55 protein-coding genes (1 of these 55 running past the window's edge) are annotated in these 55,944 nt (G+C 71.1%); 33 read left to right on the plus strand and 22 right to left on the minus strand.

From position 1 onward, the window contains the following. From AC07C1_RS16280 to AC07C1_RS16290, 3 genes are all read right to left on the minus strand, one after another. Positions 1-451: hypothetical protein (locus AC07C1_RS16280; protein ID WP_478939480.1), on the minus strand; the 451-nt coding region annotated here is incomplete at its 3' end. Then, on the minus strand, positions 448-954 hold the full coding sequence (locus AC07C1_RS16285) for a sigma factor-like helix-turn-helix DNA-binding protein (protein ID WP_478939482.1): 507 nt from the start codon (positions 952-954) through the stop codon (positions 448-450). The genes AC07C1_RS16280 and AC07C1_RS16285, both read right to left, overlap by 4 nt. A gap of 130 nt (positions 955-1,084) precedes the next feature. Further along, positions 1,085-1,591: a MarR family winged helix-turn-helix transcriptional regulator gene (locus AC07C1_RS16290; protein WP_478939937.1), complete on the minus strand. Its 507-nt coding sequence runs from the start codon at positions 1,589-1,591 to the stop codon at positions 1,085-1,087. Positions 1,592-1,753: 162 nt separating this feature from the next. On the opposite strand from AC07C1_RS16290, the gene ilvA reads away from it, so the two are divergent. Next, positions 1,754-2,983, plus strand: a complete 1,230-nt coding sequence (ilvA, locus tag AC07C1_RS16295) for a threonine ammonia-lyase (protein ID WP_478939484.1) — start codon at positions 1,754-1,756, stop codon at positions 2,981-2,983. A 195-nt stretch (positions 2,984-3,178) separates the two neighbouring features. Here ilvA and greA read toward each other — a convergent pair whose 3' ends face one another. Both greA and AC07C1_RS16305 read right to left on the minus strand, forming a co-directional pair. Next, a complete protein-coding gene (gene greA, locus AC07C1_RS16300) occupies positions 3,179-3,679 on the minus strand; it encodes a transcription elongation factor GreA (RefSeq protein WP_478939486.1) in 501 nt (166 codons plus the stop codon). Positions 3,680-3,881: 202 nt separating this feature from the next. Further along, a complete protein-coding gene (locus tag AC07C1_RS16305) occupies positions 3,882-4,280 on the minus strand; it encodes a DUF4307 domain-containing protein (protein WP_478939488.1) in 399 nt (132 codons plus the stop codon). 170 nt (positions 4,281-4,450) lie between these two features. On the opposite strand from AC07C1_RS16305, the gene mca reads away from it, so the two are divergent. Beyond that, positions 4,451-5,311, plus strand: a complete 861-nt coding sequence (gene mca, locus AC07C1_RS16310) for a mycothiol conjugate amidase Mca (RefSeq protein ID WP_478939939.1) — start codon at positions 4,451-4,453, stop codon at positions 5,309-5,311. Next, positions 5,304-5,567, plus strand: a complete 264-nt coding sequence (locus tag AC07C1_RS16315) for a hypothetical protein (protein WP_478939490.1) — start codon at positions 5,304-5,306, stop codon at positions 5,565-5,567. Before mca ends, AC07C1_RS16315 begins: the two co-directional genes overlap by 8 nt. Before the next feature lie 106 nt (positions 5,568-5,673). On the opposite strand, the gene AC07C1_RS16320 is transcribed toward AC07C1_RS16315, so the two are convergent. Both AC07C1_RS16320 and AC07C1_RS16325 read right to left on the minus strand, forming a co-directional pair. Continuing rightward, the gene (locus tag AC07C1_RS16320; RefSeq protein WP_478939492.1) at positions 5,674-8,877 is read right to left on the minus strand and encodes a tetratricopeptide repeat protein; all 3,204 of its coding nucleotides are present in this window, start codon (positions 8,875-8,877) and stop codon (positions 5,674-5,676) included. Between the two features lie 227 nt (positions 8,878-9,104). Continuing rightward, complete coding sequence (locus AC07C1_RS16325; RefSeq protein WP_478939494.1) at positions 9,105-9,476, minus strand: hypothetical protein; 372 nt, start codon at positions 9,474-9,476, stop codon at positions 9,105-9,107. Between the two features lie 139 nt (positions 9,477-9,615). On the opposite strand from AC07C1_RS16325, the gene AC07C1_RS16330 reads away from it, so the two are divergent. Continuing rightward, entirely contained in the window at positions 9,616-10,206 is a 591-nt protein-coding gene (locus AC07C1_RS16330) for an ArsR/SmtB family transcription factor (protein WP_478939495.1), read from the plus strand. Next, a complete protein-coding gene (locus AC07C1_RS16335; protein ID WP_478939497.1) occupies positions 10,187-12,220 on the plus strand; it encodes a thioredoxin domain-containing protein in 2,034 nt (677 codons plus the stop codon). Before AC07C1_RS16330 ends, AC07C1_RS16335 begins: the two co-directional genes overlap by 20 nt. Before the next feature lie 641 nt (positions 12,221-12,861). On the opposite strand, the gene AC07C1_RS16340 is transcribed toward AC07C1_RS16335, so the two are convergent. After that, the gene (locus tag AC07C1_RS16340) at positions 12,862-14,058 is read right to left on the minus strand and encodes a glycosyltransferase (RefSeq protein WP_478939498.1); all 1,197 of its coding nucleotides are present in this window, start codon (positions 14,056-14,058) and stop codon (positions 12,862-12,864) included. Beyond that, positions 14,055-15,281, minus strand: a complete 1,227-nt coding sequence (locus AC07C1_RS16345) for a glycosyltransferase family 2 protein (RefSeq protein WP_478939500.1) — start codon at positions 15,279-15,281, stop codon at positions 14,055-14,057. The genes AC07C1_RS16340 and AC07C1_RS16345 overlap by 4 nt, the downstream gene beginning before the upstream one ends. A gap of 503 nt (positions 15,282-15,784) precedes the next feature. Here AC07C1_RS16345 and AC07C1_RS16350 point away from each other — a divergent pair. Both AC07C1_RS16350 and AC07C1_RS16355 read left to right on the plus strand, forming a co-directional pair. Next, positions 15,785-17,212, plus strand: a complete 1,428-nt coding sequence (locus AC07C1_RS16350; protein WP_478939502.1) for an ArnT family glycosyltransferase — start codon at positions 15,785-15,787, stop codon at positions 17,210-17,212. 52 nt (positions 17,213-17,264) lie between these two features. After that, a complete protein-coding gene (locus AC07C1_RS16355) occupies positions 17,265-19,772 on the plus strand; it encodes a galactose oxidase-like domain-containing protein (RefSeq protein ID WP_478939504.1) in 2,508 nt (835 codons plus the stop codon). Here the strand turns inward: AC07C1_RS16355 and AC07C1_RS16360 are convergent. The 4 genes from AC07C1_RS16360 to trhA all read right to left on the minus strand — a co-directional run bounded on the left by AC07C1_RS16360 (position 19,769) and on the right by trhA (position 23,573). Then, positions 19,769-20,503 (minus strand): Mut7-C RNAse domain-containing protein, encoded by a 735-nt coding sequence (locus AC07C1_RS16360; protein WP_478939506.1) that lies wholly within the window; start codon positions 20,501-20,503, stop codon positions 19,769-19,771. The genes AC07C1_RS16355 and AC07C1_RS16360 overlap by 4 nt on opposite strands. Before the next feature lie 33 nt (positions 20,504-20,536). Further along, positions 20,537-21,172 (minus strand): TetR/AcrR family transcriptional regulator, encoded by a 636-nt coding sequence (locus AC07C1_RS16365; RefSeq protein WP_478939507.1) that lies wholly within the window; start codon positions 21,170-21,172, stop codon positions 20,537-20,539. 5 nt (positions 21,173-21,177) lie between these two features. Continuing rightward, the gene (locus tag AC07C1_RS16370; RefSeq protein WP_478939509.1) at positions 21,178-22,746 is read right to left on the minus strand and encodes a DHA2 family efflux MFS transporter permease subunit; all 1,569 of its coding nucleotides are present in this window, start codon (positions 22,744-22,746) and stop codon (positions 21,178-21,180) included. Positions 22,747-22,859: 113 nt separating this feature from the next. Beyond that, on the minus strand, positions 22,860-23,573 hold the full coding sequence (gene trhA / locus AC07C1_RS16375) for a PAQR family membrane homeostasis protein TrhA (protein ID WP_478939510.1): 714 nt from the start codon (positions 23,571-23,573) through the stop codon (positions 22,860-22,862). A gap of 278 nt (positions 23,574-23,851) precedes the next feature. Between trhA and AC07C1_RS16380 the strand changes: the two genes are divergently transcribed. After that, a complete protein-coding gene (locus AC07C1_RS16380) occupies positions 23,852-25,675 on the plus strand; it encodes a phosphoenolpyruvate carboxykinase (GTP) (protein ID WP_478939512.1) in 1,824 nt (607 codons plus the stop codon). Positions 25,676-25,741: 66 nt separating this feature from the next. Then, positions 25,742-26,215, plus strand: coding sequence for a hypothetical protein (locus AC07C1_RS16385; protein WP_478939514.1), 474 nt, complete (start codon positions 25,742-25,744; stop codon positions 26,213-26,215). A gap of 97 nt (positions 26,216-26,312) precedes the next feature. Here the strand turns inward: AC07C1_RS16385 and AC07C1_RS16390 are convergent, their stop codons facing one another. Next, entirely contained in the window at positions 26,313-26,732 is a 420-nt protein-coding gene (locus AC07C1_RS16390) for an SCO4983 family protein (protein ID WP_478939516.1), read from the minus strand. A 122-nt stretch (positions 26,733-26,854) separates the two neighbouring features. Beyond that, positions 26,855-28,066 (minus strand): pyridoxal phosphate-dependent aminotransferase, encoded by a 1,212-nt coding sequence (locus AC07C1_RS16395; protein WP_478939517.1) that lies wholly within the window; start codon positions 28,064-28,066, stop codon positions 26,855-26,857. 126 nt (positions 28,067-28,192) lie between these two features. Between AC07C1_RS16395 and AC07C1_RS16400 the strand changes: the two genes are divergently transcribed. From AC07C1_RS16400 to AC07C1_RS16415, 4 genes are all read left to right on the plus strand, one after another. Continuing rightward, the gene (locus AC07C1_RS16400; protein ID WP_478939519.1) at positions 28,193-28,906 is read left to right on the plus strand and encodes a hypothetical protein; all 714 of its coding nucleotides are present in this window, start codon (positions 28,193-28,195) and stop codon (positions 28,904-28,906) included. A gap of 452 nt (positions 28,907-29,358) precedes the next feature. Further along, entirely contained in the window at positions 29,359-29,721 is a 363-nt protein-coding gene (locus AC07C1_RS16405) for a DUF1707 SHOCT-like domain-containing protein (RefSeq protein WP_478939521.1), read from the plus strand. Next, positions 29,718-29,858, plus strand: a complete 141-nt coding sequence (locus AC07C1_RS16410; RefSeq protein ID WP_478939523.1) for a hypothetical protein — start codon at positions 29,718-29,720, stop codon at positions 29,856-29,858. Before AC07C1_RS16405 ends, AC07C1_RS16410 begins: the two co-directional genes overlap by 4 nt. A 229-nt stretch (positions 29,859-30,087) precedes the next feature. Next, complete coding sequence (locus AC07C1_RS16415; RefSeq protein ID WP_478939525.1) at positions 30,088-30,921, plus strand: trypsin-like serine peptidase; 834 nt, start codon at positions 30,088-30,090, stop codon at positions 30,919-30,921. 16 nt (positions 30,922-30,937) lie between these two features. Here AC07C1_RS16415 and AC07C1_RS16420 read toward each other — a convergent pair whose 3' ends face one another. Next, positions 30,938-32,548, minus strand: a complete 1,611-nt coding sequence (locus tag AC07C1_RS16420; protein ID WP_478939527.1) for an N-acyl-D-amino-acid deacylase family protein — start codon at positions 32,546-32,548, stop codon at positions 30,938-30,940. Between the two features lie 9 nt (positions 32,549-32,557). After that, positions 32,558-33,829, minus strand: a complete 1,272-nt coding sequence (locus tag AC07C1_RS16425) for an amino acid deaminase (RefSeq protein WP_478939529.1) — start codon at positions 33,827-33,829, stop codon at positions 32,558-32,560. A 163-nt stretch (positions 33,830-33,992) separates the two neighbouring features. Between AC07C1_RS16425 and AC07C1_RS16430 the strand changes: the two genes are divergently transcribed. The 5 genes from AC07C1_RS16430 (at position 33,993) to AC07C1_RS16450 (ending at position 38,397) form a co-directional block, all read left to right on the plus strand. Next, positions 33,993-35,024 carry a sugar kinase gene (locus AC07C1_RS16430; protein ID WP_478939530.1) on the plus strand — a complete coding sequence of 344 codons (1,032 nt, stop codon included), beginning with the start codon at positions 33,993-33,995 and terminating at the stop codon, positions 35,022-35,024. Continuing rightward, complete coding sequence (locus AC07C1_RS16435) at positions 35,021-35,785, plus strand: IclR family transcriptional regulator (protein ID WP_478939532.1); 765 nt, start codon at positions 35,021-35,023, stop codon at positions 35,783-35,785. Before AC07C1_RS16430 ends, AC07C1_RS16435 begins: the two co-directional genes overlap by 4 nt. Continuing rightward, complete coding sequence (locus AC07C1_RS16440; protein WP_478939534.1) at positions 35,782-36,192, plus strand: RidA family protein; 411 nt, start codon at positions 35,782-35,784, stop codon at positions 36,190-36,192. The genes AC07C1_RS16435 and AC07C1_RS16440 overlap by 4 nt, the downstream gene beginning before the upstream one ends. A gap of 107 nt (positions 36,193-36,299) precedes the next feature. Then, the gene (locus tag AC07C1_RS16445) at positions 36,300-37,775 is read left to right on the plus strand and encodes a GntP family permease (RefSeq protein WP_478939536.1); all 1,476 of its coding nucleotides are present in this window, start codon (positions 36,300-36,302) and stop codon (positions 37,773-37,775) included. Between the two features lie 82 nt (positions 37,776-37,857). Then, positions 37,858-38,397, plus strand: a complete 540-nt coding sequence (locus AC07C1_RS16450; protein ID WP_478939537.1) for a hypothetical protein — start codon at positions 37,858-37,860, stop codon at positions 38,395-38,397. A 3-nt stretch (positions 38,398-38,400) separates the two neighbouring features. On the opposite strand, the gene AC07C1_RS16455 is transcribed toward AC07C1_RS16450, so the two are convergent. The 4 genes from AC07C1_RS16455 to AC07C1_RS16470 form a co-directional block, all read right to left on the minus strand. Beyond that, complete coding sequence (locus tag AC07C1_RS16455; RefSeq protein ID WP_478939539.1) at positions 38,401-39,741, minus strand: M14 family metallopeptidase; 1,341 nt, start codon at positions 39,739-39,741, stop codon at positions 38,401-38,403. Between the two features lie 580 nt (positions 39,742-40,321). Beyond that, complete coding sequence (locus AC07C1_RS16460) at positions 40,322-40,537, minus strand: hypothetical protein (protein ID WP_478939541.1); 216 nt, start codon at positions 40,535-40,537, stop codon at positions 40,322-40,324. 48 nt (positions 40,538-40,585) lie between these two features. Beyond that, a complete protein-coding gene (locus AC07C1_RS16465; RefSeq protein ID WP_478939543.1) occupies positions 40,586-40,807 on the minus strand; it encodes a DUF397 domain-containing protein in 222 nt (73 codons plus the stop codon). A gap of 9 nt (positions 40,808-40,816) precedes the next feature. Beyond that, positions 40,817-41,668, minus strand: coding sequence for a helix-turn-helix domain-containing protein (locus AC07C1_RS16470; protein ID WP_478939545.1), 852 nt, complete (start codon positions 41,666-41,668; stop codon positions 40,817-40,819). A gap of 202 nt (positions 41,669-41,870) precedes the next feature. On the opposite strand from AC07C1_RS16470, the gene AC07C1_RS16475 reads away from it, so the two are divergent. After that, entirely contained in the window at positions 41,871-42,275 is a 405-nt protein-coding gene (locus tag AC07C1_RS16475; RefSeq protein WP_478939547.1) for an ATP-binding protein, read from the plus strand. Positions 42,276-42,308: 33 nt separating this feature from the next. Next, complete coding sequence (locus tag AC07C1_RS16480; RefSeq protein ID WP_478939549.1) at positions 42,309-43,217, plus strand: hypothetical protein; 909 nt, start codon at positions 42,309-42,311, stop codon at positions 43,215-43,217. Between the two features lie 166 nt (positions 43,218-43,383). On the opposite strand, the gene AC07C1_RS16485 is transcribed toward AC07C1_RS16480, so the two are convergent. Next, a complete protein-coding gene (locus tag AC07C1_RS16485) occupies positions 43,384-45,111 on the minus strand; it encodes a chitinase (RefSeq protein WP_478939550.1) in 1,728 nt (575 codons plus the stop codon). A 304-nt stretch (positions 45,112-45,415) separates the two neighbouring features. Between AC07C1_RS16485 and AC07C1_RS16490 the strand changes: the two genes are divergently transcribed. The 13 genes from AC07C1_RS16490 to AC07C1_RS16550 all read left to right on the plus strand — a co-directional run. After that, positions 45,416-46,300 (plus strand): hypothetical protein, encoded by an 885-nt coding sequence (locus AC07C1_RS16490; protein ID WP_478939552.1) that lies wholly within the window; start codon positions 45,416-45,418, stop codon positions 46,298-46,300. A 104-nt stretch (positions 46,301-46,404) separates the two neighbouring features. Then, entirely contained in the window at positions 46,405-47,112 is a 708-nt protein-coding gene (cpaB, locus tag AC07C1_RS16495; protein WP_478939554.1) for a Flp pilus assembly protein CpaB, read from the plus strand. Positions 47,113-47,121: 9 nt separating this feature from the next. Next, positions 47,122-48,354 (plus strand): CpaE/TadZ family protein, encoded by a 1,233-nt coding sequence (locus AC07C1_RS16500; protein WP_478939556.1) that lies wholly within the window; start codon positions 47,122-47,124, stop codon positions 48,352-48,354. 7 nt (positions 48,355-48,361) lie between these two features. After that, on the plus strand, positions 48,362-48,742 hold the full coding sequence (locus AC07C1_RS16505) for a TadE/TadG family type IV pilus assembly protein (protein ID WP_478939558.1): 381 nt from the start codon (positions 48,362-48,364) through the stop codon (positions 48,740-48,742). Continuing rightward, positions 48,742-49,116, plus strand: a complete 375-nt coding sequence (locus AC07C1_RS16510) for a TadE/TadG family type IV pilus assembly protein (RefSeq protein WP_478939560.1) — start codon at positions 48,742-48,744, stop codon at positions 49,114-49,116. The genes AC07C1_RS16505 and AC07C1_RS16510 overlap by 1 nt, the downstream gene beginning before the upstream one ends. After that, positions 49,113-50,450, plus strand: coding sequence for a CpaF family protein (locus tag AC07C1_RS16515; protein ID WP_478939562.1), 1,338 nt, complete (start codon positions 49,113-49,115; stop codon positions 50,448-50,450). Before AC07C1_RS16510 ends, AC07C1_RS16515 begins: the two co-directional genes overlap by 4 nt. 12 nt (positions 50,451-50,462) lie before the next feature. Continuing rightward, complete coding sequence (locus AC07C1_RS16520; protein WP_478939563.1) at positions 50,463-51,407, plus strand: type II secretion system F family protein; 945 nt, start codon at positions 50,463-50,465, stop codon at positions 51,405-51,407. Between the two features lie 16 nt (positions 51,408-51,423). Further along, a complete protein-coding gene (locus AC07C1_RS16525; RefSeq protein ID WP_478939565.1) occupies positions 51,424-52,311 on the plus strand; it encodes a DUF5936 domain-containing protein in 888 nt (295 codons plus the stop codon). A gap of 427 nt (positions 52,312-52,738) precedes the next feature. Further along, complete coding sequence (locus AC07C1_RS16530; RefSeq protein WP_478939941.1) at positions 52,739-54,031, plus strand: sensor histidine kinase; 1,293 nt, start codon at positions 52,739-52,741, stop codon at positions 54,029-54,031. Next, positions 54,031-54,789, plus strand: a complete 759-nt coding sequence (locus tag AC07C1_RS16535) for a response regulator (RefSeq protein WP_478939567.1) — start codon at positions 54,031-54,033, stop codon at positions 54,787-54,789. The genes AC07C1_RS16530 and AC07C1_RS16535 overlap by 1 nt, the downstream gene beginning before the upstream one ends. Before the next feature lie 125 nt (positions 54,790-54,914). After that, positions 54,915-55,112: a Flp family type IVb pilin gene (locus AC07C1_RS16540; RefSeq protein ID WP_333764989.1), complete on the plus strand. Its 198-nt coding sequence runs from the start codon at positions 54,915-54,917 to the stop codon at positions 55,110-55,112. Beyond that, positions 55,109-55,699, plus strand: coding sequence for a pilus assembly protein TadG-related protein (locus AC07C1_RS16545; RefSeq protein ID WP_478939943.1), 591 nt, complete (start codon positions 55,109-55,111; stop codon positions 55,697-55,699). The genes AC07C1_RS16540 and AC07C1_RS16545 overlap by 4 nt, the downstream gene beginning before the upstream one ends. Positions 55,700-55,732: 33 nt before the next feature. Beyond that, a protein-coding gene (locus tag AC07C1_RS16550) for a hypothetical protein (RefSeq protein ID WP_478939569.1) crosses the window boundary here: on the plus strand, positions 55,733-55,944 show its start. Its footprint extends 370 nt past the window's final position; only the first 212 of its 582 coding nucleotides appear in the window; it begins with the start codon at positions 55,733-55,735; its stop codon lies beyond the right edge, outside the window.

Consider the following 55,944-nt stretch of genomic DNA (forward strand, 5'->3'; position numbering starts at 1 on the left):
GGTCGGCCTGCTGTTCCACGGCGGTTCGCTGTTTGGGCTCGGCCTGCTGTGCCACGGCGACGTGCTGTCTCCGGTCGGCCTGCTGTTCCACGGCGGTTCGCCGTTTGGGCTCGGCCTGCTGTGCCACGGCGACGTGCTGTCTCCGGTCGGCCTGCTGTTCCACGGCGACGTGCTGTCTCCGGTCGGCCTGCTGTTCCACGGCGACGTGCTGTCTCCGGTCGGCCTGCTGTTCCACGGCGACGTGCTGTCTCCGGTCGGCCTGCTGCCTCACGGCGGTTCGCCGTCTCCGCTCGGCCTGCCGCTCCACGACGACTCGCTGTCCCCGGGTGACCGGCTGCCCCACGACAATTCGCAGCCCCCGGGTGACCCGCTGCCCCACGACGACCCGCTGCCCCCGGGTGACCCGCTGCCCCACGACGACCCGCTGCCCCCGGGTGACCCCCTGCCTCATGACGACGCCGCCTTCGCGCCCACCGTGCGCGCGGCGGGCGGACGTGCCGGATGCAGCAGGGCGGCCGTCGCGCGGTCGCAGATGGTCCGCACGCGTTCCATGGGCAGGCCGAGCAGCGCCGCCGCCTGTTCCTCGGCGACCCCCTCGTAGAGCCGTAGTACCAGGATCAGCCGCTCCTGCGGCGCGAGTGCGGCGAGCGGGTTGCGCGGATCCGGCCGCCGGGCGCGGCCGAAGGCGCCGTACCGATGCCAGGTCGCGCGCGCGAAGCGCGTGGCGAGGTACTGGCGCGCGCAGTCGTACGGATCCTCGCCGAGCAGCCGGTCCCAGCGGGCGTAGGTGTGGGCGAGGGTCAGTGTCAGCAGGCGCCGCGCGCGCGGGTTGGCGTCCGGTGCCTCCGCGGTGAGCAGCGTGGCGGTGTGCAGCAGGCGCCCGGCCGCCCCCGCGACGAATGCCTCGAACTCGCGCGCCCGGCGGGCACCGCGGGACACCTGTCGAGCACGCACCGCGCCTCCCCCGGAAGGGGCCCTGTCCGGTACGGGACAGGCGAACCGCGTACGACGCAGGACCCGGGTCTCATATGAGGCCAGCGGCGGCCCGGGGTCAAGAGTCCGGACCCCACCGGTACCGGCGGTCTCAGGAGGCCGGCGGCTGCTCCGCCGAGGGGACGCCCTGCACCGTCATCCGCGCGGACAGCGCGCCGTTGAAGCGGGTCAGGAGGGTGCAGAACTCCTCGCGCTCCTCCGGCGCCCAGTCGTGTGTCAGCTCGGCCATGAGCCGGCGTCTGGACGAGCGCACCTCCTCCAGCCGGGCGGCCCCGCGCGGGGACAGCTGGAGCACCACCGCACGCCCGTCCTCCGGGTGCGAGGTGCGCTTGACGAGCCCGGTGTCGACCAGGGGAGCCACCTGCCGGGTGACCGTCGAGGAGTCGATGCCCATGCTCGCCGCGAGCGCCTTGACGCCCATCGGCCCTTCCCGGTCGAGGCGGTTGAGCAGCAGATACGCGGCGCGGTCCATGGAGTTGCGCACCTGCCCGACGCCGCCGAGCCGGGTCTGTTCGGCGCGGCGGGCGAACACCGCCACCTCGTGCTGGAGGGTGTCGAGAAGACCGGTGTCACCGACGGTCGTCATGTCCATCGACATTTCAGGTGTTGTGGGCATGGCCGGAGGCTCGCTTCATGAAGGGCTGCTGGGTTGGGGGACAGGGTACGCGGCCCGGCGCCGGGCCGTACCGGCGCTGCGCAAACCGGTCTCGGAGCTTGGTCACACCCGTCGTGCGCGACTGTGAACTGCGATGCTGGGGTCATGAGCTACGGCACGGCTGACTCCTTGCGTTCCGTCACCCTCGACGATGTGCGCGGAGCGCAGAAGATGCTCTCGGGCGTCGCCCGGGTGACCGCGATGGAGGGCAGCCGGCACCTGTCCCAGCTGGTCGGCGCGCCGGTGCACCTCAAGTGCGAGAACCTCCAGCGGACCGGCTCGTTCAAGCTGCGCGGCGCCTATGTGCGCATCGCCGGGCTGCTGCCCGAGGAGCGGGCGGCTGGTGTGGTGGCGGCGAGTGCCGGGAACCACGCGCAGGGTGTGGCGCTGGCCTCCTCGCTGCTGGGCGTGCACTCCACGGTGTTCATGCCGAACGGCGCCCCGCTGCCGAAGATCAGTGCGACCCGGGAGTACGGCGCCGAGGTGCGCCTGCACGGCCAGGTGGTCGACGAGACGCTGGCGGCCGCCCAGGAGTACGCGGCCGAGACGGGTGCGGTGTTCATTCACCCCTTCGATCACCCGGACGTCATCTCCGGGCAGGGCACGGTCGGCCTGGAGATCCTGGAGCAGTGCCCGCAGGTGCGCACGATCGTCGTCGGCATCGGCGGCGGCGGGCTCGCGGCCGGCATCGCGGTGGCGGTGAAGGCGCTCCGGCCGGAGGTCAGGATCGTCGGGGTCCAGGCGGAGGGGGCCGCCTGCTACCCGCCCTCGCTCGCCGCCGGCCGCCCGGTGTCGCTGGAGAACCCGGCGACGATGGCCGACGGCATCAAGGTGGGTCGGCCGGGCGTGGTGCCGTTCGGGATCATCGGCGAGCTGGTCGACGAGGTGCGCACGGTCAGCGAGGACCAGCTGTCGGCCGCGCTGCTGCTGTGTCTGGAGCGGGCCAAGCTGGTCGTGGAGCCGGCCGGGGCGAGCCCGGTCGCGGCGCTGCTGTCGGCGCCGGACGCCTTCGAGGGACCGGTCGTCGCGGTGCTTTCCGGTGGCAACGTCGACCCGGTGCTGATGCAGCGCGTGCTGCGCCACGGCATGGCGGCGCAGGGCCGCTATCTGGCGGTTCGGCTGCGGCTGACGGACCGGCCGGGCGCCCTCGCCACGCTCCTCAAGGTGCTGTCGGGGATGGACGCGAACGTCCTAGACGTGAGCCACGTACGGACCGACCCCCGGCTCGGGCTCACCGAGGCGGAGGTGGAGCTGCACCTCGAGACGAAGGGCCCGGTGCACTGCGTCGAGGTCGGCCAGGCCCTGCGGGACGCCGGTTACACGGTCATCGACTGAGGCGGGGCCGCGTTCGGCAGGGGGATCGGCCTGTCGGTCCGCACTGCCGGGGCGGTCACGTCCCGCGGGCTGATCCGGCTGTCCGGGTCACGTTCCTCGCCGGCGCCCGCGGCCGCCACGTGACGGCATGGCGGCATGACGGAGCCCCCGGCGTCACGCGGACGCCGGGGGCTCGATGTCGACCGGGGGACTGGATCAGCCGGAGTACGGCACGGCCTTCAGGATCGTCACCGAGGCCTTCTTGCCGTTCGGCAGCTCGTACTCCGCGTCCTCGCCGACCTTGTGGCCGATCACACCCTTGCCGAGCGGGGACTGCGGGGAGTACGTCTCGATGTCGGCGCTCGCGTACTCGCGGGAGGCGAGCAGGAACGTCATGGTGTCGTCCTCGTCGCCGTCGAAGGCGATCGTGACGACCATGCCGGGCGCGACCGCGCCGTCCGCGGACGCGGGGGCCTCGCCGACCTGGGCGTTCTCGAGGAGCTGGGTCAGCTGGCGCACACGCAGCTCCTGCTTGCCCTGCTCCTCCTTGGCGGCGTGGTACCCGCCGTTCTCGCGCAGGTCGCCCTCCTCGCGCGCGGCCGCGATCTTGGCGGCGATCTCCGTGCGCGCAGGACCAGTAAGGTACTCAAGCTCGTCCTTGAGCTTGTTGTACGCCTCCTGGGTCAGCCAGGTGACGTTCTCGCTGGTCTGGGTCACAGGGTGCTCCTCGTCGGTACTGGGAATACAAAGCATCGCCCTACCCAGAAGAATGTTCCCTCATGGAAGGGCGAAACCACGAGCCTAACAATTCAACGGCGTAAGGGGGAGGACATAAGCCATCAGATTCACATCAACGCAGGTCAACGCCTACGCATTCCGGGTGAGGGCGGGGAGTGTCCGGCAGAGTGCGCGGAGGACGTCAGTCCGCGTGACAGCCCAGCAGCTCGGCCGTCGTCCCCTTGGCCGTCGTACGCAGCGTGACGACCTTGTCGACGCGCGTGGCCGACCCGGTGAAGCGGAAGTCCGCCCGGCCCACCTCGGCGCCGTCCGCCGCCTGGGAACGCAGGGTGCAGTAGCCGTCGGTGCCGGAGTCCTTGTGGACCTCCAGATGGACCTTGACCGCGTCGTCCGAGGCCTGGAAGGTGATCACCTGGGCGCTGATCTCGTTCCGTGCGACGTAGTGGTAGGCGAAGTAGCCGACCAGGGCGAGCAGGGCCGCGCCCAGCACCGCGCCGACGATCCTGAGCCCGCGGTCGGCGCGCTCGTCCGAGGAACGGCCGTATCGGCCCTCGGGCAGCCGCGTGCTCGCCGTACTCATGATCGTCCTCTCGGCCTGGGACGGGACGTATGTCTCGAATGGGGCCCCGGGGCCGGACCCCGGAATTATTCGCCACCCGATTCGGTCACTATAGAAGCCGCCGATCGCACCCCAGGACACCGGGGCGCCGACTTACCGAGGATTGAGTCTTGACTGACCAGCTGCGACTGATGGCCGTTCACGCGCACCCCGACGACGAGTCGAGCAAGGGCGCGGCCACCATGGCGAAGTACGTGTCCGAGGGGGTGGACGTGCTGGTGGTGACCTGCACCGGTGGAGAGCGCGGGTCCATCCTCAACCCCAAGCTGCAGGGCGACACGTACATCGAGGAGAACATCCACGAGGTACGCAAGAAGGAGATGGACGAGGCCCGGGAGATCCTGGGCGTCAAGCAGGAGTGGCTCGGCTTCGTCGACTCCGGTCTGCCCGAGGGCGACCCGCTGCCGCCGCTGCCCGACGGCTGCTTCGCCCTCGAGGACATCGACAAGGCGGCCGGCGAGCTGGTGAAGCAGATCCGCTCCTTCCGCCCGCAGGTGATCACCACCTACGACGAGAACGGCGGTTACCCGCACCCCGACCACATCATGACCCACAAGATCTCCATGGTGGCGTTCGAGGGCGCGGCGGACACCGAGAAGTACCCCGAGAGCGAGTACGGGGCCGCCTACCAGCCGCTGAAGCTGTACTACAACCAGGGCTTCAACCGCCCCCGCACCGAGGCCCTGCACCAGGCGATGCTCGACCGCGGCCTGGAGTCGCCGTACGGGGAGTGGCTCAAGCGCTGGAACGAGTTCGAGCGCAAGGAGCGGACCCTGACCACGCACGTTCCGTGCGCGGACTTCTTCGAGATCCGCGACAAGGCGCTGATCGCCCACGCGACGCAGATCGACCCCGAGGGCGGCTGGTTCAAGGTCCCGCTGGAGCTCCAGAAGGAGGTCTGGCCGACGGAGGAGTACGAGCTGGCGAAGTCCCTCGTCGACACCTCCCTCCCCGAGGACGACCTCTTCGCGGGCATCCGGGACAATGCCTGACATGAGCGCAAGCGTGAGCCTGGCAGTGACGCACCTCGTCCCCCTCGCCAAGGAGGTCGACCAGAACAAGGTCACCCCCGGCGTCCTCGGCTTCATCGTGTTCGCGGTGATGGCCCTGGCGGTGTGGGGCCTGATGAAGTCGATGAGCAAGCACATGCAGAAGGTCGACTTCAAGGAGGCGGACGCCTCCGGTGAGGAGGCCGGGGAGGCCGGCGAGGCCGAGGCCGTCGGCGGGGCGAGGCCGCGGCAGGGGTGAGGTTCCGGCGGCGGGCGTCCGGCACCGCCGCCCGCCACGCGTGGTCACCCGCCGCCGCGGCGCGCTGGAGCAGCGGCGTGCGGGAGCGGCGCTGTGCCGCTCCCGCTCACTGTGCCGCCGGTACGGTGACCCCCATCACCTCCCGCGCATGCCGGCTCGGCGTCATACCGAGCCGCCAGGCCTGCCAGCCTGCCTCCAGCTGGACACCCCGCTCCAGCAGCAGGGCGTACGCCGAGGCACAGTCGGCCAGTTTCTCGTCGCGCAGCGGATACGTGGCGCGGGTCAGTTGGGCCAGTTCCTCCTGGGCGACCGCCGTGCCCACCTCCACCCCGCCCGGCGCCGCGTAGGGCAGCAGGGTGCAGCGCAGGAAACGGGCCCAGTCCTCACCGCGCCGGTCACCGTAGGACGTGAACAGGGCGAGCGCCTCGTCGCACAGGGCCAGCGCCTGCTGCGTACGGGCGTTTCCCGCGTCGACCACCGCCAGCTCCAGGCAGGTCCACGCCTCGCCGTGGGCGACGCCGATGCGCTGGAAGTCGGCGCGGGCGTCCACGAGCAGCTGACGGGCGAAGCCGGAGTTGCGCAGCGAGCCGGTCTGCGCGGCCCGCTGGTCCCGGGTGACCCGGGCCGAGTGGTGACGGGCGCAGGCCAGGCCGTAGACATCCCGCATCCGGGAGAACATCGTGCGGGACCGCTCCAGGTCGCGCACCGCCTGATCCAGATCCCCAGCCTCCTCCAGCGCCTGCCCCAGGTAGAACAGCGTCCACGCCTCGCCGCGCGCGTCCTCGTTCTCCCGGTGCCGGACGGCGGCCTGCCTGAGGCCCTCCACGGCGACTGAGACATCGCCGTCCACCAGGCGGGCCCGGGCCAGCTGGGTCAGCGCCCAGGCCTCCCCGCGGGCGTCGTGCGTACGGCCGTACCGCTCCAGGGCGGCCCGCAGCTCCGTCTCCGCGCGCGGCACGTCACCCATGCGCAGGGCCAGCTGACCGAGCTGGAAGTGGGCCCAGGCCTCGCCGTGCACCGAGCCGCCCTCGTGGTGCAGGACCAGGGAACGGGTGAGCAGATCCAGGGCCTCCGCCAGGCGGGCACGGTCGCGCTGGACCGCCGCCAGCGCGTGCATCGTCCACGCCCGGTCCGTCGCCAGTTCCGGCGCCGCCTGCAGATCCAGCGCCTCCTGGAGCTTGGCCGCCGCCTCGGTGAGGTTGCCCTGGTGGTGCAGGGTGATCCCGAGGGAGGTCAGAGCGCGGGCGGCACCCGCGTCGTGGTGGGCCTCCCGGTACAGGTCCACGACCGAGGCCAGCGTGGTACGCGCCTTGTCCAGCTCGCCCAGCTGCCGGGCCGCGATACCGGTGCGCCACTGCACCGAGCGGACCAGCAGCCCCTCGTCCACGGCCTGCGCCAGCTCGCTGATCTCGCCGAGCCGGTACAGGTCGCCGCGCAGCAGGCAGTAGTCGCACAGCGCGCCGAGCAGGTTCAGCACGGCCGCCTGATTCACACCGTCGGCGTGGCGCAGGGCCGCCGTGATGAAGCTGGACTCGTCGTCCAGCCAGCGCAGCGCCTCGTCGAGGGAGGTGAAGCCGTGCGAGCCGAACTGGTTCGAGCGGGTCGACATGTTGCCGTCCACCAGGCGCAGCACCGAGTCGGCCAGCTCCGCGTAGTTCACGATCAGCCGTTCCTGCGCCGCCGCACGCTCGGCCGGGTCCTCCTCGTCCGCCAGCCGGGCCTGGGCGAAGGCACGCACCAGGTCGTGCAGCCGGTACCGGCTGCCGCGTACATGGTCGATCAGTCCGGCCCGGGCGAGCGCCCCCAGATGCCGGGCGGCCTCGGCCTCGTCCGTGGCGAGCAGGGCGGCGGCCGCCGCCGCGCCGAGCGAGGCACGCCCCGCGAGGGCGAGCCTTCTCAGCAGCCGGCGGGCGGGCTCCGGCTGGTCGGTGTAGCGCAGCCACAGCGCACGCTCCACCGGCTCCACCGGTCCGTACGCGTCCAGGTCCATGGCCAGCTGCCGTGGTGAGCGCGGTCCGAGCGCGGAGCCCGCGATCCGCAGCGCCAGCGGCAGCCCCCCGCACAACGCGCGGACCTGGCCGGCGGATTCGGCATCGTAGGGACCCGGCGATTCCTCGGCGGCCGCGCTCAGCAGCTCCTCGGCACCCGCCGCGTCCAGCGGTTCCACCGGCAGGTGGTGCACCCAGGCCGGGAGGTCCGCCGGCAGCGCCAGGGCCGCACGGGCGGTGACCAGGACCAGGCTGTCGGAACGCTCCGGCACCAGCGCTCGCACCTGGTCAGGGTCCCAGGCGTCGTCCAGCACGATCGTCACCGGCAGGCCCGTCAGATGCTGGTGATACAGCTCGCCGAGCCGCTTGACCTGCTGGTCGGGGGAGGAGCGCTCCCGGAACAGCAGCTGCTCGCGCGGCGCGCCCAGCCGGTTGAGCAAGTGCAGCAGGGCGTCCCGGGTGGCCAGCGGAGCCTCCTCCCGGCTGCCGCCGCGCAGATCGACGACCACCGCGCCGCGGAAGTGGTCCCGCAGATCGTGTGCCGCCCGCACCGCGAGCGTGGTCCGGCCCGAGCCGGGCTCGCCGTGCAGGACGACCACCGTCGGGCGGGTCTCGGTGGCCGCCCGGGCCGCCTGCGCCCACTGCCTGATCCGCCCCAGCTCCTGCCGCCGCCCGGCGAACGATCCGTCCGGCTGGGGCAGTTGGCCGAACGACTGCTCCAGCACCGTGCGCCTGCGCGCCGCCGCGCTCTTGTCCGTGCCGCGCAGTGCCGGGCCGCCCTTCTTCTTCGGGCCCGTGGAGGCGCTGAGCATCCGCTGCTGGTCGAGGAACGGGCGGATGCCCCGCACCTCCAGCGCGGTCAGCCACTGCAACCGCAGCTGCTCCGCCCCGCCCGGCTGGCCGGCCTGGCCCGCACGGTGATGAGCGGCCGGCAGATGCGACCCGGCCACCTTCACCACCGTGGCCGCGGCGCCCACCGCACCCACGACGGCACCGGCGCCGACGGCCGTACCGGTGCCGGTGCCGAGGGACAGGTCCGCCACCGCGGCGGCGAGCGCGCCAACAACCGCCACCAGCAGGGCCGTTCCGGCGCCCTCACGGGCGTAACGCTGTCCGAAGGTCAGTCGGCCGGCCTCGGCCTCGTCCAGCGCGCGCGTGTAGGCCTCGTACTCCTCGCCGGCCGACCCCGCCATCGCGTCCAGTGCGCCGCGCGCCCGCGACAGCAGCAGCTGACCGTCGATGCGTCCGCCCGAGCGCCGCACCTCCTCCTCAACGGCCCGCGCCAGCAGCCGCTCGGCCTCCGCCCGATGGTTGTCCCGCATGTCCCGTCCCCCTCCGGCGGCAACTCCGTCGCCTATGAGTGTCCTTCGGGGAAGCCGGGAGCGCGAGAGGTGGTGATCGAGGGGTGGTGTGCGGGGTGGAGCGGGTGGGCCACAACTCCTTTGCCCCCACGTGGCTTTCGGGAGGGTCCGGCGGGCAAGGGCTGGTGATGGCTCGAAGGGGTGTCCGGTGCCCACCGGTTGGGCAGGGCCCGCCGGCCGCAGCCCGCTCACCTCCGGGCCGCCCACCCCTTCGACAGCGCCAGGGCCACACACGCCCATGCCAGTGCCCCCTCCGCCACCGCGCACAGCAGGGCCTGGACCAGGGCGCCGCCGGCCTCAGCGGTCGTTATGTCGAACCAGGCGTCCAGCACGGCGACGGACGCTGTCGCGGAGGCGGTGAGCCGGGCCCGGGGGTCGCCTCGCAGGCCGAGCAGGGCCGTTGTGGCGCAGCCCGCCGCCATGAGCGCGTCCAGGCCGATCCAGGCCAGCGGCCAGTTGTCCACCTGGGTGCTGCCGGGCAGCGTCACGGCCAGCACCACCATCCACGGCACCAGCAGGACCGCCGCCGCGCCCACCACGCGCAGTGTCCACTTCCTCATCCCTGCCCCCTCTCTTTCCTCATCCCCTGCCCGCTCTTCCGTTCTCCGTGCCTCCACAGTAGACCGCAGAGAAAATTCTGCAAAGAAAACTCGGCAGACATCAGGGATGCCTCAGGGTTCTCAGGGTTACCGTGGCGGCATGACCGACGGCCTGCCCGAGATGACCAGCCTTGAGCGCACCGCTCTCTACAAGTCCCTCGGCAACCCCCTGCGCCGCCGGATCCTCGAATACCTCGGCCGGCACGGCGAGGCGAACTCCACCGTCCTCGCCCGCGAACTCGGTGAAAGCTCCGGCACCACCAGCTACCACCTGCGCAAACTCGCCGAGCAGGGACTCATCGAGGAGATCCCGGAGAAATCCGGCGGCCGCGAGCGCTGGTGGCGGGCGCTGCCCTTCCGGCACACCACGCCCGACCCGGCCACGATGACCGCCGAGGAGTACGCGGCCGCGGCCCAGCTCGCCCACCTCAAGATCGAGTTCGACACCGCCCTGTACCGCCGCGCCCACCAGGAGTACCGCGGCCCCGAGGGCTGGGCCCAGGTCCAGCGCCACGGCACCTGGATGACCAGGGAGGAACTGCTCGCCTTCATGCGGGACTACCACGCCCTGCTGGAGCGCTACGGCCACCCGCGCGAGGAGGCACCGCAGGAGGCGCGCCCGGTGCTGATGCGTTTCTACGCGGTGCCGGAGCCCGTGGGAGAGTGGAACGGTGAACCGACTGGCCCATGAGACGTCCCCGTATCTGCTCCAGCACGCCGACAACCCCGTCGACTGGTGGCCCTGGTCGGCCGAGGCCTTCGACGAGGCCCGCAAGACCAACAAACCCGTGCTGCTGAGCGTCGGGTACAGCAGCTGCCACTGGTGTCACGTCATGGCCCACGAGTCCTTCGAGGACCAGACCACCGCCGACTACCTCAACGAGCACTTCGTCAGCGTCAAGGTCGACCGCGAGGAGCGCCCCGACGTCGACGCCGTCTACATGGAGGCCGTGCAGGCGGCCACCGGGCAGGGCGGCTGGCCGATGACGGTGTTCCTCACCCCGGACGCCGAGCCGTTCTACTTCGGCACCTACTTCCCGCCCGCCCCCCGGCACGGCATGCCCTCATTCCGGCAGGTGCTGGAGGGCGTCCAGCAGGCGTGGAGCACGCGGTACGACGAGGTCAGCGAGGTCGCCGGGAAGATCGTGCGCGATCTCGCCCAGCGGGAGATCAGCCACCAGGGAGCCCAGCCGCCCGGCGAGCAGGAACTCGCCCAGGCCCTGCTCGGGCTCACCCGGGAGTACGACCAGCAGCGCGGCGGATTCGGCGGTGCGCCCAAGTTCCCGCCGTCCATGGTGCTGGAGTTCCTGCTGCGCCACCACGCCCGCACCGGAGCCGAGGGCGCGCTGCAGATGGCCCACGACACCGGTGAGCGCATGGCCCGGGGCGGTATCTACGACCAGCTCGGCGGCGGCTTCGCCCGCTATTCCGTCGACCGGGACTGGATCGTGCCCCATTTCGAGAAGATGCTCTACGACAACGCCCTGTTGTGCCGCGTCTACGCGCACCTGTGGCGGGCCACCGGCTCCGGCCTCGCCCGGCGGGTCGCCCGGGAGACCGCCGACTTCCTGGTGCGCGAACTGCGCACGACCGAGGGCGGATTCGCCTCGGCCCTCGATGCCGACAGTGACGACGGCTCGGGCAGGCACGTCGAGGGGGCGTACTACGTCTGGACGCCCGAGCAGCTCACCGCCGTCCTCGGCGAGGACGACGGCCGACTCGCCGCCCAGTACTTCGGGGTGACCGCGGAAGGCACCTTCGAGCACGGGCAGTCCGTCCTGCAACTCCCGCAGACCGACGGCGTGTTCGACGCCGAGAAGGTCGAGTCCGTCAAGAGCCGGCTGCTGCGGAAGCGGGCCGAGCGTCCCGCGCCCGGACGGGACGACAAGGTCGTCGCCGCCTGGAACGGCCTCGCGATCGCCGCGCTCGCCGAGACCGGCGCCTACTTCGACCGGCCCGACCTGACCGAGGCCGCCCTCGGCGCCGCCGACCTCCTCGTCCGCGTGCACCTGGACGAACACGGCCATCTCGCCCGGACCAGCAAGGACGGCCGGGTCGGGCCCAACGCCGGCGTCCTGGAGGACTACGCCGACGTCGCCGAAGGCTTCCTCGCGCTCGCCTCCGTGACCGGGGAGGGCGTCTGGCTGGACTTCGCCGGACTGCTCCTCGACCACGTGGTCGCCCGCTTCACCGACCCGGAGACCGGTGCCCTGTACGACACCGCCTCCGACGCCGAACGGCTCATCCGCCGGCCCCAGGACCCCACCGACAGCGCCACCCCCTCCGGCTGGACCGCCGCGGCCGGCGCGCTGCTGAGCTACGCCGCGCACACCGGCTCCGAGCCCCATCGGACCGCCGCGGAGCGGGCCCTGGGTGTCGTCAGGACGCTCGGGCCGCGCGTGCCCCGGTTCGTCGGCTGGGGGCTGGCCGTCGCGGAGGCGCTGCTGGACGGGCCGCGGGAGGTGGCGGTCGTCGGACCGGCCCTGGACGACGAGAGGGCGGCCGGCCTGCATCGCACGGCGCTTCTGGGGACGGCCCCGGGAGCTGTCGTCGCCTACGGCATCCCGGGCAGCGACGAGTTCCCGCTCCTCGCCGACCGCACCCTCACCGACGGTGCGCCGACCGCGTACGTCTGCCGCGGCTTCGTCTGCGACCTGCCGGTGACGGACCCGGAGGCCCTGAAGGCGAAACTGACTCGGCCCTGACACCCTGCCCGACCACCTCCTGACCGCGGTCTCCACCGACTGAGCACCAAAGCCAGGACGCCCGGCCGACAGGCTGACGGGGTCCGGCCGACGCGGGTCCGGCCGACGCGGGTTGGGCCGACGGGGTCAGATTCGGCGGGGCCGAACCGGCGGGGTGGGGCTGACGGGGCCGGATCGGCGGGCCGGATTGCGCGCCGAGCCGGCGGATGCCGGGGCAGGACCGCTAGGGCCTCTCGTTTGGATCATGCCGGGCTCGCGGTGCATGATCCAAACAAAAGGCCCTGGATGCAGAGCTGAGCCGCCCGGCCGGGCTGAGCCCGACGCCGGGTTGAGCCGCCCGACACCGGGCTGAGTCGTCCGGCCGGGCTGAGTCCGACGTCGAGCCGAGCCCGCCGACGCCGGGTTGAGCCGCCGGACGCAGAGAACCGAGCCGCTCGACGCCGAGCCGAGCCGCCCGGCCCCGGGCTGAGCCGCCGGAGGCAAAGCTGAGCCACCCGGCGCAGGGCCGGCTCACCCGACGCCCGGCCGAACGCGCCGCCCGGCCGAACGCGCTGCCCGGCCGAACGCGCTGCCCGGCCGAGCCCCCCGACGCCCGGCCGAACGCGCTGCGGCCGAACGCGCTGCCCGGTGTTGGCCGGTTCTCAGCCGAGTGGGTCCGGTACCGGGTTCGGTATCGGCTCCAGGGTGGTGTCCGGGGCGGGTGTTGTGAGGGGGCGTGTGCTCAGGCGCCGGTACAGCCAGCGGTCCACGGCGAGGAAGCGGGCCGAGAAGACGATCGCCATGCTGAGCGCGGTCGCGGGCAGCGCCGTCATTCCCGCGCCCGCGATGAGCAGCGCGGCGAGCGGGATACGGGCGACGAGGTCGGCGTTGCCCACCGCCGCGAAGGTGAGCAGCCGTACCGCGCGCCGGTGATGGCGGCGCTGGTTGCGGTAGACGAAGGAGTCGATCAGGGCGAAGTTCCACAGCAGCCCGGCCTGGTTGGCGATGATCTCGGCCGGTGCGTAGGGCAGGCCGGGAGCCGTCGTGGTCAGGAGCCACAGCAGGGCGAGGTTGGGGACGAAGCCGGAGAGGCCGATCAGCCCGAAGACGACGGCGCGGGCACGCGGGTCCGCGGTGCGCAGGGTGATCAGATGGCGCAGGAAGCGCAGGCCCTCCCGCGCGGTGGACTTGGAGGCGCCCGCGTGCCGCTCGCCGAAGGCGTACGGCACCTCGGCGATACCGCGCGGGCGGGACCGTACCGCCAGCTCCAGCAGGATCTTGTAGCCGAGCGGCTGGAGACCCTCGTCCTCGGCGGCGGCCCGGTCCACCGCCGTGCGGCGGATGGCGAAGAAACCGCTCATCGGGTCGGTGAGTCCGCTCAGCGCGTGCGGGAAGAGGGACTTGGTCAGCAGCGTCGACGAGCTGGAGACCAGTTTGCGGTAGCCGCCGGCCAGACCGCCCCGGTTGCCGCCCGCGGCATAACGGCTGGCGACGACCAGCTCCGCGCCGCTCGACTCACCCCGCGCGATCAGCTCGGATATCAGCTCCGGCGGATGCTGGAGGTCGGCGTCGATGACGACGATCCAGGGCGCGGAGGCACGGGCGAAGCCCTCGACGACCGCGCCGCCCAGACCGCCTACGGGTTCGGGCCGATGATGCAGCACCACGGGGAGGGGGCAGTGCGCCGCCTCCTTCTCGATCACCGCGCAGGTGTGGTCGGTGGAGTCGTCGGCGAAGACGACCTCGGCGCGGATGCCGTCCGGGACGGCGGCGGCGATACGGGTGAGCAACGCGTGGATGTTGTCGGCTTCGTTGAAGGTCGGGACGACGACCGACACATGGGCGGGCAACGCCGTCACTGGGCCTCCTGGGGTCGCGGGTGCTGGACGGGAAGGTGGGCGCCGACGTGGGAGGTCAGCTCCCAGTCGTGGCGCCCGGTGTACTCGCGCCACACGGCGCGCAGCGCGGCGGCCGCCAGGATCACCGCGTACAGCGGACCGCCGGCGATGAGTTTGACGTAGTGCCGGAAGCCGATGCGGAAGCCGTACTCACGGCCGAAGTCGTGCAGGGCCACGGCCTCGAAGACCACCATGGCGGCCATCGGGATCATGGGCAGCCAGGCGAACAGCGAGAAGGGCAGCGGTACGCCGCCGATCAGCGCGGCCAGCAGGCCGATCGGGATCATCACACCGGTTGCGGCCTGCACGAACGGGGTGCTCAGCGTGTAGCGGGCGAGCAGGCGCTGGCCGAAGCCGGGCAGCCGGCGCCATTCGCCCTTGCGCAGCACCTGCAGGAAGCCCTGGTTCCAGCGGGTGCGCTGCTTGTACAGGCCCTTGAGGGAGTCGGGTGTCTCCTCGCGGGTGACGAGCGCGGAGTGGTAGGCGACGACTACCTTGGCGCCTCCGCTGGACAGCCGCACGCCCAGGTCGCAGTCCTCGGCGAGGCAGTCGCCGTCCCAGCCGCCGGTCTGCCGCAGCAACTCGGAGCGGACGAAGACGGTGTTGCCACCGAGCGGGATGAAGCCCTTGCGGGCGTGCAGGTGCAGCCGGCTGCGGAACCAGAAGAAGTACTCCAGGCAGTTGCGCAGGCTGTACCAGCTGCTCTGGTAGTTGATCAGCTGTACGCCGCCCTGGACGACGTCGGCGTTCTCGCGCCGGAAGGCGAAGTCGACGTGGCTGAGCAGCTCGGGGTGGACGACGTCCTCGGCGTCGAAGACCCCGATCACCTGGCCGCGGGCGTGCGGCAGGGCGGTGTTGAGGGCGCGCGGCTTGTTCTTCACCTCGTGGGTGTCGACGACCGTGCGGACCTTCTCCGGGTGCTCCTCGGCGAGTTGGTGGGCGATGGCGGCGGTGCCCGGGTCGTCATGGCCGACGATCACGAGGATCTCGTAGGACGGATGGTCCATGCGGAGCATCTGCTCGACCGTGTGCCGCAGGACGGTCTCCTCGTGCCGGGCCGGCACCAGCAGTGAGAAGGACAGCCCGGCCTTGCCGTCGGGCTCGGCGAACGCCGTCGACTGCAGTGTCTCCGGGGTGCGCCAGGCATGGAGCATCCACCACAGCGTGACACCGGCGGCGAACATGAGAATGATTGAATCTATGAACAGGACAGCGGAGACCACGAATTCCCCCCTCGGTTCCCTGGTCTTCCTGGTACTCGCGTTCTGGGCAGCGATCGTCCGGCCCATCTCCCCCCGGGCCGCTTCGGACGGTACTTCCCCCCGGACTTCCAGGGGATTTCCCTCGTGATCGGAAAACGATCGCAGCGCGCTTTCCAGCGAAGTTAGCAGGTTCTGCATTTCCCCGGCAATGTGGCCTCCGTCCACGAGCGGAGTCCTAGGTTCCGCACATACGGGTGGTCGACCTGTGCCATGATGCTGCGGCCTGCCCGATTTCCAGGGGGTTCGAGGGGGAGGTCCCTGGAGTGTGTCGGGCCATAAGTGGGGGTGGGGGATTCCGTATGGGGACTGCCGTTGTTCTCCGGGCGGTGACGGAGAATTCACAAGAGGAGCGGACCGCGGTACGCCGCGGAATGTTTCGGCCAGATTATTTTTGGGTTGCACCGATAATCGCCGTCGCGCTGTCGGTGCGCGCCTGGGGAATCGGTAAATACCCGTTTCCCAACGACGACGAGGGTACCTATCTCGCTCAGGCCTGGGCCGTGCGGCACGGGCAACTCGCGCACTACACCTACTGGTACGACCACCCGCCGCTCGGTTGGATACAGCTCGCCACCGTCTCCTGGCTGCCGAACCGGCTCCTGCCCGACCTGCCCACGTTCGTCCAGGGCCGCATCGCGATGCTCCCGGTCGCCGGCCTGACCTGCCTCCTGGTCTATGTCATCGGCCGCCGTCTCGGCCTGGCCCGGCCCACCGTGGCGGGCGCGGTCCTGCTGTACGCGCTCTCGCCGCTCGCGGTGGTCCTGGACCGGCAGATCTATCTGGACAACTTCGCCGTCCTGTGGGCGCTGGCCGCCTTCGCCTTCGCCCTGTCGCCGCGCCGCCACCTGTGGCACCACGTCGCGGCCGGGATGTCCTTCGCGCTGGCGGTGCTGTCCAAGGAGACCATCGGAGTGCTGCTGCCGGTGCTGCTCGTGGCGGTGTGGCAGGGCAGCCACTCCAGCACCCGCAAGTTCTCCCTCGCCGGCTTCGGCTCCGGGTTCGTGCTGACCGGCCTGTTCTACCCGCTCTACGCCCTGCTCAAGGGCGAGTTGGTGCCCGGCGCCGGCCATGTGTCGCTGCTGGGCACACTCAAGTTCCAGCTCGGCGGACGGGCGGGCAGCGGCTCCGCCTTCCAGACCGGCACCGACGCACACCAGCTGTTCGCGGACTGGCTCACCAGGGACCCGTATCTACTCATCGGCGGTGGCGTGGCCGCGGTGTGCGCGCTGCCGGTGCGCCGGCTGCGGCCCGTCGCCCTCGCCGTGCTGGTGCTGGCCCTGGTCGCCCTCAGGCCGGGCGGATACCTGCCGCAGATGTACATCGTGCAGGTGCTGCCCTTCCTCGCGCTCACCCTGGCCGGACTCGTCCAGGTCCTCGTCGAGATGCTCCCCGGCAGGCCGCGGCTGCGGTCCACCGCCGTCCTCGCGGCGGTCCTCGCCGCCGCGGCGATCGCCGGGCCCACCTGGTACCGGCAGGACCGGCTGGTCACGACCGCCGACGACAACCGCGTCTACCGCGACGCCGCGCGCTGGCTGCGGGACACCGACACCGGTGACCGCGACAAGGTGCGCCTGGTCACCGACGGCGTGCTGTGGCTGGACGCGGTCGACGCCGGATACCGGCCCGGCACCGGCGTCATCTGGCACTACAAGCTGGACCAGGACCCCGCGGTCACCAAGACGCTGCCGCACGGCTGGAAGGACATCGACTACGTGGTGTCCACGCCCGCGCTGCGCGGTGAACGCGAGCACCTGCCCACGCTGCGCGACCTGTTCGCGCACAGCACGCCGGTCGCCACCTTCGGGGAGGGCGGCGGCCGGATCGACATCCTCCGGATCAACCGCGCCGGCTGATCCGGAGGACGCGCCACCGAACGAGGGGGGACCCGCCATGCCGTACTCCGTCATGCCATCCGTAACGCCGTACCGCTCGCGAAGACCATCCGGAACACGTCCGACCCGCACCCGTCTGCTGCTGACCGCCCTGCTGCTCTTCGCCGCCGCGCTCGGCCTCGGCCCGCTCGGCGCCCAGAACGCCAGCGCCGCGAGCAACCTGGTGCGGAACCCGGGCCTGGAGATCCTCGACGGGACGTCCCGGTTCCCGCAGTGCTTCGAGAAGTCGGGCTGGGGCGACAACGACTTCTCCTTCACCGTCACCGACGACGCCCACAGCGGCGCCCGCGCCGTCCGCATCCAGCTGACCCGGCGCGGCGACGGCGACCGCAAGACGATGATGCTGGAGAACTCCTGCGCCCCGCAGGTCACTCCGGACCACCAGTACGACCTGTCGTTCTGGTACAAGTCGACCACGCCGAACGTGGCGTTCACCCTGTTCCGGCATGACACCGCCCAGGGCTGGGTCTACTGGACCGACCTCAAGACCCTTCCCCAGGCGGCCGGCTGGACCCGCACCGAGGTGCGCACCCCGGTCATCCCGCCGAACACCGACCAGGTCACCTGGGGCGGTGCCCTCTACGGCGTCGGCACCCTCACCACCGACGACTACGCGATGACCGACGCCACCGTCCCGGCCGGCCCCGACCCCTGTACGACGGGCGGCACGGGACCGGAGTGCCGGGGCAAGTGGACCGTGCAGCCCGTCGACTCCCCGGTCCGAGCCATCCATTCGGTGCTGCTGCACACCGGCAAGGTGCTGCTGATCGCCGGCTCCGGCAACGACCGGGACGCGTTCGCCGCCGGCACCTTCAAGACCACGCTCTACGACCCGGCGACCGGCGGCTACACCGACATCCCGACCCCGGCGGACTTCTTCTGCGCCGGGCACGTCCAGCTCCCCGACGGCCGGGTGCTGGTGGTCGGCGGCAACAGGGACTACGCCTCCCCGGACGGCAGCGTCGGTTACAAGGGGCTGAGGACCAGCTACGTCTTCGACCCGGCCCAGAACAAGTACCTCCGCGTCAACGACATGCTCGCCGGGCACTGGTACCCGTCGGCAACCGAGATGGCCAACGGTGACGTCGTCGCGCTCGGCGGCCTCGGCGAGGACTCCGCGGGCACGGTCGTCAACGAGCACTTCTCCTACGCCCAGAACAAGTGGCTGCCGATGGGCGAGGCCAAGCAGGCCTGGTCCTTCTGGGGCCTGTACCCGTCGATGATCCTGCTCCAGGACGGCCGCCTCTTCTACACCGGCAGTCATGTCTTCGGCAACGGTCTGCCCGGCACCGGCGCCTCCGTCTACGACTACAACGCCGGAACCATCGGCGAGGTGCCCGGACTGCGCAAGAAGGACGAACGCGACCAGTCCATGTCGGTGCTGCTCCCGCCCGCCCAGGACCAGAAGGTCCTCACCATGGGCGGCGGCAACCACACCGTCGCACCCGACGCCCTCCGGCTCACCGACCTCATCGACATGAAGGCCGACGCGCCGCACTACACGGCGGGCCCGGACCTGCCGCAGGGCCGCTACTCCGACGGCAGCCCGCAGACCGGCGACCAGGGCAAGGTCTACGTCTCCGCGGTGATCCTGCCCGACGGCAAGGTCCTGGAGACCGGTGGCGCCCTGCACACCTACCGCGAGGACCCCGTCTTCGAGGCCTCGCTGTACGACCCGGCCACCAACACCTTCCAGGCGGGCCTGGCCACGGACCCGGTCCCGCGGACCTACCACTCGTCCTCCACACTGCTGCCGGACGGCCGGGTGCTGAGCATCGGCAACAACCCCGGTGACGGCTCCTTCGACCAGCGTGTGTCGATCTACCAGCCGCCGTACCTGTTCAAGGGCGGCCGGCCGCAGATCACCTCGCTCGCGAGCACCCGCTGGACCTACGGAACCGCGCAGCGCATCACGGTCGACAAGCCGGTGGTGAAGGCCTCCCTGATCCGCCCGGCCGCCGTCACCCACTCCTCCGACCCCAACCAGCGCTACGTCGACCTGCCGATGACCGTCGACGGCGGCACCATCGACCTCAGCCTCACCAGCAACCCCAACCTGGCACCGCCCGGCTGGTACATGCTGTCGGTGGCCGACGCCAATGGTGTGCCGTCGGTGGCCAAGTGGGTGCGTATCGGCTCGGAGGGCCAGATCGCCGCCGCCCGCGTGCAGTCCTTCGCCGACGAACTGAAGGCGAGCACCGACGGCACGCACGACGGCATGGGAACCGGCACCGCGAGCGCGCGGAGCGGCGCCGCCGGCACCCGGCAGGGCACACACCAGGGCATGCACCAGCACCAGGGCGTGAAGATGGCCGAAGGCTACGACGGCTGCGACCACGCCTACGGCCGGATCAACCAGTGCGTGCCGTGGACGTTCCCGAAGATGTCGCAGGCCAAGCGCTGCACCTGGCTGCTCGCCAACGGCTACGGCCGGCTCGAGGTGCACGGCCGCGACCGGCACCACCTGGACCCGGACAAGGACGGCGTCGCCTGCGGAAAGGGGGACGTGACGAGGCGTTAGCGGGTCCGGCTGCTGAATTCCGTCAGGGCGCGCTCCACGATGGCCACGAGCTGTTCGTGGTGCGCGCCCTTCCAGTAGGCGCGGCCGCACGCGGTGCACTGGGCGAAGACGTCGTACGAGCGTTGCGTCCCGCCCTTGAGCTGGTCGGCGACCTGCTCCTTGGTGGCCTCCGTCAGCAGGCCGTTGCAGGCGGTGCAGCGGGTCCACGGGTGCAGGTCGGGGGCGAAGCGGCCGAGGACGTCGCGGAGCTGGTCGTCGGGGCGGGTGCTGTAGACGAAGGCGCCGGCCCACAGCTCGCGGCGGCGCAGCAGGCCGCGGTCGCGGCTGAGCATGACCCGTTTCTCGGCGGCGGAGCGGGCGGCGAGGGCCGGGTCGCCGATGTCGGTCGACTCGTACGCGGTGTCGACGCCGAGCAGGCGCAGACGGCGGGCGAGGGTGCCGAGGTGGACGTCGAGGAGGAAGCGGAGCGGGGCACCGGGAACCCGCTGGGGGCGCTGCACCGGCCCGACCGCGACGCGTTCGCCCGCCCGCGGGACGTGCGAGGGCGCCACCTCGCGGCCGTCCACCACCAGTGTGCCGACCTCGGTGAGCGGGACACCGAGGGACTCGACGACATGGCCGAGGGTCGCGACGCCGTCCGTGGTGAGTCCGGTGGCGGCCGAACGCCGGGCGGGCGGCACGAACACGTGCAGCGCGGGGGCTACTTCGACGTGGATCTCGGGTCCGTTCACCCCGTCAGGATGGCACGGGTGGCCGTCCGGACCTCAGTGGTTTTCCCTGGGCAGGCCGTGCTCCAGCACGTCCAGGGTGCGGTCGACCAGGGCCGTGAAGTCGTCCTGGTGGCCGTTCTCGGCCCAGTACAGGGAGGTCTCCATCAGGCCGCCGATCAGGGACATGGCGTAGACCCGCACCTCCAGGCTGTCCGGCTCGCGGCCGGTGCGCTCGGCGACGGCCTGGCAGAGCATGCGGCCGGTGACCGACATGCTCTCCATCATGCGCGAGCGCACCGCGGGGACCTGCACCATCAGGTGGGTCCGCAGCCGGGACGTCCGGGCGTCCTCCTCGACGCCGAGCTGGACGGCCCGCCGCAGCACATGGCGGATGGTCTCCGTCCAGGGCTCCTGCGCGGGCCGCCGTCTGATCTCCTCCAGGATGTGCGCGTCGTACTCGTCCGTGAGGACGATGTCCTCCTTGGTCGGGAAGTAGCGGAAGACGGTCGACGGCGACACCTCGGCCCGCTCGGCGATCTGGTCGATCGTCGTGGCGTCGTAGCCCTGCTCCTCGACCAGGGCGTACGTCGCCGCGCGGATCGCCTCACGCGTCTTGATCTTCTTGCGTTCCCGCAGGCTGAGCCGGGGCCCGTCGGCGGGTGAGGCGGTGGGGGTACGTGCAGCCGTCATGATGGTCATTGTCCGGCATCCGCCGCGGTGGCGGCCACGGCCGGAGCCTCCTGCGGTGCCGTGCGCCGGGCTACCGGTGTGCTCGGCAGCAGCAGCGCCGCGAGCAGGGCGGCGGCCAGCGAGGCGACCGCGCACACCAGCAGGACCAGGGTCATGCCGTGCACGTACGAGGCGTTCGCCGAGGCCGCGAGGTGCGCCGAGCCGGTCTTCGCGGCGACCAGGTGGGCGGCCACCACGGACTCCCCGGCGCTGTGCGCGGCGGCGGAGGGCAGCCCGGCCACGTCGAGCCCGTCGCGGAAGGCGCTCGCGAGGAGGCTGCCGAGCAGGGCGATGCCGATGGCGCCCCCGACCTGGCGAAGCGTCATGAGCAGCCCGGAGCCGCTGCCGGCCCGGTCGGCGGGCAGGGCACCGAGGGCGCCGTCCATGGCCGGCACCACGGAGAAGCCGAAGCCGACGCCCGTGAGGGACAGCCACAGCGCGGTGAATCCGTAGCCCGAGTCCACCGTCGTACGGCTGCCCAGCAGGGCGGCGAAGGCGAGCACCACCAGGCCGGCGCCGACCACGCCCCGGGCGCCGAACCGGGTGACCACCGGCTGGGCGCCCCTGGCGGCGATCAGCAGCCCGCCCATCATCGGGAGCAGCCGCAGGCCGGTGCCGAAGGCGTCGTGGCCGAGTACGGCCTGGAGGTACTGCGGCAGTACGAACATCAGGCCGGACAGCACGAACATCACCAGGGTGGCGGCGAGGGTGTTGAGCAGGAAGCCGCGCTGGGCGAGCAGGGTCATGTCGAGCATGGGGCGGACCGCCCGGCGTTCGCGCAGCACCAGACCGGTGAGGAGCACGGCGGACGCGGCGAGCATGGCCAGGACCAGGGGATCGCCCCAGCCACGTTCGGGGGCCTCGATGATCGCGTAGATGAGGGCACCGAGTCCCGTCCCGGTGAGCGCGGTGGACAGTGTGCCGACCTTGGGGGAGGCCGGGTCGCGCGTTTCGGGCAGCAGGAAGACGCAGGCGGCGATGCCGATCGCGGCCATCGGCAGGTTGATCAGGAAGACCGAGCCCCACCAGAAGTGGTTCAGCAGCCAGCCGCCGACGATCGGGCCGAGCGGCATGCCGAGCGCGGAGGCGGCGGAGATCATGCCGACGGCCTTGGTGCGCTCGTCCGGGCCGAACAGCGAGGGCAGCACGGACAGGGCCAGCGGCATGATCAGCGCGGCTCCGACACCCATGGCCGCGCGGGCGGCGATCACGGCGTTCACATCCCCGGCCAGCGAGCCGAGGAGGGAGCCCGCCACGAAGACCCCGAGTCCGGTGATGAGCATGCGGCGGCGCCCGAACCGGTCGCCGAGCAGGCCGGCGGGGAGCATCAGCGCGGCGAAGACGACGACGTAGGAGTCCGCCATCCACTGCTGCTGCCCGGTGGTGGCGCCGAGTTGCCCGGCCATCGTCGGCAGGGCCACGTTGAGGATCGTCGAGTCGAAGCCGAGCACCAGCATGCTCGCGACCAGGGCCCCGAGGGCCCACCAGCGGCGGGGGTCGTGCCGCGTCTCCTGAGTTCGGATGACAGTAGCCATGAAATGAGAGTAACTATCAAACAATTATGATTGTCAATCGGGAGCTGATGTCAGGCGTACGAAAAACGGCCACGGCAGGGGCGCCGTGGCCGGAAGGGGGAGGTGTCGAGGGGCTACGCGTGCTGGTAGGCCACCAGGGAGATGCCGATGTAGTGGACGACGAACGCGGCGAGGGTGAAGGAGTGGAAGACCTCGTGGAAGCCGAACCAACGCGGTGACGGATTCGGCCGCTTGATGCCGTAGATCACGCCACCGGCGCTGTAGAGCAGGCCGCCGACGATCACCAGGACCAGGACGGCGATGCCGCCGGTGCGCATGAAGTCGGGCAGGAAGAAGACGGCCGCCCAGCCCATCGCGATGTAGCAGGGCGTGTAGAGCCAGCGCGGGGCGCCCACCCAGAAGACGCGGAAGACGATGCCGGCCGCGGCGGCGCCCCAGATGCCCCACAGCAGCCACTGCCCCTTGTTGCCGGGCAGGAGCAGCATGGTCAGCGGGGTGTAGGTGCCCGCGATGATCAGGAAGATGTTGGCGTGATCCAGGCGGCGCAGGACGCCGTCCATCCGGGGGCTCCAGTTTCCCCGGTGGTACAGCGCGCTGACGCCGAAGAGCAGACAGGCCGTCAGGGCGTAGATGCCGCAGGCGATACGGCCTCTGCTGGAGTCGGCGAGGGCGGTGAGCACGAGGCCCGCGATGAGCGCGGCCGGGAACATGCCGAGGTGCAGCCAGCCCCGGAGCCTGGGCTTGACCGGGTGCGGCAAGGAGAGCGCGACGGGACCACGGCCGGCGGCCGGCGTGTCCATGGGCGCGTCGGAGGCGGACGGAGTCATGGGCGGCATGGTACCTACGTCGCCGTAAGTCGCCCGTCAATGCATGGTCATCGAAAGTCGCAGGCAAAAAGTCCTCCAGCTGAACCCAACATGGACGCAAAAAATCACGGAAACCGTGGGATTCCTCACGCTGCTCACCTGTGATGCCCTCTGGACAGATGGGCACTAAACTCGGATGATCAAATGAGTGCGGTCGGCACCGGATGAGCGGCTATGAAGCGTCCGGGCCGCGGCCCCCACGGGGCGACAAGACAAAAACCCCTCTCTTAGGAGCAACCGTGGCGCGCGACATCGCGGCTCCCACCGGCGTCCCCACCAACCATCAGGAAATGATCTCGTGGGTCAACGAGATCGCCGAACTGACGCAGCCGGACCGCGTGGTCTGGTGTGACGGCTCCGAGGCGGAGTACGAGCGGCTGTGCGAGGAACTGGTAGCCAAGGGCACGTTCAAGAAGCTCGATCCGATCAAGCGCCCGCATTCCTACTACGCCGCCTCCGACCCGACCGACGTCGCGCGCGTCGAGGACCGGACCTTCATCTGCTCCGAGCAGGAACAGGACGCGGGCCCCACCAACCACTGGAAGGCCCCCGCCGAGATGCGGGAGATCTTCTCAGGTGAGAAGGGCCTGTTCCGGGGCTCGATGCGGGGCCGCACGATGTACGTCGTCCCGTTCTGCATGGGCCCGCTCGGCTCCCCGCTGTCCGCGCTCGGCGTGGAGATCACCGACTCCGCCTACGTCGCCGTCTCCATGCGCACCATGACGCGCATGGGCCAGGCCGTGCTGGACGAGCTGGGCGACGAGGGCTTCTTCGTCAAGGCCGTCCACACCCTCGGCGCCCCGCTGGAGGAGGGCCAGGAGGACGTGCCGTGGCCCTGCAACGAGACCAAGTACATCTCGCACTTCCCCGAGTCGCGCGAGATCTGGTCCTACGGCTCCGGCTACGGCGGCAACGCGCTGCTGGGCAAGAAGTGCTACGCCCTGCGCATCGCCTCCGTCATGGCCCGGGACGAGGGCTGGCTGGCCGAGCACATGCTGATCCTCAAGCTCACCCCGCCGCAGGGCGAGTCGAAGTACGTCGCCGCCGCCTTCCCGAGCGCCTGCGGCAAGACCAACCTCGCCATGCTGGAGCCCACGATCTCCGGCTGGACCGTGGAGACCATAGGCGACGACATCGCCTGGATGCGCTTCGGCGAGGACGGCCGCCTGTACGCGATCAACCCCGAGGCCGGCTTCTTCGGCGTCGCGCCCGGCACCGGTGAGCACACCAACGCCAACGCCATGAAGACCCTGTGGGGCAACGCGGTCTTCACCAACGTCGCGCTCACCGACGACGGCGACGTGTGGTGGGAGGGCATGACCGAGGAGCCCCCGGCCCACCTGACCGACTGGAAGGGCAACGACTGGACGCCCGAGTCCGGGACCCCGGCCGCCCACCCCAACGCCCGCTTCACCGTCCCGGCCTCCCAGTGCCCGATCATCGCGCCGGAGTGGGAGGACCCCAAGGGCGTGCCGATCTCGGCGATCCTCTTCGGCGGCCGCCGCGCCACCGCGGTGCCGCTGGTGACCGAGTCCTTCGACTGGAACCACGGCGTCTTCCTGGGCGCCAACGTGGCCTCCGAGAAGACCGCCGCCGCCGAGGGCAAGGTCGGCGAGCTGCGCCGCGACCCGTTCGCGATGCTGCCGTTCTGCGGCTACAACATGGGCGACTACATGGCCCACTGGGTCGACGTGGCCAAGGACAAGGACCAGTCCAAGCTGCCGAAGATCTACTACGTCAACTGGTTCCGCAAGAACGACGAGGGCAAGTTCGTCTGGCCGGGCTTCGGCGAGAACTCCCGTGTCCTGAAGTGGATCGTGGAGCGGCTGGAGGGCAAGGCCGAGGGCGTCGAGACGCCGATCGGCGTGCTGCCGGCCAAGGACGCGCTGGACACCGACGGTCTCGAACTGTCCGAGTCCGACCTGGACTTCCTGCTCAGGGTCGACAAGGAGGTCTGGCGCGAGGAGGCGGCCCTCGTCCCCGAGCACCTCAACACCTTCGGCGACCACACCCCCAAGGAGCTGTGGGACCAGTACCGCGCGCTGGTGGAGCGCCTGGGCTGACGCCCGCGCCAAAGACTCCACGGCCGGTCCGGATGCCCTGACCAGCGATCGTCACGGCCGGCCGTGGTGACGACATCGAGGGCCCCGCACAACGGCGTGCGGGGCCCCGCTCGTTGCGTCCTGGCACTCGTACCGCCCCTCCCCGGCACCGCCTTCGCCGCGCCCGGCGATCTCGGCCCCGGCTTCGGCGGCGACGGCACGGCCCTCACCGACTTCGGCCATGACGACTTCGCCGACGACGTGGCGGTGCAGCGACCGGCCTGCCCCGGTATGCGACCGGACCAGCCGCCTCCAGGAGCCGTGTGGGCTGCGCGCCCGCTGGGTACCCGGGCGCAGCTCACCGGAAGGAGTGATGAGCCCATGGCAGACGGTGGTGACTTCTACTCCCGCGATCGTCCGGATGACCCACAGTTCACCGAGGACCGCCCCCGAGGCGGAGGACCCGAGGACCGTTCCACCAGGACCGGGCCTCGGCACATCTGGCTCTGGTGGGTTCTGCTGGCGGTGGTGATCCTGATCCTCTTCTTCATCTTCATCTGAGGAGAAGCAGGCGCGATCGCAGGTTCATGGCGCCCGGTCCGCGCGTCGCTGTGGATGCACGCGGACCGGGGCCGATCGGGGGACCCCGGGGGTGGGGTCAGTGGGCCGCGCTGAGTTCCGTCGGATCGGCCAGGGCGGCGGCGTGGGCGTCCATCCGCTCGGCCGAGAGGATCGCCGCCGCCGTGTCGGCGCGCGAGGCGGCCACCACGAGCGCGCGGCCGGCGAGGGCGTGCGCGCGTCGGTGCAGCGCCGCCGGGTCACCGGTGCGGGCCGGCGCCGCCCGCAACGGCGTACGTCCTCCTCGCAGCCGGGCCACCTGCCCGGCGAGCCGCTCGGCGGCCGTGCCGAGGTCGGCGGACGGTGACAGGGCGTGCAGCTCGTCGGTGACCGTGAGCAGCGCGGCGAGGTGCCCGGCGAGCTGGATGTCCAGCTCCTCCTCGCGCGAGCGGTGGGGGAAGTCGGTGGGGGTGCCGGCCATCGTGCTGTGGACCGACTTGGTGCGGATCGGCTCGTACATGGGGGATGGCCTCCTGTGCGCTGACAGGAAGCCATCTTAGCTTGGATTTCGTCTAAAGTTGAGCCGTGTCACGGAGTGCGGTCCGGCGGTCTCCGTCCGCGACGACCGCCTCTCCCCGTCCGCTACGGCTGGCTGTATCCGTCCAGGAAGTTTCCGATGCGAGTCACCGCGTCCCTGAGGTCCGCGACCGTCGGCAGGGTCACCACGCGGAAGTGGTCCGGCTCCGGCCAGTTGAAGCCCGTGCCCTGGACGACCATGATCTTCTCCTGGCGCAGCAGGTCCAGGACCAGCTCCCGGTCGTCCCTGATCTTGAACACCCGCGGGTCCAGGCGCGGGAAGAGATACAGCGCGCCCTTGGGCCGTACGCAGGTCACGCCCGGGATCTGCGTCAGCAGCTCGTAGGCGGTGTCCACCTGCTCCTTCAGCCGGCCGCCCGGGAGCACCAGGTCGCTGATCGTCTGCCGCCCGCTGAGCGCGGCGACCACTCCGTGCTGGCCCGGCATGTTGGCGCACAGCCGCATGTTCGCCAGGATCGTCAGGCCCTCGATGTAGGAGTCGGCGTGGGCGCGCGGCCCGGAGATCGACATCCAGCCGACGCGGTAGCCGGCCACCCGATAGGCCTTCGACATGCCGTTGAAGGTGAGGGTGAGCAGGTCCGGGGCGATCTTCGCGGTCGGGGTGTGGGTGGCGCCGTCGTAGAGGATCTTGTCGTAGATCTCGTCGGAGCAGACGAGCAGGTTGTGCCGGCGGGCGATGTCCGTCAGCCCCTTGAGCACGGCCTCGTCGTAGACCGCGCCTGTGGGGTTGTTCGGGTTGATGACGACGATGGCCTTGGTGCGGTCGGTGACCTTGCGCTCGACGTCGGCGAGGTCGGGCATCCAGTCGGACTGCTCGTCGCAGCGGTAGTGCACCGCCGTACCGCCGGAGAGGGAGACGGCCGCCGTCCACAGGGGGTAGTCCGGGGCCGGTACGAGGACCTCGTCGCCGTCGTCCAACAGGCCCTGCATCGCCATCACGATCAGCTCGGAGACGCCGTTGCCGATGAAGACGTGCTCGACGTCCGTCTCGATGCCGAGGGTCTGGTTGTGCATGACGACCGCGCGGCGGGCGGCCAGCAGGCCCTTGGCGTCGCCGTAGCCGTGCGCGGTGGAGACGTTGCGGAGGATGTCCTCCAGGATCTCCGGCGGGCACTCGAAGCCGAAGGCGGCCGGGTTGCCGGTGTTCAGCTTGAGGATGCGGTGGCCCGCCGCCTCAAGCCGCATGGCCTCCTCGAGAACCGGGCCCCGGATCTCGTAACAGACGTTGGCGAGCTTGGTCGACTGGATCACCTGCATGTCCGCGAGCTTACGACCCGGTAACGCCTTCCGGGTCGTGTTTTCCGACACGTGAGACACGGAAGTTTGCCCGGATATGGCCGTGGGCTGTCTCAGGAGTCACTTGCGTCCCTAGAATCCGCTGTCATGTCCACCGAACGGGAGCACGAGGCGGGAGCGTACGGCGTGCACGGACCGGCCGGCGAGCCCCAGGGTCCGCCGAACGTGTACCTTCCGCAGGCGGCCCACGCCCCCGCGTACGACGCCTACGCCGACCCCGCCGCGGCCCACGGCTGGCAGAACGCCTACGACGCCACGCGCGAGCTGCCCGCGCAGGACGGCCTGCCCGCGCGGTCAGAGCCGCCGGCGCCGCGCGGGCCGGGTGCGGGGCGGGCCGGGCGTCGGCGGGCGGAGCGGCGCAAGGGCGGCCGGCGCCGGGTGGCGGCCGTCGCCGGGGCCCTCGGGGTGGCCGGGGCCGTCGCGGTACTCGCCGCCCTGCCGGGCGGCTCGGGTTCCCCCGACGGCTCCCCTCCCGCGGACGGCGGGCGCGGCGTCGCCCGGGAATCCACCGCGGCGAGCACCCGCGCGGACACCACCGCCCCGGCCACGGCCGCTCCGACCGCCCCCCGCCGGTCCGTCCCGGCCTCGCCGTCCCGTACGGCCGCCCCGCCGGTCGCCCGCGCATCCCAGGGCGACGCGACCGGCGAGCCGAGCGGCACCCCGGCGGCCACCAGCTCGGCCCCGGCCGCCACCGTGTCCGCCACCCCGGTTCCCACCGTCACGTCGATCAGCCCGACGACGTCCGCGCCCGGCATCCCCGGCAGGGGCCACGGCCACGGCGCCACGAAGCAGCCCCACTGACCGGCGGACAACGACGCACACCCCACCTCGGCGGACAACGACGCACACCCCACCTCGCGGCCGCCCCGGCCACCTACGCACCGCCGGGCCGCCGCCACCGCCCGTTGGACCCGGCGGTCCCACGCTGGAGGTCGCCGCCCGCGGGGCGCGGTCCTGGGGCTGGGCGCGGCCGCGTACTTGTTCGCGGTCTTGCGGTCGGCGTCGCCTGGTGGGTGTCGTCCCGGTGTTTGTCGCCGCTGCACTCGTTCGCGGTTCCGTGGTTGGTGCCGCCGCCTGCTGGGTGCCGTCCCCGCCGCGTGCTCGCCGGCGGTGCCATGGTGGACGTCACCGCCTGCTGGGCGTGGTCCTGGCCGCGTACTTGTTCGTGGTCCCATGCCCAACTCACCACCCGTTGAGTCCCGTCCCGCCGGCGGTCCCGCGGTCGGCGGCATCGAGGGCTGGGTGCCCACCCGGTGTCGGTCGTCGCCGTGGGCTTCATGGTGGTCGGTGTCGGTGTGGTCTTCGCCGAACGGGTGCGGGCGGCGGTGGGCGACGGACGCCTGGCGCTGGGTGAGTCGGACAGCCGGCTCGCCGAGGTCTACCGCACCCGGACACCGGGCGAGCTGGACGCCGCCGGACGGGGTCTGCCCGAACCGGGGGCCAGGGATGAGCTGGTGGTGGATCGCACCCCCACCTCCCGTTCGGCGCTGGGCCTGTTCGGCGGCTTCGCGCGGGAGGGCCAGTGGGTCGTCCCGCCACGGTTCACCGCCTGGTCGATGTGGGGCGGCGGCAGGCTCGACCTGAGCGAGGCCCGCTTCACCGCCCGGAGGCCGTGATCCGGGCCGTGGCCCTGTGGGGCGGCACCGGGACCGTGGTCCCGGACGACATCGACGTCGAGGTCAGAGGCGTGGGGCTGTTCGGTGTGTTCGGCGGGCGCGGTGCCCGCAGGACCCGGCGGCCGGGTGCCCCGTGAGTCGTCGTCGAGGGCCTCGCCCTGTTCGGCGCCGTCGTCGTCAAACCGAAGGTGGCCGGGAAGTGACGCTGTCCCGGGGCCGGTTGACTCGGCCGGGCGGTACAGGGAAACCCCTATGACCTGAGCCGGGTTCTTGTTCACCACCCCCTCTGCGTCGAGAATGCGCATGACAAACGAACGGGCGGCCGGAAGATCTCCGGTCGCCCAAGTCGTAAGAGGGGACCCCCACATGAACAAGCCTCTCCTTGCCGCGCTCTCCTCCCTGGCCATTGCCGGGATGGGCGCGGCCCCCGCGGTCGCCGCGCCGCACGCCGCCAAGGCCGCCGCGGTGACCGTGAACTTCGCCGGGACCGTCTCGCTCAGCAACTGCTCCGGCTCGGTCATCCGCTTCCCCAACTCCGCGGACACCGACCCGGCGCTCGTGCTGACCAACGGCCACTGCCTGGAGACCGGCTTCCCCAGCCCCGGCGAGGTCATCACCGGCCAGTCCTCCAGCCGTAGCTTCGGCCTGCTGAACTCCGCCGGCACCAAGGTCGCCACGCTCCGCGCCAACCAGGTCGTCTACTCGACCATGACGGACACGGACGTCACGATCTACCGCACCACCACCACCTACGCGGCGATCAGGAACTCGTACGGCATCAGCCCGCTCACCGTGCAGGACACGCACCCGACCGCCGGCACCGCCATCAAGGTGGTCTCCGGCTACTGGAAGCGGATCTACAGCTGCAACGTCGACGGCTTCGTGTACCGGCTGAAGGAGGGCGACTGGACCTGGAAGGACTCGGTCCGCTACACCTCCTCCTGCAACACCATCGGCGGCACCTCGGGCTCGCCCGTGATCGACACCGCCACCGGCAAGGTCGTCGCCGTCAACAACACGGGCAACGAGGACGGCCAGCGCTGCACCGAGAACAACCCGTGCGAGGTCGACGCCAACGGGAACGTGACCGTCCGCCAGGGCATCAACTACGCGGAGGAGATCTACAACATCCCGGCCTGCTTCACCACCGGCAACAAGCTCGACCTGAGCGCCGCCGGCTGCACCCTGCCCAAGCCGTAGCCGCCGGGCCGGGCGGTCACACCGGCGTACGACGGACCGCCCGCCCCGCCAGTACGTCCGTCCGCTTCCCGTCCTCGATGACGAACCGGCCGTCGATCAGCACGTGCGGGATGCCGGCCGGCAGGCAGCGGGGCGCGGCGAAGGTGGCGCCGGGTGCCACCGTCTCCGGGTCGAAGAGCACCAGGTCGGCCCGGTACCCCTCGCGCACCAGCCCGCGGTCCGGCAGTCGCAGCCGGGCCGCGGGCCGGCCGGTGAGGTGGGCGACGCACTCCTCCAGCGTCAGCACCCCCAACTCCCGTACGTACCGGCCGAGGTAGCGCGGGAACGTGCCGTACGCGCGCGGGTGCGGCTTGGCGCCCCGGAGGATGCCGTCGGAGCCGCCGGTGTGGGTCCGGTGCCGCATGATCGTGCGGACGTTCTCCTCGTGGCCGACGTGTTGCAGGATCGTCGTACCGAGCCGGTCCTCGACCAGCAGGCGGTGCGCCGTGCTCCAGGGGGCCTCGCCGCGCGAGGCGGCCGACTCGCGGACCGTACGGCCCACGAAGTCGCCGAGCGCCGCGTCCGTCACCCCGGAGACCTCGATCGTCTCCCACTCCACGGGCACGCCGTGGCAGCCGTCGGAGCCGGTCACCTCCAGGTCGTACCGGATGCGCTCGGCCGTCGCCGGGTCGGTGAGCCGGGCCAGGGTCTCCTCCGGGCCGCCCGCGCTCGCCCAGCTCGGCAGCAGCGCGGCCAGGGTGGTGCAGCCCGGGGTGTAGGGATAGGTGTCCAGCGTGATGTCCGCGCCCGCGTCCAGGGCCCGGTCGAGCAGGGCGAGCAGCTCCGGCGCCCGGCCCTCGTTCACGCCGAAGTTCATCGTCGCGTGGGCCAGGTGCAGCGGACAGCCCGCCTCCCGGGCCAGGGCGACCATCTCGGCGTAGGCGTCCAGCGCGCCGGCGCCGTAGGAGCGGTGGTGCGGGCAGTAGTAGCCGCCGTAGCGGGCCACCACCCGGCACAGCTCGGTCAGTTCGGCGTCCTCGGCGTACATGCCCGGGGTGTAGGTGAGCCCGGAGGACAGGCCGACCGCGCCCTGCTCCATCCCCTCCGCCACCAGCCGCCGCATCCGGTCCAGCTCCTCGGGAGTGGCCTCGCGGTCCTCCCAGCCGACGGCGAGCGCGCGGACCGTGCCCTGCGGGATGAGATAGGCGGCGTTCACGGCGATCCCGCGGTCGAGCCGGCCGAGGTACTCGCCGACCGTGCGCCAGTCGAAGTCGATGTCGTCGCCGAACCCGTTCCAGCCGGTGATCGCCCGCCGCACCTCCGCCAGCGTGCGGTCGTCGGCCGGGGCGTACGACAGCCCGTCCTGGCCGAGCACCTCCAGCGTGACCCCCTGCGCCGCCTTCGCGCTGTGGTCGGGGTCGCGCAGCAGCGCGAGGTCGGAGTGGGCGTGCATGTCGATGAAGCCGGGGGAGAGGACCAGGCCTTCCGCGTCCACCTCGCGCATGGCGCGCGGACGCTGGCAGCCCGCCGCGGCGGCCTCCTTGACGATCGAGACGATCCGGCCCCCGTCGACCACGACGTCGGCGCGGTAGGAGTCCGCGCCGCTGCCGTCGACGACATCGGCGTCCCGGATGACCAGGTCCTCCACGCGGGCCTCCTAGAAGAACGTACGGACGTAGTCGACGACCGTGCCGTCCGCCTCGACGACCGGGATCAGCTGCCACTTGTCGAACGACGTGCACGGGTGGGACAGGCCGAAACCGATCCAGTCGCCGATCGCGATGTCCGCGTCCGGGCCGGTGCGCAGCCACAGGTGCTGGTCGGACAGGGCGCTCACCTCGATGCCGGTCGCCGGGTGCTCGGTGCCGTTCCGGCGTACCACGTGTGCCACCGGAAGGTCGAGGTCGTGGGCGGCGTCCCGCTTGCCCGCGTTGACGAACGCCTCCGTCGGGGAGGGCCGGGACACCACCTGGGCCCACAGCCGGAACGCGGGCTCCAGCGCGCCCTCCTCGGGCACCCGGTTGAACGGCGTCAGCCGGCTGTAGTGCACGTCGTCGTGCGACACGTACGCCCCGGAGCGCAGCAGCTTCAGCACCGGGAGGGTGAGTTCGGGGACCCCGGCGAAGACGTCGGCGACCGTGTCGAACCACTCGCTGCCGCCGGCGCTCACCACGATCTCCCCGGCGCCGCCGAACCGCCCGGCCTTGTCGAACTCCACCGTGAGCGCGACCAGCCGCTCCAGCCACTCCCGCACCCGCTCCGGCGTGGCGCCGGGCACCTGGGCCTCGTAGCCCGCCACGCCGACGAGCCGCAGTGTCCCGGCGCCGGCCACCGCGTCGGCGACGGCCCGGGCCTCCGCCTCCGTCCGCACACCGGTGCGGGCCCCCTCACCCGCACCCAGCTCCACGACCACGTCCACCGGGCGGGCGGCGCCCCGCAGGGCCGCGTCCATCAGCTCGACCCCGCGCACGGAGTCGACGTAGCAGACGAAACGGTAGTCCGGGTCGGCGGCCAGCTCGGCGGCGATCCAGCGCAGGGCCGAGGCGTCCACCAGCTCGTTGGCGAGGAACACCCGCCGGATGCCGAACGCCCGGGCGACGCGCACCTGGTGGGGTACCGCCAGTGTGATGCCCCAGGCGCCGTGCTCGATCTGGCGGTGGAACAGCTGGGGGGCCATGGAGGTCTTGCCGTGCGGGGCGAAGGCGAGGCCGTGCCGGACGGTGTACGTCTCCATCAGGGCCAGGTTGTGCTCCAGGCGCTCGGCGGACAGGGCGAGGACCGGGGTGGTGAAGCCGTCGGCCTCGTGGAAGAGGTTGCGGCGCCGGGCCGTCAGCTCGCCGACGGTGAGGCCCCCGGCGTCCGGCGGGAGGCCCTTGAAGCGGTGGTCGACGCGTTCCTCGGCGAGGCGGGCGAGCGCTTCGGTGCTCATGGAGCCCCTCTCTTGGCGTTGCATCATATGCAACAACCATTGCGTGTGGTGCTACTGGTGTCTAGCATCTCGCCGACACCGGGTCAACGGAGCCGCCACCCGGGCATCGACAGGAGTCATCATCGACGACGCTGCTTACGCCTCGACCGTTGCGCGCGACCGCATGGACATGGTGGACGTCGTGGCGCTCGGCGAGTCCATGGTCACCTTCCTGCCCAGCGGGCCGGGCCGCCTCGCGGACGTGCCCTCCTTCCACCGCGCGATCGGCGGCGCCGAGTCCAACGTGGCCTGCGTGCTGGCCGCCGCCGGCCACCCGGCCCGCTGGGTCGGCCGGGTCGGGGCGGACGGCTTCGGCGACCACCTGGTGGAGCGGATCGCCGCGCACGGGGTCGACGTGTCGGCCGTATGCCGGGACCCGGCCCGCCCGACCGGCATCTACTTCCGCACGGCCGGCGACCGGGGCACGGACGCGCACGAGGTGGCGTACTACCGGACGGGGTCGGCGGCCTCGGCGATGTCCGTCGGCAACGTGGACCTGCCGGCGGTACGGGCGGGACGCGTGCTGCACCTGTCGGGCATCACGGCGGCGCTGTCCGACGACTGCCGCGAGCTGATGTACGAGCTGACGGGCCCCGGCCCCACCCGGCCGCTGGTCTCCTTCGACGTGAACCACCGGCCGGGACTGTGGCGCGGCGCCGAGGGACCGCCGGTGCTGCTGGAGCTGGCACGGCGGGCGGACGTGGTGTTCGTGGGCGAGGACGAGGCGGAGGCGGCCTGGGGGATCACCGGCGGACCGGAGGCGATCCGCGCGGCCCTGCCGCACCCCAGGCTGCTGGTGGTCAAGCAGGGGGCGCGCGGGGCGACGGCGTTCGAGCGCGCGGCACCCGCGGCACAGCCGTCCGCCTTCGCACCGGCCCTGCACGTGGACGTCGTGGCGACGACCGGTGCCGGTGACGCCTTCGCCGCCGGCTTTCTCTCCGCCACCCTGCGCGCACTGCCCCTCCGGGACCGGATCCGGCACGGCCACCTGACCGCCGCCGCCACCCTCACCGCACCCGGCGACCTCGCCGCGCCCCCCTCCCGTGACCACGCCGACCGCCTGGCCGCCCTCGACGACGACGCATGGGGGAGACTTCGACTCGGCCCCGGCTGGACGCAAGCCGCGCAGGCCCCGGAGGAGGCGAACACCCCATGAGTCAGACCGTCGACCGCGCCCTGAGCATCCTGCCGCTGCTCGCCGAGGGCCCCGCCGACCTCGGCCAGGTCGCCGACCGCCTCGGCGTCCACAAGTCCACGGCGCTACGGCTCCTGCGCACCCTGCACGAGCACGGCCTGGTCTACCGCCAGTCCGACCAGCGCTACCGCCTCGGTGCCCGCCTCTTCGCCCTCGCCCAGGAGGCGATGGAGAACCTCGACATCCGCGAGATCGCCCATCCCCACCTGGCCCGCCTCAACGAGGCCTGCGGACACACCGTGCACCTCGCCGTCCACGAGGACAACGAGGTCCTCTACATCGACAAGGTCGACAGCCGCTACCCGGTGCGCATGTACTCGCGGATCGGCAAGCCCGTCGCCATCACGGTCGCCGCGGTCGCCAAGCTGCTCCTCGCCGACCTGCCCGAAGCCGAGCGCCGCGCCCTCGCGAACAAGCTCGACTACCCCCTCTACACGGCCCGTTCCACCCCCAACGCCGCGGCCTTCCTGCGCGAGTTGGAACAGGTGCGCGAACAGGGCTGGGCCACCGACCTCGGTGGCCACGAGGAGTCCATCAACTGCGTGGCCGCACCGATCCGCGGCGCCGACGGCCGCGTCGTCGCGGCGATGTCGGTCTCCGCGCCCAACGTCGTCGTCACCGCCGACGAACTCCTCACCCTGCTCCCGCAGGTGCGCCGTACCGCGGACGCGATCAGCGGCGAGTACTCCGGAAGAACGCCAGCGAAGGGCACCACCGTATGACCGAGAAGACCGCGCTCACCCCGAAGACCCACACCACCCCGCCCGCGAAGTTCTCGCACGGCGTGCGGAAGGGCAACATCCTCCAGGTCGCCGGCCAGGTCGGCTTCCTGCCCGCCGAGGAGGGCAGGCCCCCGACGCCGGCCGGTCCCACCCTGCGCGAGCAGACCCTCCAGACCCTCGCCAACGTCAAGGCGATCCTCGAAGAGGGCGGCGCCGGCTGGGACGACGTGATGATGATCCGCGTCTACCTGACCGACGTGGACCACTTCGCCGAGATGAACGCGATCTACAACGCCTACTTCGAGGAGCAGGGCCTCACCCAGCCGCCCGCCGCCCGCACGACGGTGTACGTCGGTCTGCCGGCCGGCCTCCTCATCGAGATCGACGCGCTCGCCGTACTCGGCTGACGCCACCCCAGCTCCCGCACGTCCCGCACGGCACGGCACTCTCCGGGGCGCCGTGCCGCGATCCCCCCTGCCCGAAAGCTTCATGAACTTACGCAGAGGACCCCCGCATGCCCGTTCAGCTCGCCGCAACCGCCCCCGCCGCACCACCCCACACCGGAGGCCTGCTCCTCCTCCTCGACGGCACCACCGGACTGCTCACGGTCGCCGCCATCGGCATCGCCCTCCTGCTCTTCCTGATCATCAAGGCGAGGCTCCAGCCCTTCGTCGCCCTCCTCGTCGTCTCCATAGCCGTCGGCCTGCTCGCCGGCCTCTCGGTCACCGAACTCTTCGGCACCGTCCAGCGCTCCGACGCCGTCTCCACCATCGAGTCCGGCATGGGCGGCATCCTCGGCCACGTCGCGGTCATCATCGGGCTGGGCACCATGCTCGGCGCGATCCTCGAAGTCAGCGGTGGCGCGGAGGTACTGGCCTCCCGGCTGCTCGGCCTGTTCGGCGAGCGGCGCGCCCCGCTGGCCATGGGCCTGACCGGCCTGATCTTCGGCATCCCGGTCTTCTTCGACGTCGGCATCTTCGTCCTCGCGCCGCTCGTGTACGCGGCCGCCAGACGCGGCGGCAAGTCGATCCTGCTCTACTGCCTGCCCCTCCTGGCGGGTCTCTCCATGACCCACGCCTTCCTGCCCCCGCACCCCGGCCCGGTCGCCGCCGCCGGACTGCTGCACGTCCAGCTCGGCTGGGTCGTCCTCATGGGCATCGTCTGCGGCATCCCGGCCGTACTGGCCGCGTGGGTGTTCGCCGCCTGGATCGGCAGGCGGATCTTCGTCGCCGTACCGCAGGACATGGTCGAGGCCGCGCAGGAGGCGAAGCGGGCCGTCGTCGCCGAACAGCGCGCCCAGGGCGTGACGCCGGCGGAGCAGCCGGTGCCGCTCGGCACGGTCCTCGCCATCATCGGCACGCCCCTGGTGCTGATCCTCGCCGCGACGTTCTCCTCGATCGCGCTGGATCCGTCCGCCGGCCGCTCGGTACTGGAGTTCTTCGGCCACCCCTTCGTCGCCCTCACCCTCGCCCTGCTGCTCGCCTACTACCTGCTCGGCATCCGGCGCGGCTGGTCCCGCCAGTCCCTGGAGGCGGTGTCGACCTCGTCCCTGAAGCCGGTCGGCAACATCCTGCTGGTGGTCGGCGCGGGCGGGGTCTTCGGCGCCGTACTCAAGGCGAGCGGGGTCGCCCAGGCGCTCTCCGACACCTTCGACGGCGTCGGCCTGCCGGTGATCGTGCTGGCGTACCTGATCTCGCTCGTGCTGCGGATCGCGCAGGGCTCGGCCACCGTGGCCATCGTCACCACGGCGGGCATCGTGGCGCCCCTGCTGACGGAGGGTCACCACTCCCAGGCGTTCGTCGCCCTCGTCATCATGGCCATCTCGGCCGGTTCCATCTTCGCCTCGCACGTCAACGACGGCGGCTTCTGGATGGTGTCGAAGTACTTCGGCATCAGCGAACGGGACACCCTGAGGACATGGACGGTACTGGAGTCGGTGCTGTCCGTGGCGGGGTTCGCGGTCGCGGCGGCGGTGAGCGTGTTCGTCTAGGCGACGTACGAGTGGCCGGTGTGCACCACGGGATGGGCGGGCTGACTGGTTCCGGCACAGGGAAGTCGTCCATACTGCCGCCGTGGAGCAGCGCATAGGATCGAGCAGCAAGCCCCTGAAGGGCGAGCCCGTGACGGGCGCCGGTTTCGACCCGGCCTTCATCCCCGGCATCACGGCCCCGGCCCCGGCCCCGGTCCCGGCTCAGGCCGAGACCGAGCCGCGGGACGCGGAGCCGGAAGCGGTGGCGGAGCGGGAGCCGGAGGAGCCGGCGCGTGCCGGGGAACCGGAGCCCGGGGACCCGGCACAGCCGGAGGAACCGGCGGACGACGAGAAGGCGGCCGACGGCCCCGTCTTCGAGGCCGCCGACCGCCGCGCGAAGATAGTGGCCGACCACACGGGCGTCCGCCTCAGGCTGGACGAGGAGTCCTGCGAGTTCCGCTGGGACGAGATCGCCGCGGTCGAGACGGAGTCGCCCCGCTTCGGCAAGCGCTTCACGATCACCGTGTACACCCCTGACCGCCGCTGGTACCCGATCGAGATCGAGGCGACGGCCAGGGCGCGTTTCGAGGAGTGGGACGAGCAGCTGGACGCGGTGCTCGACGCCTACTTCGAGGAGTCCTAGCCGCTAACCGCAGTACTGGGCGGCCTTCCCGATCGCCCGGTACATACAGTCCGCGTTCTCCAGCAGCTGCAACACCGCGTCCTTGTTCCGGGAGGTCTCCCGCTCGATCACCTCGTCGGGCGGGTAGAACCCACCCCCGCCGGACGCCGGATACATCTCGAAGGTGTAGTCGAAGATCTTCTGAGTTCCCCACAGATAGTCGTCGATCGACCCGTCCGTGATGTACAGGTCACTCGACTGCTCGGCGGTGTACCCGTTGCTGGCGGCCATCTTCCGGCCCACGGCCTGGTACGCGGCGGCGTCGTCCGCGGTCATCCCGGTGGCGGTGTCCGAGTAGGTGTACCCGAACGGCCACAGCACCAGCTCGCTGTAGGTGTGGAAGTCGATCCCGGCCTTGATCTGCTGCCTGCCGCCGACGACCCGGCTGCGCACGAAGTCGGCCACGACCTTCACCTCGGGCGCCGACTCGGCGGCGGAGCCGCGGTAGGTCTCGGACGAGGCCGACCCCGAGGACCCGCCACAGCAGCCCCACTTGTAGTTCCAGTTCCGGTTGAGGTCGGTGCCGACGTACGAGGAGCCCGAGTTGGGCTGCCGGTTCTTCCGCCACGACCGGTACGACCCGGTGGCGATGTCGTACTCGCCGCCATCCGGGTTCAGATCCGGGACGATCCATATCTCCCGGCTGTTGACGATGTTCGTGATCCGGGAGTCGGTGCCGTAGCCCGCGCCGAGTTCGCGCAGCAGGTACAGGGCCATCTCCACGGTCAGGTGCTCACGGGCGTGCTGATGGAAGGTGAACAGCACCTCGGGTTCGTTCTCGTCCGTCCCCACGTTGTCGCTGACCTTGATGGCGACGATGTCCCGCCCCTGATACGACTTCCCGATCACCCGCTTGCTCATGATGCCCGGGTAGGCGGCGAGACGCTGATCGATCTCGGCGTTCATCTCGGCGTAGTTGTGGTACTTCGAGTCGGCGGTCGGGAAGTCGTACAGCCGCGGCCCGGACCGCTCCGGCGCGGCCCCCAACGGGCTGACGTGGTAGCCCAGTCGGCGCAGCTCACGGATCTGGTCCGCGCGCCCGGAGACGACGACGGTCTCCTCATCGGCCTCGTCGACCGTGACGCCGGTCGCCTGAATGGCCGTACGGGTCACGGGAGTCGTGCTCTGGTGGATCTCGTACTGCCGGATGTCGTCGCCGGCGGGCGCGACCTTCCGGACACTGTCGGCGCTGGCCTGCGTGGCGGTCGCCGAGACGGGGGCGGCGAGGGCGAGGGCCAGCAGTGCGCCGAGCCCGGCGATGCGTCTGCTGCCGCGCGCGCCGGAGCCGCGGGTGCGAAGTCGCATGAACTCTCCTTGGGTCTCCAGGAATTCCGGGGTCGCCGGAATGTGGGGGTGGAGCTGGGAGCGGGGGGTGTACTTCGGTGCGACGTGCGGGTGGGGGTGCGGACCGGGGGCGGGATCTGCTGCGGGTCTGCTGTGAGTCCGCTGTGCCGGTCGGCGCTCAATGGTCCAGCTATGTCATGGTCATATCAAGCAGTGGCAAAGTGGTCCGGCTGAAAATCGCCGGGCGTGGCCTCCTCGAACCGACGTACGGCAAGGTGGGTGTCAGCCCAGCAAGAGAGAGTAGGGCCCACCGTGACGGAAGCGAACGAGGTGGACCTCGTCCATCTGGAGGACGAGCGCGGCAACCGCTGCGTCGTACGCGTGACGGGCCCCCGCCAGACCCGGGAGTGGCACCCTCCGGGCCGACGTGCTCCTGTCGGCGAGCTGTGTCGACGCCCGCCTGGACGTCTCCCTTTTCCCCGCCGGCCTGGACGCCCGGCAGGGCGATCTGGTGACCAGCAGCGGCGTGGCCCGCCGCGCCTCTGCGTTGTGGAAGCAGCACAGGGCGACGGCGGAGGCACGCGGTGGAGCGCGGCGGGTATCAGGGTGGGGTCGGAGGCGAGGAGCGCGGTGTAGACGTCGTGCTCGAAGATCTGCACGGGCCCATGCGGCGCAGGATGTCGTCGGCGCGCCCGACGGAGACGGACTGCTGGGGCGCCGGCTCCCGCGTGGGCAGATGCAGCAGCATCGCGTTCGGCCCGACCGCCAGATGGGTGGCGGTGCTCTGGTGCCCCATCACATGAATCAGCCCGTGCACGGGTGCTCCTGCCGCCCGCAGTACAGGATGGCCCCGGAGAAGGCGGCGTCAGCGGCCGAGACGCACATGCGGGCCCGTCGAGGAGGGGCTCATCTTCAGCGCCTCGATGAAGGGGGCGAAGGTACGGGCCGGGAAGGTGAGGGTTGCTCTGGCGGGGGCCTTGGAGTCGCGGACTGATATGTGGGTGTCGAGGTCCGCTATCTCGACGCAGGTGTTCCCATCACCTCCGCCGGAGTACGACGACTTCCGCCAGCGGACGGCCTGGCTCATGCGGGTGCCTCACAGTTCCTTCGTCATGCGGTGGATGAAATCCCGTGACTCCACGGGCTGAAGTGCTGCCAACTCCACCTTATTGAGCATGGCCCGGAAGCGCGCCAGCTGAGATTCGGCATCGACGAAGGCGGTGCCGTGCGGAGCGTCGCGCAGCACCGTATCCAGCTGGGGGAGCGGGCCCCCGACGTACATCATCTCGATCCCCGCCCCGGCGAACCCCTCCCGGGCCAACGGGATGACGCGCACGGTGGCGTGGCCTTGCTCGCTCGCCCGCAAGACTGCCAGTAGTTGCTCACGAGCGGTACGGCGATCCGAGACCAGGATACGTAGCGCTGCCTCGTGGATGATCGTCTCGTAGGGGATGGGAATGTCACGCTCCAGTACGGACCTGCGCCTCATCCGGTGCTCGACGCGAGGCCTCAGCTCGCTTTCTGGCAGCTCCGGGACCATGTACCCGAAGACGGCGCGGGCGTAGTCCGAGGTCTGGAGCAGTCCGGGCACATGGCTGGTGACGACCTCACGCAAGCACGTGGCGTGGTGCTCGATCTCGGCGACATCCAGGAAAACCGGCGGCAGTACTCCTCGGTACTCCTCCCACCAGCCCTGCGTGCGGTCTGTGGCCATCGCGACCAAGGCCTCGATCAACGTCTCGTCGGCGCAGGCATAGTGGGCAGCCAGGCGTCGTACCCGCTCCTCGCTGACTCCCGCGAGGCCCGCTTCGACTTGACTCATTTGAGCCGAGGTTGAACTGAGCAGGCCCGCCACCTCACGCGCTTTCAGGCCGGCGGCTTCTCGAAGCCTGCGCAGCTCGGTGCCCAGGCGCACCTGCCGTGCCGTGGGTTGGCTTCTTGGCGCCATGTGCCCTCCCGACCCTCAACCGCCCCGTCGACGTGCCTCGTTCGGGGTCAGGTTACGCGACGAGCTTGCGTGAGGAAAAATTTTTGCTCTACCGTCAGTGATGCAAGGCACACGCAGCGGAAGTGCACCGTTCCGGGCTGCCATGCCGGTTGCGGCAATGCCACCGCGTGCGAAACCCATTACTCACAGTCGGAGCTGACGCATGCCCGAAACCTGGGACTACACCCTCTACATCCCCAACGACCTCAGAGCCGTCACCGTCTGCCGCCGCACTCTGCGTCTGATCCTGACCCTGCACGGTCTGATCGGGCTGGTCGATACGGCGGAGCTGCTGGCGGCGGAGTTGGTGTCGAATGCCGTGCGGCACACGAAGGGGCCGGCTGCGCTCAGGGTCCGCCGAACCGCTGAGGGGGTGGTGTGGATCGGGGCGTGGGACACGGATCCCGAGCCGCCCCCGCCGCCCCGACCGCTGGGCCAGGTCGCCGAGCTGGAGGACGGGCGGGGGCTGGGGCTGGTGAGGGCCTGCGCGGACTACTGGGGCTGGCAGCCGTCGGCGCGGTTCGGGGACCGGGGGAAGTACGTGTGGTGCGAACTCGCGGCGGGCTAGCTCGTTGATCACGTCGTACGGAAAGGAGAGCTGATGGTCGGCTCGTCGCATGAGGCGCTGCACCGGATCTTCCAGAAGGATCCGGCGCTGCTGACCCGGGCGTTACAGCGGGTGCTGCACGTGCCCTTCCCTGAACCCCGGGAGTTCGCCGCGCTGAACGTGGACCTGACGGAGATCGAACCGGTCGAGCGCCGGGTGGACACGTTGCTGCGGGCGGAGACGGACGAGGGGACGTATCTCCTCGTGGTGGAGTCGCAGGGGAAGGTGGACGAGCGGAAGCGGGGCAGCTGGCCGTACTACCTTTCCTACCTGTACGAGAAGTACCGCTGCGAGCCGGTGCTGATCGTCATCACCCAGAGCAGCTTGACGGCGAAGTGGGCGTCGCGTCCGATCCGGTTCGGCTTCCCCGGCTGGGACTCCCTGGTGGTACGGCCGCTCGTGCTGGGTCCGGACAACGTGCCGGTGATCGCGGACGAGCGTCAGGCCGAACGGGACGTACCCCTTGCGGTGCTTTCGGCGATGACACACGGGCGTGGCCCGCAGGCTCCGGCCATACTGGAATCCCTGGCCACCGCCCTGCGGACCATTGACCCGGACACCGCCGCAGTCTTCGTGCAGTTCATCGACTCATGCCTGACAGACCCCCAGGCGAAGCAGATGTGGAGGGACCTGATGACGGCGATCCAGTACTTCTGGCGACACCCCCTGGCCGAACAGGTGCGCGAAGAAGGCCGGGAGCAAGGCCGCGAGGAGGGCCGCGAAGAGGGCCGGGCGGAGGCGAAAGCCGAGATGGTCCTCCGCGTCCTGGAATGGCGCGGTATCCCGGTGCCCGACGCCGTCCGTGAGCGGGTCGAGACCTGCACGGACCTGGACCAGCTCGAGGTGTGGGCCCAACGCGCAGTACACGCCACGGACGCGACGGAGCTGTTCGCCGAGGAGTGAGGGCCTACGGGGAGCCGCCCAGAGGGGTGGTCACCGGAAGGGGATGTCGAGCCAGGGGCTGCCGGGCTCGGTCATCAGGATGCGATGGGCCACCATGTCCTGGGGACGGCACGACAGCGCCCGGCGCGCGAAGGCGCCGGGCGGTGTGGGTCAGTGGTTGCTCATGTCACGGGAGCGCGTGTACATGCGCCCCTACCGAGTTCGACCACGCGTTGCCCGAAGACGCGTCCCAGTTCGTGGACCAGGTCATCGCGCCCCGCAGGCCGGGGTAGGTCTTGGACGGCTTGAAGGTGCCGCAGCCGGTGCCCTTGGCCAGGCAGTCGAGGGCGTTGTTGACCACCGTGGGGGAGACGTAGCCGCTGCCGGCCGCGCTCGTGGAGGCCGGGAGACCTAGGCCCACCTGGGACGGGGAGAGGCCGCCCTCCAGCTGGATGCAGGCGAGCGCGGTGAGGAAGTCCACCGAGCCCTGGCTGTAGACCTTGCCGTCACAGCCCAGCATGGAACCGCTGTTGTAGTACTGCATGTTGACGACGGTGAGGATGTCCTTGATGTTCAGGGCCGTCTGGAAGTAGGAGTTCGACGTCGACTGCATGTCGATGGTCTGCGGGGCCATCGTGATGATCAGGGACGAGCCCGCCTTAGACGACAACGCCCGCAGCGCCTGCGTCATGTAGGTCGCGTTGAGGCCGTTCTCCAGGTCGATGTCGACGCCGTCGAAGCCGTACGTCTGCATCAGCGCGTACACGGAGTTCGCGAAGTTCGCCGCCGACGTGGCATCGCTGATCGACACCGTGCCGTTCTGGCCGCCGATCGAGATGACGACCTTCTTGCCGGCCGCCTGCTTGGCCTTGATGTCCGCCTTGAACTGGTCCACCGTGTAGCCGCCGAGGCCGGCCGAGTCCAGGTTGAAGGCCACCGTGCCCGGCGTCGAGGTCGCGTCCGCGAAGGCCACCGCGATGATGTCGTAGGCGGAGGGGACGTCCGACAGCTTCTGGACCGTGGCGCCGTTGTTGAAGTTCTGCCAGTAGCCGGTCACGGCGTGCTTGGGGAGCGTGCCGCCCCCGCCCCCGCCTCCGCCGCCGTTGTCCGCGGACGTCGTGCCCGTCACCACCCCGGACTTCGCGGACTCGCCCGCCGAGTTGGTCGCCGTGACCTGGAAGGAGTACGAGGTGGCGGCGGAGAGGCCGGTCACCGTTGCCGACGTGCCCGTCACCGCCGTCACCTTCGTGCCGTTCCGGTACACGTTGTAGCCCGTCGCGCCCGACACCGCGGACCAGGACAGGGAGACCGACGAGGAAGTCGTACCGGAGACCGTCAGGCCGGCCGGGGCGGCGGGGACGGTCGGGGCCGGGTCGCCGCCTCCGCCGCCGTCGGGACCGTAGACCGAGACGTCGTCGGCGTAGTAGGCCGCCTGCCCGTACCAGCCGTGGGTGTACACGGTGACGGAGGTGGTGGAGGAGCCCGTGGTGAACGTCGTCGACAACTGCTTCCAGGCCGTCGTGTCCGGCGTCCAGGTCGAGACGTCCGTCGTGCCCGTGCCCGTCACGCCCAGGTAGGAGTAGCCACCCTGGACCCACGCGCTCAGCGTGTACGTCGAGTTGGGCCTGACCGCCACCGACTGGGTGCACTGGGCGTTGTCCTGGCCGGCCGGGGTCGCCTTCAGGGCGGCGGTGCCCCCGTGCACCGGGGAGGAGACCGTCGCGCCGCTGCCGGCCGTACAGGTCCAGTTGGCCAGGCCCGACTCGAAGCCCGCGTTCCGGACATTGTTGACGTCCGCCGCGGACGCGGGCGAGGCGGCGGCGAGGCCCGCGACGGAGAGGGCGAGGGCGGTGGCGGCGGACCACGTCACGAGCCGCCGTCTGCGGGGTCTGGGTATGCCTGGTGCGCGGTCCACTGGAGCCTCCGGTGGGGGAGTTCGGCGGGGAGGGGTGAGGAACGGTGGCCACCGCTGGCCTCCAAGTTGGTCCAGACCAATCGGGGTGTCAAGAGGTCCAGACCAAACCCGTCTCCGCCTGTCGACGCAACCTGTCCTGTTTTGGCGGGACTTGCGCCGAGAGAGTTGCACGCGAGCTTCACAAACGCTGTTCTCCGGTCATACGGCCGTGGTTACAGTGCTCACGTAGTCACGCAATGAAGTCGTTCTGGCGCATTGGAGTAACACCGGTGGGCCGGCGGGTGTGAAGAGCGGGGAGCTGCGCGTGCCAACTGCCGTTGCCGTGACCAGTGCCGACATGGCGCTGCCGGCGCAGGACGAACGGACCATGCCCGCCGTCGTGTTGCGCGACCTCGACCAGCGGCCGCTGGACCAGGCCCTCACCGAGCTGCACGCCCTGACCGAGCAGTACGGCTACCTGGTCGTCGTCTGCTCACCGGCCGCCCCGGAGCCCGTCGTACGGCGGCTGCACACCCTGCGCTCGCTGCTGGAGAGCGACCGCATCGCCTTCTTCCGGCCCGAGCTGCCGCCCCTCGGCATCGCCGTTCTGGCCCGGCAGCTACGGCAGCTCGCCTCCTGCGACCTGAGCCCGGGCGTGCTGGCCTCCGCCGGACGCCTGCTCACCCACTACATCCACGCCGGCGCCGTCCTCGGTTCCGTCGCCAAGCTGGACCACGTGCCAGTGGGACTGAAGGCGCACGCCAAGTCCTGGATGCCCGGCAGCCAGTTCGCGGTCCTCGCCCACCCCGAGCCCCAGCTCGTGCGGATCGGTCCCGGGGCCACGCTCAAAGGACCCGAGTTCAGCACCTGGATGCTGGTCGCCAAGGGGCAGTTGCAGAGCGACTGGGCCGCGGGCCTCGGCACGGCGTGGAGCGTGCACGGCCTGCGCGAGACCCCGCTGCCCGCCGAGTCCCCGGTGTGGTGGGGGACCGGCCGGATGGTCGAGTTCTGCAGCTACCTCGCCGATCTGTCGGTCCTCTACCAGCTCGTCACGTCCGTGCGGCAGACCAGCTGTCACTGGTGCGGCCTCGACGTCATCGGCGACCGCTGCGTCTTCTGCTCGGCCGCCCCGCCCGTACCCGAGCCACCCGCGCCCCGCGCCCTGGAACAACGCACGCCCGCCCGACCGGCCGGGCACGGACACCCGTAGCCCGCCGGACCCGCCCCGACACGGACACCTGTAGCCCGCCCGACCCGCCCGACCAGAAACTCACATCCCGCTCGACCGATTCCCCCAATGAGGTTGCACGGTTCATGAACTCCCGTCAGCGCCGCGGCGTGATACTCCTGATCCTGTCGGTCCTGTGCGCTCTCGGCGCGTTCGCCGGCGTGCTCTCCGTCGTCCGCGACGTGAATTCCAAGGTCGGCCCCGAGGTCACCGCCTACCGGGTCAGGTCCGAGGTGAAGCCGTACACCGCGCTGGACACGGGCCAGTTCGAGAAGATCAAGATGCCCGAGCGGTGGCTGTCCGGCAACGCCGTCACCGACCTCCGGCAGATCCAGGGCAAGATCGCCGTCACCACCCTGCGGACCGGCTCCCTCCTCCAGACCGACATGATCGTCGACCAGCCCGCCCTCCAGCCCGGACAGCAGGAGGTCGCCATCATGATCGACGCGGCGACGGGCGTCGCGGGCAAGATCACGCCCGGCTCGCGGGTCAACGTCTACGCCACCTTCGAGGGAAAGAAGGAAGGCGACCCCGACCAGTCGAAGATCATCGTGACCAACGCCCGCGTCCTCGACGTCGGCCACATCACCGCCCTCGATCCCGACAACAGCAAGAACCAGCAGCAGCCCACCGAGGCCGTCCCCATCACCTTCGCGCTGTCCACCCTCGACGCCCAGCGCGTCACCTACGCCGAGTCCTTCGCCCAGCGCGTCCGGCTCGCGCTGGTGGCCCCCGGCAGCGAGACCAGCGTCCCCGACAAGGACCGCACCTACGAACTCGCGACGGACAAGTGAGAGGCGGCCATGCCCACCAGGATCCTCCCGGCCGGCGCGGACCCGGACGCCGTCCGCTCCCTCACCACCCTGCTCAGTCAGCTCCCCGACGCCGAACCGCAGCCACCGGCGACCGACTCGACCCAGCTGGTCGACACCCTCGCCCGGCTCGCCGCCGAGTCCATCGACGAACTCCCGGAAGTGGTCGTCGTCCATGAACGGGTCGGCCCGGTCCCGGCCCTGGAGCTGATCCGCGAGGTCGCCCTGCGCTTCCCGGCCGTCGGCGTCATCCTCGTCACCACCGACGCGAGCCCCGGCCTGTTCGCCGCCGCCATGGACTCCGGCGCCCGCGGCCTGGTCGCGCTCCCGCTGTCGTACGAGGAACTCGCCGGCCGTGTCCAGGCCGTCGCCCAGTGGTCGACCGGCGTACGACGGCACCTCGGCCACGGCGCCGACGAGTTCGGCGGGGCCGGCGGTACCGTCGTCACGGTCAGCGGCGCCAAGGGCGGCACCGGCGCCACCCTGGCCGCCATCCAGCTGGCCCTCGCCGCCCAGGCCTCCGGCCGCGCCACCGCCCTGGTCGATCTCGACCTCCAGACCGGCGACATCGCCTCCTACCTGGACATCCAGTTCCGCCGCTCCGTGGTGGACCTGGCCGCCATCACCGACATCTCGCCCCGCGTCCTCGCCGACGCCGTCTTCCGCCACGACACCGGCCTCGCCCTGCTCCTCGCGCCCGGCGAGGGCGAACGCGGCGAGGAGGTCACCGACCGCGCCGCCCGCCAGATCGTCAGCGCCCTGCGCTCCCGCTACGAGGTCGTCGTCATCGACTGCGGCTCCCAGCTCAGCGGGGCGGGAGCCGCGGCCGTCGAGATGGCCGACACGGCGTTGCTGGTCACCACCCCGGACGTCATCGCCGTACGCGCCGCCAAGCGGACGGTACGGATGTGGGACCGGCTCCAGATCCGCAAGGCCGAGGAGACGACCGTGGTCGTCAACCGGCACACACGGCATACGGAGATCCAGCCCGCTCTGGTCCAGCGCATCACCGGTACGGCCCTCGCCCGCAGCGTCGTCCCCGCCAACTTCAAGGAGCTGCAGGGGGTCGTGGACGCCGGCCGGGTCCATGAACTCGACAGCAGGAGCACGGTGAAGCAGGCCCTGTGGGGGCTCGCGGGGGAGCTGGGGCTGGTGAAGGCGGCGGAGGGGACCTCGCACCGCGGGGGCCGGGGAACCGTGAACTTTCGGCGGCGGAAGGAGTGAGCGGGCGATGAGACGGCCCGGAGGGGACCGAGGGCAGGTGAGCATCGAGTTCCTCGGCATGACGCCGCTGATCGTTCTGACGTTGGTGCTCGTGTGGCAGGCCGTGCTCGTGGGATACACCTTCACGCTCGCCGGGAATGCCGCGGACGAGGCGGTGCGGGCGGGAACGGCGGCGCCGCAGGGTGGCGCGCGGCAGGCGGCCTGCTCGGCGGCGGGACTGGAGAACCTGTCGGCGGCGTGGAAGGGGAGTGCCGAGGTGAGCTGCAACCCGAGCGGCTATGTGACGGCCAAGGCCACACTGCACGTTCCCGTCCTCTTCCCCGGCCTGATCGACTTCCCGGTCGAGGTGACAGGCCATGCCGGGGCCGTCGAGGAGGTGAAGCGCTGATGCCGTACCGGCGCCGACGGCGGGACGCGGGCCAAGTGGCCATCGAGTACCTCGGGTTCGTTCCGATCCTGCTGATCGTGGCCATGGCGGGCATCCAGATCGGGGCTGTCGCCTACGCCGCCGAGCAGGCCGGTACGGCGGCCCGGGCGGGGGCGCGGGCGGCGTCCCTGGGGCAGGACGCTCAGCAGGCGTGTGCGCAGGCGGTCAGCGGCGCGCTCGATGTGTCCTGCGACCAGGGTCCCGGTGATGCCGGCTCGGTCACCGTCACCGCCACCGTTTCCATCCCCCAGATCGTCCCCGGCTGGTCGTTCGACCCGGCCCGGAAGTCCGCCACCATGCCGCTCGACCACCAGGCGAGGAGCAGCAACCCATGAGCCTGCGGGCACGTATCAACACTCCGGAGGAGCAGGGCAGCCGGGGCGAGGACGGGCATCTGGTCGCCTCCTACCGGGCCAAGCTGCTGGAGGAGATCGACCTCGCGGAGATGAGTTCACTGGCCGCCGCCGAGCGCCGGGCGCGGCTGGAGCGGGTGCTCGGGCACATCATCAGCCGCGAGGGCCCGGTGCTGTCGACGGTGGAGCGCTCCCAGCTGATCCGCCGGGTGGTGGACGAGGCACTGGGCCTCGGCATCCTGGAGCCGCTGCTCGAAGACGCGTCGATCACCGAGATCATGGTGAACGGGCCTGACGCGATCTTCGTCGAACGCCGCGGCCGCGTCGAGCAGTTGCCGCTCCGTTTCGTCTCCGCCGACCAGCTGATGCAGACCATCGAGCGGATCGTCTCCACGGTCAACCGCAGAGTCGACGAGTCGAACCCGATGGTGGACGCCCGCCTCCCCTCCGGTGAGCGCGTCAACGTCATCATCCCGCCGCTGTCCCTGACCGGCCCCATCCTGACCATCCGCCGCTTCCCGCGCTCCTTCACGCTCCAGGAGCTGATCGGGTTCGGCTCGCTCGACGAGCACATGGTCTATCTGCTGGCGGGCCTGGTGCAGGCCAAGTTCAACATCATCGTCTCCGGCGCGACCGGCACGGGAAAGACGACCCTGCTGAACGCCCTCTCCGGGCTGATCCCGTCCCACGAACGCATCATCACCATCGAGGACTCCGCCGAACTCCAGCTCCAGCAGACGCACGTGGTCCGCCTGGAGTCGCGCCCGCCGAACGTGGAGGGCAAGGGGCAGATCACCATCCGCGACCTGGTGCGCAACTCCCTGCGGATGCGGCCCGACCGGATCGTGGTCGGTGAGGTCCGCGGCGGTGAGTCCCTCGACATGCTCCAGGCCATGTCCACCGGCCACGACGGCTCCCTCGCCACCGTGCACGCCAACAGCGCCGAGGACGCCCTCACCCGGCTGCAGACCCTCGCCTCCATGTCCGACGTCGAGGTTCCCTTCGTGGCGTTGCACGACCAGATCAACAGCGCGGTCGACGTCATCGTCCAGCTGACCCGGTTCGCCGACGGCGCCCGCCGCATCACCGAGATCGCACTGCTCGACAGCCACGGCGGGGAGCCGTACCGGCTGGCGACCGCGGCCCGCTTCGACGCCCGGCCCATGACCCCGGACGGCCGCGTGTACGGCACCTTCCAGTACTTCCCGCTGCCCCGCCGTACCGCCGACCGCCTCTACATGGCGAGCCAGCCCGTCCCGCAGGCCTTCGGCGTCGCCCACTCCGCGGACCAGCTCGCCACCCGAGAAGCCAGGTAGGTAGGCCACCCCATGGAACTCCACACCCTCGTCCAGCTCACCATCGGCGTGACGCTGCTGACCTGCGTCCTGGCCGTGGCCGGCGGGCACGCCTACGCCTCGGGACGGGCCCAGCGCGCCGCCCTCGTCGACCGCCTCGCGCACACCGGCCCGCTGCCTGCGGCCGGCCGCAGGCGCCGCTTCCGCGATCTCGACCGGCGGCTGCGCCGTACCCGCTTCGGCCGGTGGCTCGAACTCCGCCTGGCGGCGACCGGCCTGGACGTCACCCCGGGCGAGTTCTTCGTCTACCTGCTCGCCGCGGTCGCCGCGCTCTGGCTGATCGGCCAGACCGCCCTCGCCCCCTTCTTCGGCCCCCTCGCGGGACTCCTCGGCATCGGGGCGGCCGTGCAGTTCCTCAACTGGCAGCGCCAGAAACGCATCGAACGCTTCATCGGCCAACTCCCCGAACTGGCCCGCATCCTGGCCAACGCCACCCAGGCAGGCCTCGCCCTGCGCACCGCGATCGGCATGGCGGCCGAAGAACTGGAGGCGCCGGCGGGCGAGGAACTGGCCAAGGTGGCCGACCAGCTGGCCGTCGGCCACTCCCTGGACGACGCGCTCGGCGAACTCGCCGACCGCCTCCCCTCCCGCGAACTGGTCGTCCTGGTCACCACCCTCGTCCTCGCCAACCGCGCGGGCGGCCAGGTGGTGTCCGCCCTGCGCAACCTGACCGAGACCCTGGACGAGCGCAAGGAGACCCGGCGCGAGATCCGCACCCAGCTCTCCCAGGTGACGATGACGTCGTACGCCGTCCCCGTCCTCGGTATCGGCGCCCTGTTCCTGATGAACGGCGTCAAGGACGGCGCCCTGGAACGCATGACCGGTTCACCGGTCGGCCAGGCCTGCGTGATCATTGCGTTCGCCCTGTACGCCGTCGGTTTCGTCCTCATCCGGCGCCTGAGCCGGATCGACGTGTGAGGAGGGCGCGGACTCCATGGGATTCCTGCTCGCACTGCTGATGGGCCTCGGCGTCTGGGGCGCCTTCGCCGGGCTCCGTATGTACCGCGCCGAGGCCAAGCTCCCCGGCGACCTCGCCGTGGCCCTGGAGGTCGGCGCCACCCGCACCGGCGCGGTGGGCTCGGTCGTCGACCGGATGGGCATGCGCTACGCCCCCGCGGTACTGCGTCTCATGGGCCCGCGGCTGGTCGCCAAGTACCGCCGCAGGATCGACCTGGCGGGCAACCCCGGCGGCCTGACCATCGACCGCTACGCGGCCCGCCGCGCGGTCTACGGCGCACTGGGCGGCGTGGGCTTCCTGGTCTTCCTGCTCCGTGGCCAGTGGTTCGTGGCCCTGCTCCTGCTGCTCTTCGGCGCTTTCTGGACGGAGGTGGGCATCTGGTCGGCGATCCGCGTCCGCAAGGACGTCATCGAGCGCACGCTGCCCGACTTCCTGGACGTGCTGGCGGTCGTGGTCAGCGCGGGCCTCGGTTTCCGCCAGGCCCTGGACCGGGTCGCCTCCCACTACGAGGGCCCGTGGGCCGACGAACTCCGCATCACCCTCCGCCAGATGGACCTCGGCATGAGCCGCCGCCAGGCCTTCGCGGAACTGCGCCGGCGCAACGACTCCGAGCAGGTGGCCATGTTCGTCACGGCTCTGCAGCAGGGCGAGGAACTGGGCGCGCCGATCGTGGACACCCTGGTCTCCCTGGCCAAGGACATGCGCCGCACCGACGCGCAGAACGCCCGCCGCAAGGCCGCCCGCGCGGTGCCCAAGGCCACGCTGATGATCACCACGTTCATGGTCCCGGCGACGATGCTCCTCCTGGGCGCGGGCCTGCTGCTGGGCTCCGGGGTGGACTTCGGTTCGCTCACGGGGGAGTGAGGCGACCATGACGGCGACGACAGGGCTGACGGGGCGTGGGGGGCCCGGGGGACGTGGATGGCCCGGAGGACGTGTCCGAGGTCTGTCCTTCGGGGGACGGCTGAGGAAGACGATCGGCTGGTTCGCCCGCCCTTCGACGACGACGAAGGCGGACCCGGCGGCGAAGGAGGACCAGGCCGCGAAGGGGGACGGGGCGGCGAAGGAGGGCCGGGCGGCCGGATCCGGGTTCGGGGAAGAGCGGGCGATGCCTTCGGCCGGGGTCGGGGTGGATCGTACGGAGCCTTCGGCCGGGGTCGGGGTGGATCGTTCGGTGCCTTCGGCCGGGGTCGGGGTGGATCGTTCGGTGCCTTCGGCCGGGGTCGGGGTGGATCGTTCGGTGCCTTCGGCCGAGCCGTCCGAGAAGATTCAGGTCCGCGCGCTGCAGGCGATGTGCCGCCAGGTCTTCGGATTCCGGCTCGCCATGATCGCCCTGGCCGCCCCCGCCGCCCTGCTCAACGCCGCCCCCGGCCTGGGCGCCCGCCTGGTCGGCGCGGCCGTGGTAGTCACCTTCATGGTGTCCTACGCCCTCTTCCGCGACTGGGAACGCCTCGGCCCCTTACTCCTCCGCCACCCCAGCCTCCTGGCAGTCGACACCCTGTTCGGTTCCCTCCTGCTGATCTCGGCGGGCCCGGACACCACCCTCGCCTACGTCAGCGTCTGCACCCCACTCCTGGCCGGCCTGGTCTACAGCTGGCGCGGGGCGGCCTGCTTCGCCTCCCTGCAGTCCCTCGTCCTGCTCCTCGTCCACGCCACCCTGAAGGCCGACCGGCACGCGCCTGTCGTCGAGGCCCTGCTCCTGCCCGGCCTGTGCGTCATCGCCGGCGCCATGGGCTCGACCCTGCGCAACCTGATGCTCCGCTTCGGCGCCGCGACCCAGGCCCTGACGGCGGTGCAGGCGCGCCTCGCGGCGGCGGAGGCGGTGAGCGAGGAACGCGCCCGGCTGGCCCGCGAGATGCACGACTCGGTGGCCAAGACCCTGTACGGCGTCGCCCTGGCGGCGGACGGTCTGGCGGCGACCGCCTCGACCGACGCCCCCGATCCCACCCGCATAAGGCAACAGGCGGAACTGGTGTCCCGCTCGGCGCGCAGAGCGGCGGCGGAGTCACGCGAACTCCTGACGGACCTACGCCGTGAGCGGCCGATGGGCAGGGCGAAGGAGACCACGGCATGGCACGAACTAAGCCGCCGGACCTGTGACTTCACGACCCGGACGGGTCTGCCGGTCACCTGCCACTGGCCGGACTCCGCCGGCCTCCCCGCGCTGCCCGCGCCCCTGACCCGCCACCTCCTGGCCATCGCCGAGGAGGCGCTGGAGAACGCCCACCGCCACGCGTCCGCGACCCGGGTGGACGTACGCGTCACGCTCGACGGCGACCTGCTCCGCCTCACGGTCCACGACGACGGCACCGGCCTGCCGCCCGGCACCACACTCGAACAGCTGCGCAGCTCCGGTCACTTCGGCCTGCTCGGCATGGTCGAACGGGCGGCTCGGGCGGGCGCCCGCATCCGTATCGGCCCGGGCGGCCACGCGCGAGGGACGGAGGTGTGGTTGGAGCTCCCTCTGGGCTCCTCGACCGCGCGGAACCACCCCGCTGCGACGCCCTCCGGAGTTCCTGCCACCTCCACCAGCCCCGTCAGCCCTGTTGATCCATCCCCCGGCAATCCTGAGAGGAGACACTGATGCGGCACACCCGTCCCCGGCCGGACTTCCCGCCGCCCACGCCCGCTGCCCCGCCGTTGCGGTTGCTGGTCGCCGACGACAATCCCGTGGTCCGCGCGGGCCTGACCGCCCTGCTCTCGGGCCGCGCGGACACCACGGTGGTGGCGGAGGCGACGGACGGTCGCGAGGCGTATGAGGCGGCGCTCCGGCACCGGCCCGACGTCATCCTCCTCGACGTCCGCATGCCCGGGGTCGACGGAATCTCGGCATTGCCACACCTGGTGCGGCTGGCCCCCGTCATGATGCTCACCTACAGCCACGAGACGGAGACCGTGCGGGAGGCACTGCGGCTGGGGGCGGGGGGATACCTGGTGCACGGCGAGTTCACGACGGAGCAGTTGGTACGGGCGGTACGGGACGTACGAGAGGGACGGCCACATGTGACGCCGGGAGCGGCGAAGGCTTTACTGACTGAGCTTCAGGAGAGTGCACTCGCACACGACAGGGGTCAACTTGCCGATTCCTGGGCGGAAATCGCCCCACTCCCTCTTTCGCAATTGCAACCATCTGTGGGACAGTCGTCCCCATCGCGGTTCCGGCTGAGTGCGAGGGAGGCGGAGATCATGGACCTCATCGCGTCCGGCATGACCAACCAGCAGATCGCCGCCGCCTGCTTCATCAGCGAGAAGACGGTCAAGAACCACATCAACCGCATCTTCGCCAAGCTCCACACCACGACCAGGTCCCAGGCAGCCGCAAAGTGGCTGGGGGTGGCCTGAGATGACGGCGCGGGGCAGCACGGACGCCCGCGAGTGGGCCCGGGGTTGGGCCCAGGGGCCCTTGGGTGGGCAGGACGTACCGCCGTACATTCCCAGGTTCCGGGGCGAAGCTGGAGGGGAAGACCATGAGCAAGTGGTTCAACACCACCGTTGCGTATCTGCAGGCCCGTGCCGCCCGGAGCGACCGGGGGCAGACCGCGGTGGAGTACCTCGGCATCATCGCAGTGGTGGTGGCCATCGTGCTGGCGATCACGGGTACGAGTATCGGGCAGACGATCTTCGATGCGATCAGGACGAAGATCACGGAGGTCACCGGCGGCTGATTCCGCCACGTTACGACGCGGGGCAGGCCTTCCCCATCTACATCACGGTGGTGGCAGGCCTGCTCTTCCTCGCGTTGGCCTACCTTGCCGTCGGCCAGGCTGCGGTGAACAGGAGTGGCGCCCAGACAGCCGCGGATGCGGCGGCGCTCGCGGCAGCTCAGAAGCGCCGTGACGACCTTGCGGGAAAGTGGTTGGAGGTCCTGAAGGATCCGGCCAAGTGGTGGGACGTTCTCCACGGTGAGGTGGACCGCAGTCCGTCGTGTTGGCGCGCTGACCAACTTGCCGCGCAAAACGACGGTCACGTGCAAATGTGCGATGACAGGCTGCCGTTGGAAGTCACGGTCGAGGTACAGACGAACAGGCCGGTCGGCGACTCCGTTGTCCCCGGAACGAGGGACATCAAGTCGAGCGAGACCGCCAAAGCCGTGATCGAGCCGCTCTGTGACTTCAAGGCTCCGGGGGCGGACACCAAGGACGAACCACTGCCCGCCCTCACCTGCGACGGCAAAATCTGGAAGCCGGATCCGGGCGACCTGGCGGGGCTACCGGGACCTGAGGACCTCTTCGACGTCCACCTTGCCGACTGACAAGCGAACGCCATGGAAAAGGGAAGCAGAGCGATGAGCATTCGGTTCACTGCGAAGGCCCGCAGGGGGATGGTCGCACTGACCGTTGCGGTTGGTCTGGGGGTTGGGGTGGCAGGCTGCGGTGGAGGTGCCGGCGACGACAAGAAGCCGCACAGTTCCGCTTCCGCTTCCAAGGCCGGCCACTCCGACCCGAGCACCCAGGAGGGACAGTCTGACGAGCCGCTGGCCGAGCTGAAAGGTTCGGA

This window comes from Streptomyces sp. NPDC045022, assembly GCF_056432605.1.

What these genes read in the sequence shown, in the direction of transcription:
- AC07C1_RS16290 (WP_478939937.1), bottom strand. Translation starts at nt 1,591, where the DNA reads ATGTCGATGGACATGACGACCGTCGGTGACACCGGTCTTCTCGACACC.
- ilvA (WP_478939484.1), top strand. Translation starts at nt 1,754, where the DNA reads ATGAGCTACGGCACGGCTGACTCCTTGCGTTCCGTCACCCTCGACGAT.
- AC07C1_RS16305 (WP_478939488.1), bottom strand. Translation starts at nt 4,280, where the DNA reads ATGAGTACGGCGAGCACGCGGCTGCCCGAGGGCCGATACGGCCGTTCC.
- mca (WP_478939939.1), top strand. Translation starts at nt 4,451, where the DNA reads ATGGCCGTTCACGCGCACCCCGACGACGAGTCGAGCAAGGGCGCGGCC.
- AC07C1_RS16315 (WP_478939490.1), top strand. Translation starts at nt 5,304, where the DNA reads ATGCCTGACATGAGCGCAAGCGTGAGCCTGGCAGTGACGCACCTCGTC.
- AC07C1_RS16320 (WP_478939492.1), bottom strand. Translation starts at nt 8,877, where the DNA reads ATGCGGGACAACCATCGGGCGGAGGCCGAGCGGCTGCTGGCGCGGGCC.
- AC07C1_RS16325 (WP_478939494.1), bottom strand. Translation starts at nt 9,476, where the DNA reads ATGAGGAAGTGGACACTGCGCGTGGTGGGCGCGGCGGCGGTCCTGCTG.
- AC07C1_RS16330 (WP_478939495.1), top strand. Translation starts at nt 9,616, where the DNA reads ATGACCGACGGCCTGCCCGAGATGACCAGCCTTGAGCGCACCGCTCTC.
- AC07C1_RS16345 (WP_478939500.1), bottom strand. Translation starts at nt 15,281, where the DNA reads ATGTTCGCCGCCGGTGTCACGCTGTGGTGGATGCTCCATGCCTGGCGC.
- AC07C1_RS16355 (WP_478939504.1), top strand. Translation starts at nt 17,265, where the DNA reads ATGCCATCCGTAACGCCGTACCGCTCGCGAAGACCATCCGGAACACGT.
- AC07C1_RS16365 (WP_478939507.1), bottom strand. Translation starts at nt 21,172, where the DNA reads ATGACGGCTGCACGTACCCCCACCGCCTCACCCGCCGACGGGCCCCGG.
- AC07C1_RS16370 (WP_478939509.1), bottom strand. Translation starts at nt 22,746, where the DNA reads ATGGCTACTGTCATCCGAACTCAGGAGACGCGGCACGACCCCCGCCGC.
- trhA (WP_478939510.1), bottom strand. Translation starts at nt 23,573, where the DNA reads ATGACTCCGTCCGCCTCCGACGCGCCCATGGACACGCCGGCCGCCGGC.
- AC07C1_RS16390 (WP_478939516.1), bottom strand. Translation starts at nt 26,732, where the DNA reads ATGTACGAGCCGATCCGCACCAAGTCGGTCCACAGCACGATGGCCGGC.
- AC07C1_RS16395 (WP_478939517.1), bottom strand. Translation starts at nt 28,066, where the DNA reads ATGCAGGTGATCCAGTCGACCAAGCTCGCCAACGTCTGTTACGAGATC.
- AC07C1_RS16400 (WP_478939519.1), top strand. Translation starts at nt 28,193, where the DNA reads ATGTCCACCGAACGGGAGCACGAGGCGGGAGCGTACGGCGTGCACGGA.
- AC07C1_RS16415 (WP_478939525.1), top strand. Translation starts at nt 30,088, where the DNA reads ATGAACAAGCCTCTCCTTGCCGCGCTCTCCTCCCTGGCCATTGCCGGG.
- AC07C1_RS16425 (WP_478939529.1), bottom strand. Translation starts at nt 33,829, where the DNA reads ATGAGCACCGAAGCGCTCGCCCGCCTCGCCGAGGAACGCGTCGACCAC.
- AC07C1_RS16430 (WP_478939530.1), top strand. Translation starts at nt 33,993, where the DNA reads ATGGACATGGTGGACGTCGTGGCGCTCGGCGAGTCCATGGTCACCTTC.
- AC07C1_RS16435 (WP_478939532.1), top strand. Translation starts at nt 35,021, where the DNA reads ATGAGTCAGACCGTCGACCGCGCCCTGAGCATCCTGCCGCTGCTCGCC.
- AC07C1_RS16440 (WP_478939534.1), top strand. Translation starts at nt 35,782, where the DNA reads ATGACCGAGAAGACCGCGCTCACCCCGAAGACCCACACCACCCCGCCC.
- AC07C1_RS16445 (WP_478939536.1), top strand. Translation starts at nt 36,300, where the DNA reads ATGCCCGTTCAGCTCGCCGCAACCGCCCCCGCCGCACCACCCCACACC.
- AC07C1_RS16455 (WP_478939539.1), bottom strand. Translation starts at nt 39,741, where the DNA reads ATGCGACTTCGCACCCGCGGCTCCGGCGCGCGCGGCAGCAGACGCATC.
- AC07C1_RS16465 (WP_478939543.1), bottom strand. Translation starts at nt 40,807, where the DNA reads ATGAGCCAGGCCGTCCGCTGGCGGAAGTCGTCGTACTCCGGCGGAGGT.
- AC07C1_RS16470 (WP_478939545.1), bottom strand. Translation starts at nt 41,668, where the DNA reads ATGGCGCCAAGAAGCCAACCCACGGCACGGCAGGTGCGCCTGGGCACC.
- AC07C1_RS16475 (WP_478939547.1), top strand. Translation starts at nt 41,871, where the DNA reads ATGCCCGAAACCTGGGACTACACCCTCTACATCCCCAACGACCTCAGA.
- AC07C1_RS16480 (WP_478939549.1), top strand. Translation starts at nt 42,309, where the DNA reads ATGGTCGGCTCGTCGCATGAGGCGCTGCACCGGATCTTCCAGAAGGAT.
- cpaB (WP_478939554.1), top strand. Translation starts at nt 46,405, where the DNA reads ATGAACTCCCGTCAGCGCCGCGGCGTGATACTCCTGATCCTGTCGGTC.
- AC07C1_RS16500 (WP_478939556.1), top strand. Translation starts at nt 47,122, where the DNA reads ATGCCCACCAGGATCCTCCCGGCCGGCGCGGACCCGGACGCCGTCCGC.
- AC07C1_RS16505 (WP_478939558.1), top strand. Translation starts at nt 48,362, where the DNA reads ATGAGACGGCCCGGAGGGGACCGAGGGCAGGTGAGCATCGAGTTCCTC.
- AC07C1_RS16510 (WP_478939560.1), top strand. Translation starts at nt 48,742, where the DNA reads ATGCCGTACCGGCGCCGACGGCGGGACGCGGGCCAAGTGGCCATCGAG.
- AC07C1_RS16515 (WP_478939562.1), top strand. Translation starts at nt 49,113, where the DNA reads ATGAGCCTGCGGGCACGTATCAACACTCCGGAGGAGCAGGGCAGCCGG.
- AC07C1_RS16520 (WP_478939563.1), top strand. Translation starts at nt 50,463, where the DNA reads ATGGAACTCCACACCCTCGTCCAGCTCACCATCGGCGTGACGCTGCTG.
- AC07C1_RS16525 (WP_478939565.1), top strand. Translation starts at nt 51,424, where the DNA reads ATGGGATTCCTGCTCGCACTGCTGATGGGCCTCGGCGTCTGGGGCGCC.
- AC07C1_RS16530 (WP_478939941.1), top strand. Translation starts at nt 52,739, where the DNA reads ATGTGCCGCCAGGTCTTCGGATTCCGGCTCGCCATGATCGCCCTGGCC.
- AC07C1_RS16535 (WP_478939567.1), top strand. Translation starts at nt 54,031, where the DNA reads ATGCGGCACACCCGTCCCCGGCCGGACTTCCCGCCGCCCACGCCCGCT.
- AC07C1_RS16540 (WP_333764989.1), top strand. Translation starts at nt 54,915, where the DNA reads ATGAGCAAGTGGTTCAACACCACCGTTGCGTATCTGCAGGCCCGTGCC.